General features: G+C 40.7%; 64 protein-coding genes and 1 other RNA gene (2 of these 65 running past the window's edge). 18 read left to right on the forward strand and 47 right to left on the reverse strand.

Features of this window, described 5'->3' with window-relative positions:
- On the reverse strand, window positions 1–869 hold the 5' portion of the coding sequence (locus NSQ17_RS09705) for an MFS transporter (protein WP_024718316.1). The gene continues 523 nt to the left of window position 1, outside the view; 869 of the gene's 1392 nt are visible here — the first part of the coding sequence; it begins with the start codon at window positions 867–869; the stop codon falls past the left edge of the window.
- 517 nt (window positions 870–1386) lie between these two features.
- Window positions 1387–1719, reverse strand: a complete 333-nt coding sequence (gene csaA / locus NSQ17_RS09710; protein ID WP_017367427.1) for a chaperone CsaA — start codon at window positions 1717–1719, stop codon at window positions 1387–1389.
- A 267-nt stretch (window positions 1720–1986) separates the two neighbouring features.
- On the opposite strand from csaA, the gene NSQ17_RS09715 reads away from it, so the two are divergent.
- Entirely contained in the window at window positions 1987–2466 is a 480-nt protein-coding gene (locus tag NSQ17_RS09715; protein ID WP_007500681.1) for a hypothetical protein, read from the forward strand.
- Here NSQ17_RS09715 and NSQ17_RS09720 read toward each other — a convergent pair.
- From NSQ17_RS09720 to NSQ17_RS09750, 7 genes are all read right to left on the reverse strand, one after another.
- Window positions 2463–4088 carry a YndJ family protein gene (locus NSQ17_RS09720; protein ID WP_342467386.1) on the reverse strand — a complete coding sequence of 542 codons (1626 nt, stop codon included), beginning with the start codon at window positions 4086–4088 and terminating at the stop codon, window positions 2463–2465. The genes NSQ17_RS09715 and NSQ17_RS09720 overlap by 4 nt on opposite strands.
- Window positions 4081–4686, reverse strand: a complete 606-nt coding sequence (locus NSQ17_RS09725) for a DUF4166 domain-containing protein (RefSeq protein WP_048002886.1) — start codon at window positions 4684–4686, stop codon at window positions 4081–4083. Before NSQ17_RS09725 ends, NSQ17_RS09720 begins: the two co-directional genes overlap by 8 nt.
- Window positions 4649–5530 carry a hypothetical protein gene (locus tag NSQ17_RS09730; protein WP_024718313.1) on the reverse strand — a complete coding sequence of 294 codons (882 nt, stop codon included), beginning with the start codon at window positions 5528–5530 and terminating at the stop codon, window positions 4649–4651. Before NSQ17_RS09730 ends, NSQ17_RS09725 begins: the two co-directional genes overlap by 38 nt.
- A 151-nt stretch (window positions 5531–5681) precedes the next feature.
- A complete protein-coding gene (locus NSQ17_RS09735) occupies window positions 5682–6254 on the reverse strand; it encodes a TetR/AcrR family transcriptional regulator (protein ID WP_135009155.1) in 573 nt (190 codons plus the stop codon).
- Between the two features lie 3 nt (window positions 6255–6257).
- The gene (locus tag NSQ17_RS09740) at window positions 6258–6977 is read right to left on the reverse strand and encodes an MBL fold metallo-hydrolase (RefSeq protein WP_217967065.1); all 720 of its coding nucleotides are present in this window, start codon (window positions 6975–6977) and stop codon (window positions 6258–6260) included.
- 38 nt (window positions 6978–7015) lie between these two features.
- Window positions 7016–7492, reverse strand: coding sequence for a GyrI-like domain-containing protein (locus NSQ17_RS09745; protein WP_041507089.1), 477 nt, complete (start codon window positions 7490–7492; stop codon window positions 7016–7018).
- 54 nt (window positions 7493–7546) lie between these two features.
- Window positions 7547–8470 (reverse strand): YafY family protein, encoded by a 924-nt coding sequence (locus NSQ17_RS09750; RefSeq protein WP_342467387.1) that lies wholly within the window; start codon window positions 8468–8470, stop codon window positions 7547–7549.
- A gap of 118 nt (window positions 8471–8588) precedes the next feature.
- Between NSQ17_RS09750 and NSQ17_RS09755 the strand changes: the two genes are divergently transcribed.
- Window positions 8589–9113: a hypothetical protein gene (locus NSQ17_RS09755; protein ID WP_025207492.1), complete on the forward strand. Its 525-nt coding sequence runs from the start codon at window positions 8589–8591 to the stop codon at window positions 9111–9113.
- A gap of 35 nt (window positions 9114–9148) precedes the next feature.
- Here NSQ17_RS09755 and czrA read toward each other — a convergent pair whose 3' ends face one another.
- Window positions 9149–9478 carry a Zn(II)-responsive metalloregulatory transcriptional repressor CzrA gene (gene czrA / locus NSQ17_RS09760; protein WP_342467388.1) on the reverse strand — a complete coding sequence of 110 codons (330 nt, stop codon included), beginning with the start codon at window positions 9476–9478 and terminating at the stop codon, window positions 9149–9151.
- Between the two features lie 187 nt (window positions 9479–9665).
- On the opposite strand from czrA, the gene NSQ17_RS09765 reads away from it, so the two are divergent.
- Both NSQ17_RS09765 and NSQ17_RS09770 read left to right on the forward strand, forming a co-directional pair.
- Complete coding sequence (locus NSQ17_RS09765) at window positions 9666–10991, forward strand: APC family permease (protein WP_017359483.1); 1326 nt, start codon at window positions 9666–9668, stop codon at window positions 10989–10991.
- Between the two features lie 97 nt (window positions 10992–11088).
- The gene (locus NSQ17_RS09770; RefSeq protein ID WP_017359484.1) at window positions 11089–11751 is read left to right on the forward strand and encodes a lysozyme family protein; all 663 of its coding nucleotides are present in this window, start codon (window positions 11089–11091) and stop codon (window positions 11749–11751) included.
- 34 nt (window positions 11752–11785) lie between these two features.
- Here the strand turns inward: NSQ17_RS09770 and prpB are convergent, their stop codons facing one another.
- From prpB to NSQ17_RS09790, 4 genes are all read right to left on the reverse strand, one after another.
- Window positions 11786–12703 (reverse strand): methylisocitrate lyase, encoded by a 918-nt coding sequence (gene prpB, locus NSQ17_RS09775; protein ID WP_039963936.1) that lies wholly within the window; start codon window positions 12701–12703, stop codon window positions 11786–11788.
- Window positions 12704–12715: 12 nt separating this feature from the next.
- Window positions 12716–14152: a bifunctional 2-methylcitrate dehydratase/aconitate hydratase gene (locus tag NSQ17_RS09780; protein WP_306172626.1), complete on the reverse strand. Its 1437-nt coding sequence runs from the start codon at window positions 14150–14152 to the stop codon at window positions 12716–12718.
- Between the two features lie 2 nt (window positions 14153–14154).
- On the reverse strand, window positions 14155–15297 hold the full coding sequence (gene mmgD / locus NSQ17_RS09785) for a citrate synthase (RefSeq protein ID WP_019743303.1): 1143 nt from the start codon (window positions 15295–15297) through the stop codon (window positions 14155–14157).
- Window positions 15298–15464: 167 nt separating this feature from the next.
- Complete coding sequence (locus NSQ17_RS09790) at window positions 15465–16004, reverse strand: DUF420 domain-containing protein (RefSeq protein WP_008346516.1); 540 nt, start codon at window positions 16002–16004, stop codon at window positions 15465–15467.
- A gap of 204 nt (window positions 16005–16208) precedes the next feature.
- On the opposite strand from NSQ17_RS09790, the gene NSQ17_RS09795 reads away from it, so the two are divergent.
- Complete coding sequence (locus tag NSQ17_RS09795) at window positions 16209–16715, forward strand: GNAT family N-acetyltransferase (protein ID WP_008346514.1); 507 nt, start codon at window positions 16209–16211, stop codon at window positions 16713–16715.
- A gap of 152 nt (window positions 16716–16867) precedes the next feature.
- On the opposite strand, the gene NSQ17_RS09800 is transcribed toward NSQ17_RS09795, so the two are convergent.
- The 8 genes from NSQ17_RS09800 to NSQ17_RS09835 all read right to left on the reverse strand — a co-directional run bounded on the left by NSQ17_RS09800 (window position 16868) and on the right by NSQ17_RS09835 (window position 22585).
- Window positions 16868–17659, reverse strand: coding sequence for a 3D domain-containing protein (locus tag NSQ17_RS09800; RefSeq protein ID WP_007500712.1), 792 nt, complete (start codon window positions 17657–17659; stop codon window positions 16868–16870).
- Between the two features lie 256 nt (window positions 17660–17915).
- Window positions 17916–19697, reverse strand: a complete 1782-nt coding sequence (gene recQ / locus NSQ17_RS09805; protein WP_268373091.1) for a DNA helicase RecQ — start codon at window positions 19695–19697, stop codon at window positions 17916–17918.
- 135 nt (window positions 19698–19832) lie between these two features.
- Window positions 19833–20018: non-coding RNA, 6S RNA (gene ssrS, locus NSQ17_RS09810), on the reverse strand.
- 133 nt (window positions 20019–20151) lie between these two features.
- Window positions 20152–20652, reverse strand: a complete 501-nt coding sequence (locus NSQ17_RS09815; protein ID WP_178896668.1) for a TraR/DksA C4-type zinc finger protein — start codon at window positions 20650–20652, stop codon at window positions 20152–20154.
- Between the two features lie 90 nt (window positions 20653–20742).
- Complete coding sequence (locus NSQ17_RS09820) at window positions 20743–21390, reverse strand: SDR family oxidoreductase (RefSeq protein ID WP_017367442.1); 648 nt, start codon at window positions 21388–21390, stop codon at window positions 20743–20745.
- Between the two features lie 177 nt (window positions 21391–21567).
- Entirely contained in the window at window positions 21568–21909 is a 342-nt protein-coding gene (locus NSQ17_RS09825) for a PH domain-containing protein (protein WP_008346505.1), read from the reverse strand.
- A gap of 276 nt (window positions 21910–22185) precedes the next feature.
- A complete protein-coding gene (locus tag NSQ17_RS09830; RefSeq protein ID WP_242730570.1) occupies window positions 22186–22329 on the reverse strand; it encodes a YozQ family protein in 144 nt (47 codons plus the stop codon).
- A gap of 43 nt (window positions 22330–22372) precedes the next feature.
- A complete protein-coding gene (locus tag NSQ17_RS09835) occupies window positions 22373–22585 on the reverse strand; it encodes a DUF6501 family protein (protein WP_017367443.1) in 213 nt (70 codons plus the stop codon).
- Between the two features lie 209 nt (window positions 22586–22794).
- Between NSQ17_RS09835 and NSQ17_RS09840 the strand changes: the two genes are divergently transcribed.
- The 4 genes from NSQ17_RS09840 (at window position 22795) to NSQ17_RS09855 (ending at window position 28173) form a co-directional block, all read left to right on the forward strand.
- Entirely contained in the window at window positions 22795–24279 is a 1485-nt protein-coding gene (locus NSQ17_RS09840; protein ID WP_017359492.1) for an aldehyde dehydrogenase family protein, read from the forward strand.
- 99 nt (window positions 24280–24378) lie between these two features.
- On the forward strand, window positions 24379–26256 hold the full coding sequence (locus tag NSQ17_RS09845; protein WP_342467389.1) for a prenyltransferase/squalene oxidase repeat-containing protein: 1878 nt from the start codon (window positions 24379–24381) through the stop codon (window positions 26254–26256).
- The gene (locus tag NSQ17_RS09850) at window positions 26249–27070 is read left to right on the forward strand and encodes a superoxide dismutase (RefSeq protein ID WP_024718579.1); all 822 of its coding nucleotides are present in this window, start codon (window positions 26249–26251) and stop codon (window positions 27068–27070) included. The genes NSQ17_RS09845 and NSQ17_RS09850 overlap by 8 nt, the downstream gene beginning before the upstream one ends.
- Before the next feature lie 152 nt (window positions 27071–27222).
- Window positions 27223–28173, forward strand: a complete 951-nt coding sequence (locus NSQ17_RS09855) for a bile acid:sodium symporter family protein (RefSeq protein WP_342467390.1) — start codon at window positions 27223–27225, stop codon at window positions 28171–28173.
- A gap of 31 nt (window positions 28174–28204) precedes the next feature.
- On the opposite strand, the gene odhB is transcribed toward NSQ17_RS09855, so the two are convergent.
- The 7 genes from odhB to cdaS form a co-directional block, all read right to left on the reverse strand.
- Window positions 28205–29461 carry a 2-oxoglutarate dehydrogenase complex dihydrolipoyllysine-residue succinyltransferase gene (gene odhB, locus NSQ17_RS09860; protein ID WP_047946567.1) on the reverse strand — a complete coding sequence of 419 codons (1257 nt, stop codon included), beginning with the start codon at window positions 29459–29461 and terminating at the stop codon, window positions 28205–28207.
- 14 nt (window positions 29462–29475) lie between these two features.
- The gene (gene sucA / locus NSQ17_RS09865; protein ID WP_017359494.1) at window positions 29476–32310 is read right to left on the reverse strand and encodes a 2-oxoglutarate dehydrogenase E1 component; all 2835 of its coding nucleotides are present in this window, start codon (window positions 32308–32310) and stop codon (window positions 29476–29478) included.
- Between the two features lie 224 nt (window positions 32311–32534).
- A complete protein-coding gene (locus tag NSQ17_RS09870) occupies window positions 32535–34451 on the reverse strand; it encodes a VWA domain-containing protein (protein WP_268373088.1) in 1917 nt (638 codons plus the stop codon).
- A gap of 11 nt (window positions 34452–34462) precedes the next feature.
- Entirely contained in the window at window positions 34463–35341 is an 879-nt protein-coding gene (locus NSQ17_RS09875) for a MoxR family ATPase (protein ID WP_017359496.1), read from the reverse strand.
- Between the two features lie 89 nt (window positions 35342–35430).
- Window positions 35431–36009 (reverse strand): superoxide dismutase family protein, encoded by a 579-nt coding sequence (locus NSQ17_RS09880; RefSeq protein WP_342467391.1) that lies wholly within the window; start codon window positions 36007–36009, stop codon window positions 35431–35433.
- Between the two features lie 77 nt (window positions 36010–36086).
- Window positions 36087–37418, reverse strand: a complete 1332-nt coding sequence (locus NSQ17_RS09885) for a peptidoglycan endopeptidase (RefSeq protein WP_024718576.1) — start codon at window positions 37416–37418, stop codon at window positions 36087–36089.
- A 404-nt stretch (window positions 37419–37822) separates the two neighbouring features.
- Window positions 37823–38449 carry a sporulation-specific diadenylate cyclase CdaS gene (gene cdaS / locus NSQ17_RS09890; RefSeq protein WP_024718575.1) on the reverse strand — a complete coding sequence of 209 codons (627 nt, stop codon included), beginning with the start codon at window positions 38447–38449 and terminating at the stop codon, window positions 37823–37825.
- 81 nt (window positions 38450–38530) lie between these two features.
- Here cdaS and NSQ17_RS09895 point away from each other — a divergent pair, with 81 nt between their 5' ends.
- Complete coding sequence (locus NSQ17_RS09895) at window positions 38531–38656, forward strand: hypothetical protein (RefSeq protein ID WP_003215647.1); 126 nt, start codon at window positions 38531–38533, stop codon at window positions 38654–38656.
- A gap of 59 nt (window positions 38657–38715) precedes the next feature.
- Window positions 38716–40083: an MATE family efflux transporter gene (locus tag NSQ17_RS09900; RefSeq protein ID WP_144665629.1), complete on the forward strand. Its 1368-nt coding sequence runs from the start codon at window positions 38716–38718 to the stop codon at window positions 40081–40083.
- 21 nt (window positions 40084–40104) lie between these two features.
- Here NSQ17_RS09900 and bshB2 read toward each other — a convergent pair whose 3' ends face one another.
- From bshB2 to rarD, 4 genes are all read right to left on the reverse strand, one after another.
- Window positions 40105–40770, reverse strand: a complete 666-nt coding sequence (gene bshB2 / locus NSQ17_RS09905) for a bacillithiol biosynthesis deacetylase BshB2 (RefSeq protein ID WP_144665631.1) — start codon at window positions 40768–40770, stop codon at window positions 40105–40107.
- 17 nt (window positions 40771–40787) lie between these two features.
- Window positions 40788–41138, reverse strand: a complete 351-nt coding sequence (locus NSQ17_RS09910) for a YojF family protein (RefSeq protein ID WP_008346474.1) — start codon at window positions 41136–41138, stop codon at window positions 40788–40790.
- Window positions 41135–41416 (reverse strand): hypothetical protein, encoded by a 282-nt coding sequence (locus tag NSQ17_RS09915; protein ID WP_008346472.1) that lies wholly within the window; start codon window positions 41414–41416, stop codon window positions 41135–41137. Before NSQ17_RS09915 ends, NSQ17_RS09910 begins: the two co-directional genes overlap by 4 nt.
- Window positions 41417–41494: 78 nt before the next feature.
- The gene (rarD, locus tag NSQ17_RS09920; protein ID WP_342467392.1) at window positions 41495–42406 is read right to left on the reverse strand and encodes an EamA family transporter RarD; all 912 of its coding nucleotides are present in this window, start codon (window positions 42404–42406) and stop codon (window positions 41495–41497) included.
- Window positions 42407–42492: 86 nt separating this feature from the next.
- Here rarD and NSQ17_RS09925 point away from each other — a divergent pair, with 86 nt between their 5' ends.
- On the forward strand, window positions 42493–42966 hold the full coding sequence (locus NSQ17_RS09925; protein WP_024718570.1) for a spore gernimation protein GerT: 474 nt from the start codon (window positions 42493–42495) through the stop codon (window positions 42964–42966).
- Between the two features lie 40 nt (window positions 42967–43006).
- On the opposite strand, the gene NSQ17_RS09930 is transcribed toward NSQ17_RS09925, so the two are convergent.
- On the reverse strand, window positions 43007–43225 hold the full coding sequence (locus tag NSQ17_RS09930; RefSeq protein ID WP_003215921.1) for a hypothetical protein: 219 nt from the start codon (window positions 43223–43225) through the stop codon (window positions 43007–43009).
- A 75-nt stretch (window positions 43226–43300) separates the two neighbouring features.
- Entirely contained in the window at window positions 43301–43633 is a 333-nt protein-coding gene (locus NSQ17_RS09935; protein WP_008346466.1) for a winged helix-turn-helix transcriptional regulator, read from the reverse strand.
- Window positions 43634–43774: 141 nt separating this feature from the next.
- On the opposite strand from NSQ17_RS09935, the gene NSQ17_RS09940 reads away from it, so the two are divergent.
- From NSQ17_RS09940 to NSQ17_RS09950, 3 genes are all read left to right on the forward strand, one after another.
- Window positions 43775–44392, forward strand: coding sequence for a nitroreductase family protein (locus tag NSQ17_RS09940; RefSeq protein WP_340959514.1), 618 nt, complete (start codon window positions 43775–43777; stop codon window positions 44390–44392).
- A 237-nt stretch (window positions 44393–44629) separates the two neighbouring features.
- Window positions 44630–44848 (forward strand): DUF3311 domain-containing protein, encoded by a 219-nt coding sequence (locus NSQ17_RS09945; RefSeq protein WP_017359680.1) that lies wholly within the window; start codon window positions 44630–44632, stop codon window positions 44846–44848.
- The gene (locus NSQ17_RS09950) at window positions 44833–46326 is read left to right on the forward strand and encodes a sodium:solute symporter (RefSeq protein WP_041507073.1); all 1494 of its coding nucleotides are present in this window, start codon (window positions 44833–44835) and stop codon (window positions 46324–46326) included. Before NSQ17_RS09945 ends, NSQ17_RS09950 begins: the two co-directional genes overlap by 16 nt.
- A gap of 40 nt (window positions 46327–46366) precedes the next feature.
- Here the strand turns inward: NSQ17_RS09950 and NSQ17_RS09955 are convergent, their stop codons facing one another.
- On the reverse strand, window positions 46367–47752 hold the full coding sequence (locus NSQ17_RS09955; protein ID WP_058336738.1) for a S41 family peptidase: 1386 nt from the start codon (window positions 47750–47752) through the stop codon (window positions 46367–46369).
- Window positions 47753–47903: 151 nt separating this feature from the next.
- On the opposite strand from NSQ17_RS09955, the gene NSQ17_RS09960 reads away from it, so the two are divergent.
- Entirely contained in the window at window positions 47904–48602 is a 699-nt protein-coding gene (locus tag NSQ17_RS09960; protein WP_342467393.1) for a class I SAM-dependent methyltransferase, read from the forward strand.
- Between the two features lie 92 nt (window positions 48603–48694).
- Window positions 48695–48958: a hypothetical protein gene (locus NSQ17_RS09965; RefSeq protein ID WP_024718566.1), complete on the forward strand. Its 264-nt coding sequence runs from the start codon at window positions 48695–48697 to the stop codon at window positions 48956–48958.
- 49 nt (window positions 48959–49007) lie between these two features.
- Here the strand turns inward: NSQ17_RS09965 and NSQ17_RS09970 are convergent, their stop codons facing one another.
- The 5 genes from NSQ17_RS09970 to NSQ17_RS09990 form a co-directional block, all read right to left on the reverse strand.
- Window positions 49008–49838: a M15 family metallopeptidase gene (locus NSQ17_RS09970; RefSeq protein WP_017367458.1), complete on the reverse strand. Its 831-nt coding sequence runs from the start codon at window positions 49836–49838 to the stop codon at window positions 49008–49010.
- A 68-nt stretch (window positions 49839–49906) separates the two neighbouring features.
- Window positions 49907–50602 (reverse strand): purine-nucleoside phosphorylase, encoded by a 696-nt coding sequence (gene deoD / locus NSQ17_RS09975; protein WP_041507069.1) that lies wholly within the window; start codon window positions 50600–50602, stop codon window positions 49907–49909.
- 110 nt (window positions 50603–50712) lie between these two features.
- Complete coding sequence (locus NSQ17_RS09980) at window positions 50713–51030, reverse strand: hypothetical protein (RefSeq protein ID WP_007500756.1); 318 nt, start codon at window positions 51028–51030, stop codon at window positions 50713–50715.
- Window positions 51031–51084: 54 nt separating this feature from the next.
- Window positions 51085–51693: a phosphatase PAP2 family protein gene (locus tag NSQ17_RS09985; RefSeq protein ID WP_217967982.1), complete on the reverse strand. Its 609-nt coding sequence runs from the start codon at window positions 51691–51693 to the stop codon at window positions 51085–51087.
- Window positions 51694–51744: 51 nt separating this feature from the next.
- Window positions 51745–51915: a YozD family protein gene (locus NSQ17_RS09990; protein ID WP_008346445.1), complete on the reverse strand. Its 171-nt coding sequence runs from the start codon at window positions 51913–51915 to the stop codon at window positions 51745–51747.
- 119 nt (window positions 51916–52034) lie between these two features.
- Between NSQ17_RS09990 and NSQ17_RS09995 the strand changes: the two genes are divergently transcribed.
- Complete coding sequence (locus tag NSQ17_RS09995) at window positions 52035–52169, forward strand: hypothetical protein (RefSeq protein WP_017359686.1); 135 nt, start codon at window positions 52035–52037, stop codon at window positions 52167–52169.
- Here NSQ17_RS09995 and NSQ17_RS10000 read toward each other — a convergent pair.
- The 6 genes from NSQ17_RS10000 to NSQ17_RS10025 all read right to left on the reverse strand — a co-directional run.
- Window positions 52166–52846: a hypothetical protein gene (locus NSQ17_RS10000; protein WP_008346441.1), complete on the reverse strand. Its 681-nt coding sequence runs from the start codon at window positions 52844–52846 to the stop codon at window positions 52166–52168. The two genes, NSQ17_RS09995 and NSQ17_RS10000, sit on opposite strands and share 4 nt — an antisense overlap.
- 147 nt (window positions 52847–52993) lie before the next feature.
- A complete protein-coding gene (locus NSQ17_RS10005) occupies window positions 52994–53218 on the reverse strand; it encodes a YozE family protein (protein ID WP_008346438.1) in 225 nt (74 codons plus the stop codon).
- Window positions 53219–53297: 79 nt separating this feature from the next.
- A complete protein-coding gene (locus NSQ17_RS10010; protein WP_024718564.1) occupies window positions 53298–53579 on the reverse strand; it encodes a YokU family protein in 282 nt (93 codons plus the stop codon).
- A gap of 2 nt (window positions 53580–53581) precedes the next feature.
- Window positions 53582–54982 (reverse strand): lysine 2,3-aminomutase, encoded by a 1401-nt coding sequence (gene ablA, locus NSQ17_RS10015; protein ID WP_008346434.1) that lies wholly within the window; start codon window positions 54980–54982, stop codon window positions 53582–53584.
- A gap of 116 nt (window positions 54983–55098) precedes the next feature.
- Complete coding sequence (locus NSQ17_RS10020; protein ID WP_342467394.1) at window positions 55099–56475, reverse strand: sigma 54-interacting transcriptional regulator; 1377 nt, start codon at window positions 56473–56475, stop codon at window positions 55099–55101.
- 157 nt (window positions 56476–56632) lie between these two features.
- Window positions 56633–56894 carry the final stretch of a glycosyltransferase family A protein gene (locus NSQ17_RS10025; protein ID WP_342467395.1) on the reverse strand. It continues 1034 nt past the right edge of the window, so only the last 262 of its 1296 coding nucleotides appear in the window; its start codon lies off the right edge, out of view; the stop codon is at window positions 56633–56635.

Consider the following 56894-nt stretch of genomic DNA (forward strand, 5'->3'; position numbering starts at 1 on the left):
ATAAACGGCAACACCATTAAAGCTGGCAGACTGCCAATCAGGCCGTACCACTTCACTAAATCTTCTCTGCCGAGGTTATATGTCACATAATAGATCCCGACTGAGTTGCTGATCGAGTTCACACCAAAGATAATGATAAAGAAAATGCTTAACACAACAAGCGGACGATTCACTCGTAACTGGACAAAGAGATCACTGAACTTGATCTTTTCCTCTGGCTTTTGAAGCGTGACGCGCTCATTCGTACTTTTAAAACAGAAAATCAGTAATCCGCCCCCAAGTACACCGAGAAATGCCATCGTGATCTGCCAGCCAAGTGCTGTATTTCCTGTTGTATCACTCAAAAACGTCGCAAGAAACGGAACAAAAAAAGCAACAACTAACCCACCGAGATTTGCAAAAAGCATACGAACAGACGTAATACTGACGACCTCTTGGTTATTTCTTGTCATTGCGGAAGTTAAAGCACCATAAGGAACATTGATGAACGTGTATGTAAGCGATAAACCAACATACGTGATGTACGCATAAATGAGTTTTCCCATTTCGGAAAAATCCGGTGTCGTAAAACAAAGAATGGCAAGAACGGCAAAAGGTAACGCACCAAATAACAAATAAGGTCTAAACCGGCCAAAACGGCTGTTCGTTCGGTCAACCATCGCCCCAATAAACGGATCTGCAAGCGCATCGATGGCCCGAACCACCAAAAACATTGTCCCTGCTGCTGCTGCTGATAATCCATAGACATCCGTATAAAAAAATAATAGATACGTAGAGACAGTTGCATAAATTAAATTACATGCGAAATCTCCTGAAGCATACCCCACTTTTTCAGACATACGAATCTTCTTTAAATTCTCACTCACCATGAGTTTTCTCCCTTCTTCACTTAGCCTCTTCTAACGGACAGATGGTGCAGGGCAGCAGCAATCAATAGGTCGAAAATAAAGCGCTTTCAATTCGTTGTAAAAATGAAGCTGAACATCTCTTTCTTTCAGCTTAGCCCACATAGCAGCAAATCATTCGCTTTACACAATAGATCAATAGATGATCGACATCTTAGTTTATCGATTAAACAAACTAAGATGAATTCATTTTATAAAATATGATCTGACTTTTCAATATTTTTTGAAAAAATAATCCAAATAATTGATTTCTTGTCATTTTTTCTATGATATGAGGATATGAACCTTCTTTTTTTCTTCCAAAAACAAAGAGAACTCAAATAATGGTTGCATTCATACCAATCCCATGCTATATTAATCAAGCGATGAGCTGAATTGTGTAAGTCGGGTAACACGTCTCTTTGAGACACACACGAATGTGGCGTGTGGTTATTCCGCCTCAATACGCAAAAGACATCTTCTGATGAAGATGTCTTTTTTCTTACCCTATTTTGGTGCCATTTTCAACCGGCTCATCGGTGGCAAGCAGGACAACGTCTTCTTTTGACGGCATGCCTCCTAAGACAAGCACCTCTGATTTAAACCCGGCAATTCTTCTTGGCGGGAAATTGACCACTGCAATAATTTGTTTCCCAGTGAGATTCTCAGCCTGATAACGTTTTGTCAGCTGTGCACTAGATTGTTTTATGCCAATCTCATCCCCAAAGTCAATCTTCAGCTTGAAAGCAGGCACTCTTGCTTCTGCAAAAAATTCTGCTTCTACTATCGTCCCAACGCGAATGTCTAACGCTAAAAACTGTTCAATATCTGCCATTAGAATCTCTCTCCCTTTCAATCTTTCATAAAAAAGGTCACATTTTTCTTCTACTAGATGACCACTTGTCTTCCACTAATTTCTTTATTGTAGCACACCCTACTCTTCTAAAAGAAAGGGTTAAAAAGCCTATTCATTGAAAATCCTTTTTAGTTTACATAATGATTTTATAGTAGTCTATTAAATGTTTGCATCATGAAAGTGAATTCGGTAAAATGGCAAATAATCCTACTGCTTCCTCTCGAATATTTCGGGGAGGGTTAACACTTGTTTACATTATCAGATATGTGGACGTTTTGCTGGTCGTTTTTCGTCATTCTTCCTATCGTTGCCATCTTGCATCAGCTGGGCCATATTGTAGTCGCCTGGCTGTTTGGAGCAAAGGTTTCGTTTGCGCTTGGCAGAGGCAAAAAAGTATTGAAAATAGGCGTCGTTGAAATTAGAAGAATCTATTTTCTAGATGCATTTTGCCACTATGAAGAAATGAGGAGAAATAACCGCTTCTCACACATTCTTGTCTACTTAGGCGGATCATTATGCAACCTGCTCAGTGTTCTCATATTGAACACAATGATCGCCAACGATTTCCTGCCAGAACATCAATTTTTCTATCAATTTGCTTACTTCTCAGTCTACTATGTATTTTTTGCTTTACTGCCAGTACAGTATGCAGATCATCATCCGAGTGATGGGCAAGCGATTGTGAACATCATTCGTCACGGTGAACCATGCGACATCATTGATTAAGATGAGTGGCTTTCACTGTCGATTTGATACTGAATCGTTAAAAAAGGAATACCGAATAGCTTCATTTGATGAATTGCGGTGAGACTTTTTTCCGTCTCCGGTTTCATATGAAAGCTTTCTTCCATTGGCAGTTTCATGGTGATGAAAGACGTATGCAAATACAATCCTTCATCACCCGTACTGCCTTTTGGACTTTTACTTTTTAATAGAAAATCTTCCTTTTCATTCAAAGGTTTTAAAATAGCCGTAAGCTGTGAAAAAGGAAGCGGCAAAGCAATATTCATATAGACTGTCTCTTCATCATGGTGCTGGGCATAGAGCGCATAAAAGACTTGCTCGCCTTTCTCATTGCGCCTGATCCACACACGTACATTCTTCCTTTCTTCAAGAGGATGTTGAAATCTTGAAAGACTCCCCGGCATTTCATATGGCATTCGTGATGACCCTAAATAGAGCTGTCCTATTTGTCTAAAAACAGGTTGAAGCAAAAAGACAAACGGCCTTACCCACCAATGAAAACAGACGGCTGCTTTTAACGTAAAGGACATCGGGTCCTCATAAAATCTGCGAATAACAGGTGACACACTCTCTGCTGAAAATGCCTTTCCATTTAATTGGTCAAGAGAATCGACTAAACCAATCTTCTCATCATGCTGCATGTCGTCATGTTGAAAAGACATGATCTGAAAACGACCGTGAACTCTCGATACCGGAAAATCCTTCTGTTTCAATCGATCAGCTGGTCTTTCAATCAACCATCCAATGAGGCCTGGTAAAATAACCAAACTTGCATTGATACTGCCATGAAACCAAATCATTTGATCCATGCTGATGTAGGTAACATGTAAAAGCATTCCGGCAGAATAAAGGAATGATAGGACGATGGTTCCCATTAACATGATGCTAGAAAACACAACGAACCCTTTTGCGACAGTTGAACGAAAAGAAGTTTTCATACACAAAATTCCATACAAATAAAGTGCGATCACATAAAGAACGACGCTGAACGTATCAAACAGGCGAGAATAGCTGATTCCAACAGCAATCATCACTGGCGACAGTAAAATAACCCAGCCGCCCACTTTGTATAGCGTCGTCTCTTTTTTCCGCTGCCTCCCCAATAAGCCATAAAAGATTGGGATAAAAAAAGCCGAATAATGAAAATGAATAGCTGTCAAAAGAACAATCATCGGTGAAAATGTCATCACTTGTATATCTGCTATGTACAGCCAGAACCAAAGCCCACCTAGAGCGATATACATACATGCGCCATCGATCATCAGCTCATGAAGCGGATGGGCCCCTCTTTTCAGCAAACGGGTGAAACCAAATAAAGCCAGAATCATTGTAAAGAAAAGCCATCCCAATGCAAGCCAAAGAGAATGATAGATGAATGCGCCTGTTGCACATAGAGCTGCTACTGGAAAGGCTTTCATTATGAAGCCGATCAGCCCCTCCTGCTGCCGTTTCTTCTCTTCCTGATAAAAAAAGTGTAAGAAAGCGGGAAGAAAAAATAAAATCGCGATGAGAACAAAAAATTCTGGTATGGGAGCTGTCGTCAAACGTGTAAAGAGAAAGCAGGACATCAACACGATGCTACACATCAAATGCCATTTATTCATAAGGTGACACCCTTTCCGTAAACCGGCCCTTATAAGTAAAAAGAGTGCCAAAAAGGCGATTTTTCACTTGAACATCAATCGTATACTCACCTGCATGCTCATCGTACCCTTCTGTTACATCAGATTCACCGTAAAGCCAAGAAGGCAGTGGCCACTCTCGCCCAAACAGCAAAAACTTTTGCTTACCTGATTGAATGTGCAAGAACCCTTTTTCCGTGACTGTAAAATGAAGCTCTGACACAAGAAGCCTAGGTTTTCCAAAGTAGTCCAGTACTTGATGGCTCTTCTGATCAATGATCATATCTGCATCAAAATGTCTTTCCTTGTCAGGAAAATAGAACGTTCGAAACCAGTGCATCCCTTCTTCTCCCTTACTTGTCGTAAAAGGCTTGTTCACAATTTGGAAGGGAATATTTCGCCCTCTTTCAGGAAAAAAACAGCGAAACAATGGACCGATTTTGAATAACAATCGGATGAGCTTTGTCCCACCTCCTATTTCCTCCATGATGCCTTCAGCCGTAAACGCGCGGTTATAACGTTCTTTTAATGTTGGATGCAGCTTATCGTAATCCTTTACTTGATGATGATGAACGACCATGTCTACCTCCCCTTTTTCGTTTGATCGAAAACACATCTACACAATCTTTTAAATTAATCATTCCTGCAACGGATAAAATGAAAAATGCACTCAGCACCAGCGGCTCGTGCAGAGTCGTTTCTGGTGATAAAATCCCTATACCAAGCATCAGCAGCAGAAAGATGCTTTGAAGGATGAATATATATTTCTTTGGCAGTTTAGGCATGAGCCATGATACACCTAATAGCGCATAAAACAATCGAAATCCGGTGCTATGATCAAAAGCAGAAGGTGAAAAAGGAATGATCGCTTGACATAACCAGACGATAGCAAACAACAAACAAATGCCATAATGGGCAAGTGTTCTCTCTAGCAGCAACCGGGGATGCGTGCCCTTTTCAAGCCACGTCTTTAATGCGCCAAAGCTAAAGGCAGTCATAAACCCCATCATTGGTCGAAAAAACAAACGGTCTGCCCATTTCCACCCTTTTCCTTCCTTTGTTTCATAATCAAATTGCGTTTGAAACACAATGTGATCATTCGTTTTCATGTATTTCCAATACCCTCCGCCTTCTTTGATGAAAGACAAAGGGTGTGATGATTTAAATTGAAGTGAGGATGCTCTTTCATGACGCTCATCCTTCACGCTCGTTCGATACGCTCCTGTCCCAGTTACACTAATGCCGAATCCAAGGTGTTTCTCATACAAAAAGGATTGGGGCTGTTCATCACTAGGTCCATTTAATGAAATGGTTGAAAATCGCAAATCCCATTGTTCATGAAGCTTTGGATTTTGCGTATACTCCCATACTTTTTCAATAGGTGCTTGAATGGTTGTTTCCACATAAACAGGCTTTCTTTTCATCTGCCTCTACTCCTCTATGTGAATTATTTCACATAATAAGCATACCATGTTTCACAAAACTGTCAAATCTTTATTGGTTTTTTGCCCAAAAAATGTTTTGATTTGTTTACATCTCCTTCATCATATCGGTTCGATACATAAAAAAGACCTGTCAATAAGACAGATCTTCTTGCTCTTTGATGCCTGCAATATAAAGACGGACCGCATAGCTCACACTATCTTCAAGCTGTTCTTTCCGTTGAAATCCTTTTTTGTTTGAAATATCTCCAAAACCGTGCAGTAAGCTTCTGAGCCCTCTGACGACATGCGTCATGTCCTCTTCTTTTACACCAAAACGAGACATGATGGATTGGACAAAATCAGCAAGATTCTCTGCAGCCACACTGACTTCTTTTTCATTCATATGTGAAAAAGCAGCCTCATAAAGACCGGGATGCTGACGAACAAATTGAACATATTGTCTTGCAAATGCTAAAACAGCGTCTTCTTTTTCCAGCCCCGCTGTTACTTGTTTGCCGGCCTCACAAAGCATTGTCAGCCCCTTGACAGCAAGAGCTGCCTGTATTTCATGAAGACCGGATATATGGTTGTAAAGAGATGGTGGTCTGATGTTAAGCCGTTTGGACAATGTAGCAATAGTCAAAGCGGAAAAGCCCTCTTCATCGACAAATTCGATGGCAGATTCAACAATTTTTTCTTGTGTGATACCCATTCTTGGAGACATGGCTTACTGTCCCCCCTTTTGTAGCTGCTGCTTCCTTTTTTCGATAGCGGCTCTGAGCTTTGCCTCAGGCTCTATGATGAGATCACCATGCCCTGCTGCGAGACAAGACAAGGGAAGTGCCAGTAATTTTTCAGCGCTTTTTAGTGCTGTTTCTGCATCCCAAGTGGCAAAAGCCGGGAATGGGAAGGTGAAGCGAAACTCACCCGTTACAAATAAACCGCCTTTTGTCACAACTGCATCACCCGCAATGACAACCCCTGACTTTTCATCGTATAAAGAGATGCTTCCTGGTGTATGTCCTGGTGTGGCAATGACTTTCAGGGACCCAATCTCGTCCCCTTCTTCAACAAGCACGTCTGGTTTTGTGTGAATGTCTTTTGAAAAACTGCCTTTGACTTTTTTCTCTGGCTCACCAGGAAGTAAAGAGAAATCGCCAGCAAACAGGCGAGCATCTCGTTTCGATAAATAAACAACTGCCTCTGGAAAAGCCTTTTTCACTTCATCTAGTGCGCCAATATGATCCATATGACTATGAGTCAGAATAATTTTGTTAATGGGTTTGTTTAATTGATGTGCAAATTCAATTATCGAGCTTGCTGCCATTTTCAAAGCTGCATCAATTAAGATGAGTTCATTCTCTTCCTCAAATACATAACAATTTACCGGAAAAATACGCGGCATTAATGTAAGCTGATGCAAACGGTCAAATGTTGTCAATCTCATCTTGTTTTCCCCCTAAAACTAATGTCGTTAGTTTTATATTAACTAATAGCATTAGTTTTAGCAACTATTTTTTCATCGACTGCAATATAAATATCAATTTGCGCTTCTTTTGGATCAATCGATCGTTCGTCGTACCATTCAAAATCGCCAGTATATGTTCGCAAATAACGCTGATCCCAACTCCAAATCTGCTGCCATGTTTCAAACACAACCTCTTCAATCGGGCCCTTTCTCGTTTGAAATCTTGCGTAGGTGGAGCCTGGAATCTCTTTTGCATCTTGTGCTAGCTGCTGGTCAACCAATTGCCCCGCTGTGAACAAATAAGCGCCATTTTCATCCTTTTCATAATCTGAATACAGCCCTATGACTGGCGCATGTCCTCCGCGAAGCTGCTGCGTGAAAAATTGCTGCCAAAGCGGTGCAATCTTCCGCTCGTTTGTTTGCTCCATTTCGTTTGTTGTTCGAACAGATAATCCCTTGATCCATTGTTTCTGTAAAATCACGATATCGTACATACATTCTCATCTCCTTTTTTTCCATCATATAAAAAGAAACCTGACAACATTGTGTCAAGTTCCTTTTGGTTTTTGAAATTGTTTCAACTTGAGATCAAACGCTTCCCGAACGGATGGCGGAGAGACAATCTCGATATCTGGCCCTAAATAAAAAAGAAAGCTATATAACCAATCATCCTGAGGCAACGTGATTGTGGCAAGATACGTACCATCTGCACATACGGTGAATTCATTTTCATCTATCCATTCCTTCACTTTACCAACAGAATCTTCAGTCAACCTGAGCGTTAGTGTACTGACGGAAGGTTCTTCGTGCCAAGAATCATTCCAAGGCTTTTCTTCATTTTTTATTCGTTTAGGAAGAAAAGATACTGAATGGGTGATAAGGTCTGACATTCTTTTGAGTTTAAACAGGCGAAACGCTTTTTTCACGCAGCAATACGCATACAAATACCAGTGTCTTCCTTTTAAGACAAGTGTATAAGGCTCTACTTTTCTAGGAAGTGTTTCGCCTTTTGCATTGCGGTAGGTGAACTGGATATATTGATGCGCTGAGGCAGCGGTATGAATGAGCTGGAGCTTCTTTTCTAAGTAGCTGTCTTTCCCCCAAGAGCTTAAATCAATAAATACATGTTGCTGTTTTTCATTTTGAGACGGAATCAGGGATTTCATTTTCTTTAGTACATGTTCACTTTCTTTAAAGGTGTATGCACTCGTAATGCTTTCAAGAGCTGTTAAAATCAGTTCAATATCATCATCAGTGAATAATTTTTTCTCTAGACGATAGTCGTCAACGAGTGAAATTCCACCCCCTGCGCCTTGTTTTGTGACAACTGGAATCCCCGCTTGATTAATCGTATCAATGTCACGGTATATGGTTCTCACGCTCACTTCATGTAGTTCAGCGAGGTCTTTCGCCTGTACTTGCCGTTTGCTAATCAGTATCATCACAATGGACAAAACGCGATCGATTTTCATGACTTTTCCTCTTTTTCATAAATATAGGTTTTGATTTGATAAAAAAAGAAAGAATGGTAATGATAAGTAACAGCCAGCATTCGTTTACATCCCTGCTTGTGCAGGAGGAGGTTGCATCATGACACATCACGTATGGCAGTTGTTCATGATCGGGATCGTCATGCTCGTCTGGATCATCATTCGAATGAATCGAATGAGACGCTATCAGCTTGTGCGCCCGGTAAATCTTTTCATGAGAATGTATGTATTTAGTCTCACTGCCCTTATTCTCTTATCAGAAGGATGGCAAAATCACAGTATTTTTATCTATGCCGTCATTGGCATGATCTTCGGGAGCAGTCTCGCCATCCACGCCTATCAGACGATTCAGATGAAATTAGAAAATGGCCGGCTGTATATGAAAACAAGTAAATGGATTGAAAGCTTTATTTTATGTTTGTTTTTATCTAGGCTTGCATTTAAATCGGTCAATCTCACAACACATGCGATCACCAAAATGGATATCGTTGAATTGTATCAGCATATTGTCAGCGATGATGCGCTGACAATACTCAGCTTTTTCCTTCTAGCGGCTTACTATATTGTGTTTTCTTATCAAATGATGAAAGCAAATAAACGATCAACCCAAGTACATCATGCATAAAAAACCTTCCTATATAAAAGTAGGAAGGTTTTTTCTCAATCATGCTGTGCATGGTGTATCATTTGATCAAGCACTTCCATCACATGCTGATCTTCAGGACTGTAAAAAATCGAGGTCCCTGCTCGTCTAGATTTCACGAGACGAAGATTTTTTAAAAAGCGCAGCTGATGAGATACGGTTGATTGCATAAGGTTTAGTGTTTCTGCTATATCATTTACTGAATGTTCACCTTGAGACAGCAAATGCAGAATACGAATACGCGTCGGATCAGATAAGGCTTTAAATGTTTGGGAGACAAGAAATAGACTTTCTTCGTCCAGCTCCATCCGTTCCTGTTCTTGATTTGTATTCAGTTCTTCCTTCATTTCGCTTCACCTTTCTTGTCAGTCAACTCACGACTTATTCTATGTATCATCATATACCAAAACGTGTAGCATGCAAAGCTTCCACACCTTTTGAAAAAAGATTTATTCAAATAGCATTGACACGTGGTAGCATTCTTTTTAAAATGAGCATTATTTATTCATTTTTTTAGAGGAGCTGATAGGCAAATTGACTGAAGAGCCAAGACTAAAACGCAGCCTGACTGTTTTTCCACTTGTTGTGATCGGGCTTGCTTATATGGACCCACTTGTCGTATTTGATTCATACGGCATTGTTGCTCAGCTGACGAAAGGACACGTTGCTGCAGCTTATATCTTTACTTTACTGGCATTACTATTGACAGCGCTTAGCTATGGGAATATGGTGAAGGCTTTTCCAAAAGCAGGATCTGCATATACATACGCGCAAAAAAGTATTCATCCTCACGTCGGCTTCCTTGTAGGATGGACACTATTGCTGGACTATTTATTTTTGCCTATGGTGAATTTTGCAATCGGAAGTGCATATTTAACCGCAGCCTTTCCTGATGTACCTCATTACATTTGGATCATCATACTTGCTATCGCCATAACGACTGTCAATGTGATCGGTATACGTCTTACAGCCAACATTACAGCGCTATTTGTGACCTTTCAGGTGATTGTCGCTGTGACATTTGTTGGGTTTATTATTTATGGGCTCACGCAGCATGCAGGCACGGGAGAGATACTGTCAACCCGTCCGTTTTATTCAGCGAGCTTAGATCCCGCCCTTATTTTTTCCGGTGCGACGATTTTATGTTTTTCTTTTCTAGGATTTGATGCGATTTCGACCATGTCTGAGGAAACAATTAAACCAAAAAGAACGATTCCTCTCGCCATATTTTTAACGGTCGCTATTGGAGGTGTGCTGTTTACCCTCACCTCTTATTTTTTACAGCAGGTGTTTCCAAATTTTCAACAGTTCAAGCATCCAGATGCGGCATCACTTGAAATTGCAGAATTTGTGGGCGGCGCGTTTCTCCACTCATTCTTTTTAGCCGGCACCATGGTCGCTGTCATCTCTTCCTCCCTATCATCACATGCGAGTGCCGCAAGACTCTTGTATGCGATGGGAAGAGATCAATCATTACCAAAGCGTTTCTTCGGTTATATTCACCCAACATTGAAAACGCCTGTATTTAATATTTTATTAATTGGTGTTTTTTCGTTAACCGCAGTTGTTGGTGAGCTTGAGGTCATTTACTCGTTTATCAGCTTCGGGGCATTAATTGGATTTACGTTTGTTAACTTGTCTGTTTTCGCTTACTATTTCATCAAACAAAAACAAAGAGGTGTATTAAACACACTGAGGTATGCCATCATCCCTCTTTGCGGAACGGCTTTTTGTATTTGGCTCTTAACAAGCATCAGTACAAATGCATTAATCATCGGCATGGTGTGGCTCATGATCGGTTTTGTTTATTTCTGCTATAGACTGAAAACAAGAACAGAATTTACGTTTGGCTATGATTGAATATAAGGTTTTCACTTGGTATCCTGTGCAGGATATGGCATAATATAAAGGCTGTACTTCCCTTTTAAAAGCGGGGCAAAACAGGGGTGAACTGACCTTGAAAAAGAAAAAAACAGGATGTTTTGCCATTTCAGGCTGTTTCACGATTTTTCTGTTTGTTTGCGTATTAGCGGCCATTGTCATTTCCTTTAATCAAAAGGAGTTAAAAAAGCTGCCGATTGATACGGAATCAATTGTTTTGTCGAGACTGGATGATTACAAACCGCTTGTAGAAACAGAGTTAAGAGATCAAGATTTAGATCAATATACCGCGTTAATTCTCGGTATGATGTATCAAGAATCAAAAGGCAGAGGCGGAGATCCAATGCAGTCCTCTGAATCTCTTGGTTTGAAACGAAATGAAATCAATGACCCTCAGAAAAGCATTAAACAAGGAGTCCATCATTTTTCGACCATGTACAAGCATGGGAAGAAAAAAGGCGTTGATTTGGAAACCATTATTCAAAGCTATAACATGGGAATCGGCTATATTGATTTTGTTGCAAAAAACGGGGGAAAACATTCCGAAAAATTGGCAAAGCAATACTCCAAAAAGCAAGTGAAGCGAAACCCTGAAGTCTATACATGCGGGGGCGACAAAGATAACTTCCGCTATCCGTATTGCTACGGTGATTTCACTTATGCTGAAAAAGTAAAAGAAAAAACGAAAACAGTTGAAGAAAAGATGAAATTGGCTTCATCATCCACACCATCATCGTAAAAAAAGCACTTCCGTTTAGGAAGTGCTTTTCATTTTATGAATGCTCTTTCCCGATTTCCGGCAGGATCGTTTTGGCTAAATGCTGATCCATTTCTTCATATTCATCATAATGAATCGTTTCATATAGCTCTTTTCTCGTTTGCATGTCCTCCAGCATTCCCTGTTGCGTCCCCTTTTCTTTAATCTCTGTAAATAAACGCTCATACGCTTTTGCAGCAACTCTCAGGGATGACACTGGATAAATCACCATTTGAAAGCCAAACATAGAAAATTCGTCTGCATGATAATAAGGTGTTTTTCCAAACTCCGTCATGTTTGCAAGAAGCGGCCCTTTTATATTATTTGAAGCATACGTGAAATCTTCTGCTGTGATCAGCGCCTCAGGAAAAATGGCATCTGCTCCTGCTTCTAGATAGAGATTAGCCCGGTGAATGACATCCTCCATCCCGTTTACTGACTTCGCATCTGTTCTTGCGATGACGAGAAGTGTAGGTGCCGCTTGTTTGATCGCTTTGATTTTCGCCATCATGTCTTCTACAGAAACGAGTGATTTTCCGTTTAAATGTCCGCATTTCTTCGGCATTTGCTGATCTTCAATTTGAACAGCCGCTACCTTGCTCTCCACCATTTCTTTTGCTGCCCTGGCTGCATTTAATACCCCGCCATAGCCAGTATCCATATCAACTAAAAGAGGCAGCTGAGAAGCTCGAATGATTTCCTTTGCCTTTTCCGCCATTTCAGTGGAATGAATCATACCGAGGTCAGGAAGCCCTTTGCTTGCGCAAAAAGCGGCACCCGATAAATAAAGCCCTTGAAATCCCATTTTCCTCGCATAGAGCGCAGACATTCCATCGTGAACGCCTGGAATTTGAAATAAAGCGGATTTGTGCATTTGCTCTTTAAAAGCTGCGGCTAAGTCAGCTTGATTTACTTCATCATTCACGATCCACACACTAGCTCCCCCTTATATGACAAATAAATCCATAAATGCTGGTACTGTCGTTGTTTTTAATTGATTTGGATTTTGGCAAAGTGAAACAATTTGATCGACTTGTTTTTGTGGAAATCTCGTTTTCAAATGATATACCCATTTCTTTTCAAGCAGCGGGATCCCTTCCTGCCTTCTTCTGCGATGACCAAGCGGATATTCAATTTCAATTCGATCTGTCATCGTTCCGTCTTTAAAGAAGATTTGAACACAGTTTGCAATTGATCTCTTTTTCGGATCTAAATAGTCTTCTGTATACCGTTTATCTTCTTTGACGATCATTTGATCACGCAAACGGTCAATGAGCGGATTCTGCGCCGTCTCTTCTTCATAATGATCAGCAGTCAGCTCACCATAGATTAACCCAATGGCCGTAATATACTGCAAGCAATGGTCACGGTCTGCCGGGTTGTAAAGCGGTCCTTTTTTATCAATAATTCGAATGGCTGATTCATGTGTCGTAATCTCAATCCTGTCAATCTCATCTAAACGGTCTTTTACCGCATCATGTAGAATGACAGCGGCCTCAGCGGCAGTTTGCGCATGAAATTCTGCTGGATAGGCAATTTTAAAGAGTACATTTTCGATCACATATGACCCGAGCGGCTGGGCAAGTGTGAGTGGTTTTCCTTTCATTAACACATCTTCAAATCCCCACTTTTCTGCACTGAGGGGCGTCTGATAGCCCATTTCTCCTTTCAATGTCATCATCGCTAGTCTCACCGCACGGCTTGTGGCATCCCCTGCTGCCCACGATTTCCTTGATCCTGTGTTCGGGGCATGCCGGTACGTTCTAAGCGGTGAATTATCCACAAATGCTTGTGATAACACATGCTGCACATCTTCTTTCGTTCCGCCAAGCATTGCACAAACGACTGCACTTGATGCCACCTTGACAAAAAGAACATGATCCAAGCCATTTCGATTCAAACAATTTTCTAAAGCAAGCACACCTTGTATTTCATGTGCCTTTACAATCGCATGCAGTACGTCATTCATCGAAAGCGGTTCTTCTCCGTTTGCAAGCCTCGTTCTGCTGATATAATCGCTTACAGCCAATATCCCGCCCAGGTTATCTGAGGGATGTCCCCACTCCTGTGCAAGCCACGTGTCATTATAATCTAACCAGCGGATCATACATCCTATATTAAAAGCCGCTTGAACAGGATCTAACACAAATGAAGTGCCGGGCACTCTTGCTCCGTTAGGGACAACAGTTCCAGATACGATGGGTCCAAGATGCTTCGTACATTCTGGAAAGTTGAGCGCCAGCATACCGCAGCCGAGTGTATCCATGAGTACATACCGAGCTGTTTCAATGGCCTCTTTGCTCGTAATTTCTCCATCCACGGCATAGGCTGCGATATCTGCTAATAGTTGGTCTGTTTGATTGGCTACTGCTGTTTTATTCATATTCATTCCCCCGTTTTTCCATCATCATTAGAGACTTTTAATCCTCTTGGTCCTAAATACCTTACTCTCGGTCTAAAAATCCGATTGTGTGAATGCTGCTCGATGACATGCGCTGCTAATCCGCTTGCTCTCGCAGCAAAGAAAATCGGTGTATAAAGTGAAATAGGAATGCCGAGCACGTAATAAATAGGTGCTGCGTAATAATCAAGGTTTGGATAGAGGTTTTTCTTTTCTTTCATGTATGCCTCGCCTGCGACGCACATGTCATAAAGCGTCGTGTCTCCTTTTGATTCGGTAAGCGTTTTCAATGATCGTTTTAAAAGAGCCGCTCTTGGGTCCATTTTTCTCATGTATACCCGGTGTCCAAAGCCCATCATTTTTTCTTTTGCGGCTAATTTACGTTCGATGAGCGCAAGGAAACCTTCTGTTGTTTTGCCTTCGAGCAGCATGTGCATGACTGCTTCGTTTGCGCCTCCGTGTAAGTCACCTTTTAATGAAGAAATCGCTCCAGTAAAAGCACCATACATGTCAGAATGAGTAGATGCAATGACTCTTGCTGCAAATGTGGAATTCGGCAGCTCATGCTCACTATAAAGCGTGAGCGTTTGGTCAAATGCTTTGATTTCGTCTTGTGCCGGAGTGCGGCCTGTTAACATCGCTAGAAAGTTTTCAGTGTAGGATTTGGTCTGGTCTGGAGTAGGTGTGGTGTCTTGTGTGAGAATATGATAGCTTCCCGCAACAATCGCTGGTAGCTGGCCAAGTAATCGAACGGCACGCGCTTGTTGGCATGCTTCTGATCGATCATTCAATTGTTCATCGTACCCTGCAAGAGCTGATAAACACGTTCTCATGGCATCCATTGGGTGAGTGGTTTTTGGCAGTTTTGTCAAAATGGTTTGAATGGTTGGATGTAAGCTTGTTTGTGAGGAAATATCTTGCTGAAATTGGTGATATTCCATTGCATCTGGTAATCTTCCATAAATGAGCAGATAGGCTGTTTCTAAGTACGTCTTGCTTTGTGCCAGCTCGATGAGGTCATAACCGCGAATCACAATTTCTTCTTGCTGGACATCTAGGAACGAAATTGACGTTTCGCTTGCCACAATGTCTTCAAGCCCCGGTTTGTACTGCAATTGTTCAGTCATCATATAACCCCCGTTTCGTTCAATTGTGTTCTCCAAACGAGCAAACGGCCAGACATGATGTGATTCTATAGGTGGGAAGATACCGTGCAAGTCGGATACCCAATTCCCATTTTATCCAAAGCACTTCATCTTGTAAATAAAAGAACGTATGTCCAGATGGACATACGTTAGCTGTAGTATGGAGAAATCATGATATATACAATGACACCTGTTAGACTGACATAGAGCCAAAGAGGCATGGTCCATCTGGCAATTTTACGATGACGTTCGACTTGCATTTGTGCGCCTCTAAAGAGAGTGATCAGTGCAAGCGGTACAATGACGGCAGATAAGACGATATGTGTGATGAGAATAAAGAAGTAAATCGGACGAATGATTCCTTCTCCCCCGAAGTGTGTATCAGCTGCCATTGAATGATACGTCACATACGAAATTAAAAAGACAAGTGTTGTTGAAAAAGCCGCAAAGATAAATCGTCGATGGGCTTTAATGTTCTTTTGTTTAATCATAATGAGCGCTGAAAGTAAAAAGATAAACGTAAAACTGTTCATCACGGCATTCAGTAACGGCAGAAATGTAATATCCAGATGACTAAATTTATCTGTTTTTGGCATGAAAAATAATAAAGCAATTAAGCCGTTTATGGCAATTGTTAAAAAGACAACAATGCCGGTGAAATTTTTCGGTTTTTGATTCTGTTCGTTCATGTTTGAAAACCTCTCTTTATTAGTTCCGACTAAGAGTATGTTATTTAACTTTGTCTCTAAAGTCAATGAATTCGCTGTCTTCGTCGAATTTTAGACAAACTTGCCGATTGCCTGCCTTCTAGCGGCTTGAAAGATTCACTCACTTCCTTTAGAATGGGAATTTGTGTGGTTTTTATCAACTCTTCTATGAAAGGAGCAATAGACTTGTCAATCTTACAGGAAACAACAAAAGATGTGAAGACATTAGAGCAAGAATTACAGCAGTTGCAGTTCCAAATGTATCGAATGCAAGAAAATATAAAAGATATTTCAAAAAAAGCAAAGATTATTGGCATTGATCAAGCGAAGGAAGATGAATGGATGATCGTCTCTGCAATTGAGAATGCAGATACGTGCAAAATCATGTTAAGCGATTGTGAAAAAGCTTTTCGCGGACAATCTGATTTTTCCTTGATCGCGGAATATCCTGAAGAAGGAAAGATTCACATTGCCGATATTAAAGGCCCGCCTGATAATGGCTATGGATCCATTTGTATGAAGCATTTAAAAGAAATCGCAAGAGAGCAAAACATTCCAGTCATTACTGGGGATCTCGTCAAAAGAGATTGGAACCATGTGGACCGCCTGATTCATTTTTATGAAAAACACCATTTTGATGTCCAAATTAATTGGAAAGAGCAAAGCGGAGAAATTTATTGGGTGGACAGCTAACGACACAAAAACCAGCGTTGAGATGGACTTATACGCTGGTTTTTGTCGAAAATGCGAATTTTTCAGAAAAATATGTGTATTTCCGGCCAAAAAAAGGTATAATAAAAGCATCAGGCCGCCACCTGATGCTTTCTTCCAAAAACAATAGACTACTAGTTAAGTACTTTCACTTTGACTGATTTTACGCCCCAATTTTTAGCTTGGGATTTGCTTGGTACGTGTACATCAATTTTGTTACCTTTAATTGCGCCGCCAGTATCTGCTGCGATGGCTTCACCGTAGCCTTCAACATAAACCTTACTTCCTAATGGAATGACATTAGGATCTACTGCGATTACTTTTGCATTTGGGTTTTTGTTTAAGTTTACCCCTGTTGCAGTGATACCTGAGATGCCACCATCATTTGCTGTATAAGCCGTAGCCGTTACAGTCATTTCTTTTTGAACACTTTGACTAGCAGAAGATGATTCTGCTTTAGCTGTTTCCTTTTTAGGAGCAGCTTTTTTCGTTGTTTGCTCTTTTTGGACAGGTGCCTGTTTTTGAACAGGTTCTGAGCTTACCGGAGCTGAGCTTTGACCAGCAACACTTAATGTTGAACCAATCATAATTATATCTGAGTTTAAGTTATTCCAAGACTTAATATCGCTAATTGACACATTGAATTTTTGAGCGATTTTCCAGAGGCTGTCCCCCTTCTGGACTTTGTACTGCTCCTGAGTTTTCTCTTTTGAAGAGATTGTCAATTTATCTCCTACATAGATCATGTCTGTAGATAAATTGTTCCAACCCTTTAGGTCCTTTAGAGACACATCATTTTTTTGAGAGATTCCCCAAAGTGTATCACCTTTCTGTACAGTGATTTCCTTTGCAGAAGCTTGCTGTGCTCCTAATGCTGTTGTTGAGATTGCTGCAACAGCAACCAAGGACATAATAGTCTTCTTCATAAAGTAAATCCTCCCTTGTTAGCTTTTTATGGCGGCTAACGAGTGCTATCGTAACATATGTAAATGTCATTTCAATAACAAAACGATATGTTTTAGATTACAGTTCCTTTACATGAAACATCTCTCTCCATTGGTAAATCAGCCCACTAAATGGCTCAATTCCGCATCATATCAAGGTTTTAAAGGGATGGAAATCATCATGATGAAAACGCGTCCAAGTGAAACGAAAAAAATTTATTTTCCTTCTTCAAACTCTTTATTTTTTCTCTTTTTCTATAAATAAACGAATTTCTTCTAAAAAAACATCTCCATATTTCTCTCTTTTTTGTGCACCGACACCTTTAATATTTAAAAGTTCTTCTTCTGTTTTAGGCTCTACTGCTGACATTTCCTTCAATGTTTGATCAGAAAAGACAACAAATGGCGGAACACCCTGCTCTCTTGCCAACTTCATTCTGACCATTCTTAACTGCTCAAATAATGCATCATTTTCTTGAATAGCCTCTGCCTTTATCGCCTGCTTTTTATAGACGGTCTCCTGCCCCACTAGCACTTTCTTTCCTTTTTGTGTCACTTTTAGTGTTGGAAAAGCTCCTTCAGACATGTGTAAATACTCTTCCGTAATTAAAAATTCAATGAAATCACTGATATGTTGGGCTGAATGCTGTTTCATTAAAGCATAAGTAGGAAGCCGGTCGAAACCAAAATCAAGTACTTTTTTGTTTTTAGAGCCGGCTAATACTTGAGCAATCATCATTTTTCCGAATCGTTCGTTCATTCTAACGGTACACGACAAAACCATTTGTGCTTCTCTCGTGACGTCTTCACGCTCTCTCTCGTCTAGACAGTTGCTGCATTTTTGACAAGGGGCACTTGATGATTGGTCAAAGTAATCCATCACAAATTGCTGAAGGCACTGTTCCGTATGACAGTAGTCTACCATTTGTCTCAACTTGAGCAATTCATGCTGATACCGCAATTCATCTTCTGTTGATTGTTCAATGAGAAAGCGCTGCACGCGTACGCCTTGCGGTGAAAACAGTAAAATGCATTCACTTTCAAGCCCGTCTCTCCCGGCACGTCCTGCTTCTTGGTAGTAACTTTCAATATCTCTTGGAATTTGATGATGAATGACAAAACGTACATTAGACTTATTAATCCCCATACCAAATGCAGATGTAGCTACCATTACTTGAATATCATCATTTAAAAAAAGATTTTGCTGTTCTTCTCTCACTTCATCATCTAATCCTCCGTGATAAACACCCGCTTTGATTTTTTGCTTTTTTAGACGATGATAAATTTGATCTGCTTCTTTTCGTGTGGCTGTATAAATAATGCCTGACTCAAGACTGTTTTTCTTCATAAATTGTGTGATGAATTGGTCGCTGTTTTGCCCTTTCACCACTTGAAAAGACAAATTTTCTCTAGCAAAACCAGTAAAGATTGTTTCTTCTTCGTCCATGCCAAGTTGCTCACATATATCCTGTTGGACCTTCTTTGTAGCAGTGGCTGTTAATGCTACAATAACAGGCCTTTTTGAAAGCTTGTTTACACATTCTTGTATAAAGCGATAGCTCGGTCTAAAATCATGTCCCCACTCAGATATACAGTGCGCTTCATCAATAGCCATTAAAGGAATCGTCAATCGATCAAGCAGCTGAAAAAAACGTTCATTTTGTAAGCGTTCAGGGGTGATATAAAGCAAATCATACTCCCCCTGTTCACATTTTTTCAGCCTTGTATTCATTTCACCTGCTGAAAGTGTACTATTTAAAAAGGACGATCGTATTCCCATCTCATTTAACGCATCAACCTGATCTTTCATTAAAGAAATAAGCGGAGATACAACGATTGTCGTTCCTTCCATCATAAGGGCAGGAATCTGGTAGCAAACCGATTTCCCTCCGCCTGTCGGCATAATGCAGACCGTATCCTTCCGTTTATTCACAATCGATTCAATGGCTTGTTTTTGTCCTTGTCTAAAAGCATCAAAGCCATAATATTGTTTAAGAAGTGCTTCTGCTTGTTGTAACATCCAATTCCCTCTCCGTCGTTTGTTTTGTCTATTTTAACATACATTTGTACATCCACATTCGGTCTGTTCAAAATCGTATTTTGGACAAAATAAAAAGCCATTTTCCAAAAATGGAAAATGGCTTGAATCATCCTAGGAAAAGCTGCGGATGCCGTAATCTAAGTAAGAAAGTTTTAAACCACCACTCCTCAAAGTGGGTGTTTGCAGAAACGTTCCTGTCTTCCTCTCGAAGGAGGCGTGACATTCCGGCTTCAATATAAAACTCCCTATTACAGCTTAAAGGTTAAAACTTAATTAACATTACGCGCATCGCAGCCTTTAAACTATACTACACGAAAGTTTATTAAATTTCAAGATATGTTTTTTCTAAAAAAATACTCATGTATACAAGATTTTTGTCCATGTAGACGTGGGAAAACATTATGTTGAGAAAACATAAATTCCTCTCATCATGTTATTTTTCCTCATCTACATCAATATCTTGTTCTTCTTCTAGCCTTTCATACGTATCTGAATGTAATTGATCCATTGTTTCTCTATTTGTTAAATCACGCATTTGCTCAGAGAACGAACGGTCAAATTCATTTGGATCTTGATTGGTTTCTTCATTTATTTTTGCATCAATTGAATAACGAGTATAGGGTACTGCTTTCAAACGTTCATATGGAATGTCTTTTCCTGTTTTTTCACAAATTCCATATGTTCCGTCTTCCATCCGCTTAAGCGCCGCATCAATTTCACCTTCGATCTGATCATCGACTTGATCCAGCGTCTGTTCGGTCATGCGATCTAAATAGATGCTTCCGTGATCTGCGATATGGTTTCCAACACCATTTGAAATCTCATTCGATTCGACCAGCATGGATTCTTCTTTCTTTTTTGATCCTTTCACATCTTCTTTTAATTGAATAAGTCTTTCATATAAATCAGCTTTTTGCTCTTTCGTTAAGCTCACGGTCAATCACTCCTTTCTCTTTACCTTCCCGCTCCATGCGAAATGAAAACATCAAAAAAAGCCGCCGCCTTTGGCAGCAGCTTTCTTCATTTAAAGATTGCGAAGTGCTTCTTCTACTGGTGTATCACCTTTGATTAAATCAAAGGCTTTATTTTTCACATTGGATTCCGTTAAGCTTTCCACTAAGACAGTGGCTACATCTTCTCTTGAAATCTCAATGTCACGATCGTCTGGAATATGAGCCGCCGCTTCTATTTTCCCTGTCTTCTCCTCATGCAGCAGTGCTCCTGGCCGCACAATGGTGTAAGAAAGACCAGACTGTTTTAAATGTTCATCGGCTTTTCTTTTCGCTTCATAATAAATCTCCATACTGCCTTGTCCTTTTCCTTGATGAGGATCGTCGGCATTATAAGAACTCAGCATCACAAAATGCTGAATATTTTCTTTTTTGGCTGTATCAACGAGGCGTTTTGCCCCCTCTTGATCAACAGCGATGGTTTTATCTGCACCTGTTTTTGAGCCTGAACCAGCTGCAAAGATGACAGCTTCTGCTTGCTTCACAGCATCTGTCACATCCTTTTCAAGATCACCGATGACAGGCGCTGCACCAAGTTCTTTTAGCGCATCTGCTTGTTTTTCATCTCGAATGAGAGCAAGCGGCTCATGTCCTTTTTCTTTTAAATATCGAATGACAAGTCTCCCTGTATGTCCGTTTGCTCCAGCAACTAATACTTTCATTGTTCATTCTCCTTTCTGTATCTGTTTCATCTTTATCCTTTTTTGATGTGATTCAAACACACGAATAGAAAAAAGCCTTCCCCACTGTGATGGGAAAAGCTCAAGGGATATGCGATAGATAAAAATAAGAACAAAGAATGAGAAAAGTGCATGTGATCTATGTAATCGCATCGTTGATCAGCAAAGATGTTTTGTTAAAATGGCCTGCACGTCACTCAAATCTGTATCTTTAGAAAAATCGAGTTCAAATACTTTTGAGCTTGTAACAAGCAGCATACCAGTGTCCTGATCAAACACGCCAGCTTCTTGAATGGCAAAACTTTCAATTGATCGATACGGCAAGGAGACCCTGACTTTCTTTTTAGAAAATACGCGGTTATCGCCAAAGATCAGTCGTTTATTGGTGAAACAAATTTGGTCGTGACGCAGTCTGTAAACAGCCTCAATTCTTTCTCCTTCAATTAATAAGGATTCGAATTTTTTATGATCATTTTGTTTACTGACAGAAAAAATACCCACGTAAACCCCCTCTTCCTGCATCAAATTCCTTTATGACAAAACGGCCACACGGCTCTGTGGGTACGTTTTATTCTCACTTATAGAATACGCTATAAATCGTCGTTATTCCATTACGAATAGATTAAATTTCATTTAACTTTTTCTTTTTGATCCGATGCTCTTTCCTCTACTTATTTAGACTGTTAAAGCAGGAAAAAAGTTTCAGGTTTTTCAAGAAATCATTCGTTATGAGACCATAAAAAAACAGTGATTATGTAAAATCACTGTTTTAAATGACTATTCATCTTTCGGGGTATCAATCGTTCCTTCGGCATACACATCAGAAATTTGCTCAAGTGTAATCGCCATATCAGCATCTTCATTGTCATGCCAAGCATTTTGATGTTTCTGCTCTTCTTGCTGCTGCTTTTTCATCATCATCACCCTTTACTGTTTTTCTTAGTATGAGTGATGACCATCAAAATCATTCAGCAGAATTGTCTTCGAAATACTCTTTGTAATACCCGCCTACTTTACCCGTATTATCAACGACAAAGAGAAATTCCTCTGTTTCATTTTTCACATCATATGTGTGTCCAACCGTTAATGCCCGGTCAACCATATATTTTTTCGCATTTGTATGTACACATTTTACTTGTTTTACCGTTTCAGCCGTTTGCCAGTTTTGATGGATCATGATTTAAAAACTCCTTTTTTCATCTATACATTTATTGTAGCCAATTTTTCGTGAAATGCAATGAGTGTTATCGATTGCTTTCAAAGATGTCGTGTAATATGATAAATGTATACGTTTACATGTGTGTGCGTATACAAATGGCTTCATGTCCACTTTTTCCACCTAGAACTCGCAGAACAACCCATATCTTTAAGGAGGTTTGTTTATTTATGAGCTCTACAACACTTCAAATCAGTTCAAAACTCGAATCTTTTCTCCAAGGGACGAAAAAACTCTACATTAACGGTCAGTTTGTCACAAGTCATGATAACAAAACATTCTCTACGCCTAACCCTGCCACAGGAGAAACCCTTATTGATGTATATGAAGCAGGTGCAGCCGACATTGATGAGGCAGTAAAAGCTGCTAAAAAGGCGTTCCATGGACCTTGGCGTTCTATGTCTGCAGCCGAACGTGCCCGCTTGATGTTTAAGCTGGCAGATTTAATGGAAGAACACCAAGAAGAACTGGCTCAGCTGGAAACACTTGATAATGGAAAACCAATTAATGAAACAACCAATGCGGATATCCCTCTTGCCATTGAGCACATGCGCTATTATGCAGGGTGGACCACAAAAATGACTGGACAAACCCTTCCTGTCAGCCAGGGATATTTTAATTATACCCGCCATGAGCCTGTGGGCGTTGTGGGACAAATCATTCCTTGGAACTTCCCGCTGCTCATGGCCATGTGGAAAATGGGTGCTGCACTAGCAACAGGCTGCACCATCGTTTTAAAGCCAGCTGAACAAACGCCACTATCTGCTTTATATTTAGCTGAATTAGTGGATAAAGCCGGATTCCCAGAAGGCGTGATTAACATCGTTCCTGGATTCGGTGAAACAGCCGGTGAAGCATTAACCGATCACCCTGATGTCAATAAGCTGGCTTTCACTGGATCAACAAGTGTTGGGAAATTGATCATGGAGAAAGCAGCCAAATCCATCAAACGTGTTACTTTAGAGCTTGGCGGAAAATCGCCGAATATTATTTTACCAGATGCCGATTTAAAGAAAGCCATTCCAGGTGCATTAAACGGCGTGATGTTTAACCAAGGTCAAGTGTGCTGTGCAGGATCAAGGGTCTTTGTGCACCGGAGCCAATATGATGAAGTCGTCGATCAAATGGCTAAATATGCGACATCATTAAAACAAGGAGCTGGTCTTCATCATGATACCCAGATTGGGCCTCTAGTGAGTAAAGAGCAGCATGAACGTGTGTTAGGTTATATCGAAAAAGGGAAGTCAGAAGGTGCAACAGCCGTAGTCGGTGGTGACTGCCCTTATGAAGCAGGCTATTTCGTCTCCCCTACTGTCTTTAGAGATGTAGAAGATGAAATGACAATCGCAAAAGAAGAGATCTTCGGTCCAGTTCTATCTGCGATTCCTTACGATTCCATTGATGAAGTGGTCGAACGGGCCAATCAATCTGACTATGGGTTAGCGGCAGGACTGTGGACAGAAAACTTAAAGCATGCTCACGATATCGCTGCACGCCTAGAAGCAGGAACCATTTGGGTCAACTGCTATAATGTCTTTGATGCCGCCTCCCCGTTTGGCGGATATAAACAGTCAGGCCTTGGCAGAGAAATGGGATCATATGCCCTTAACAACTATACAGAAGTCAAAAGCGTGTGGATTAATCTGCAAGACTAATCATTTAAGAAAGCCGGTGACGATGTCATCGGCTTTTTTGTGCTGTCATGTGACAGGCCGACTCCTGAATATAGTGATAAAGGAAAGGAGCATGGCCGAATGCAAGATTTTAAAACGAGAGTCAACGAATATATCGATGAACTGCACATGCAGGTAGAACGCAGACAAAGAGAAGATGGCGCATTTATTTTCTGCTTTGAAGGACCTATGATGACAAATGCTTTTTTCATTATGCTGTTAAAAGCCGTTGGTGACCCTGATCAGCAATTGATCCATCAATTGGCCGAAGCAATACATGCCAAACAAAATGAAGATGGTTCCTTTTCTTTGTATCATGACCAGTCGGGACATCTCACAGCTACAGTACAAGGTTATTGCGGCATGCTCGCATCTGGCAGATTTCAAAAAGACGAGCCCCATATGGAAAAAGCAGCACAATATATTCGCTCAAAAGGTGGCCTAAAGAACGTTCATTTTATGACAAAATGGATGCTTGCCATAAATGGCATGCACCCTTGGCCCTACTTCTATGCACCTCTTTCCCTTTTACTCATCCCTACGTCTTTTCCGCTGCACTTCTACCACCTTAGTGCCTATGCAAGGATTCATTTTGTACCCATGATGATCGCACTGAACAAACGGTACACCTCTCATGCTGCGTTTCCATCATTAGCCCATCTTGATGAAAACATGTCTAAAAATCCATTTGACTGGTTTATGGCAAGAGAAGAACGTTCGACTGATGACTTCCTCATGTATATGCGGTCATATACAGCCCTCGACAGCCGGCTCGACTTTTTCGGATATGAAGCGGCAAAGCGATACATGTTTGACCGTCTTGAAAAAGATGGGACGCTGTACAGTTACTTAAGTGCAACCATCTTTATGGTCTATGCCCTCATGAGCCTTGGGTACTCCCCTGGACATCATCTCATCCAAAAAGCAGTCAGAGGTATGAAAAAGCTCGTCACCTCCTGTCAAGGCAAGATATATGCTGAGAATTCCACCTCGACTGTGTGGGATACAGCGCTTGTCAGTTACGCTTCTCAAAGAACAGGAAGAAAACGAGAAGATCCCATGATCATGAATTCCTTCACCTATTTGCTGGACCGGCAGCAAATAAAGAAAGCGGATTGGGCAGTTCATAACCGTCATGCTGCTCCCGGGGGCTTTGGTTTCTCACATATCAATACGAATAATCCTGATTGTGATGACACGCAAATTGTGTTAAAAGCGATCCCAAAAGAATACGCTTCACTTCAGTGGAAACGAGGATATGACTGGCTTCTCTCCATGCAAAACCGTGATGGTGGTTTTTCTGCTTTTGAAAAAAATCAAGATCACTTTCTGCTTCGTCACCTTCCGCTTGAATCTGCGGAGGATGCGGCGATTGATCCGTCAACTCCTGATATTACTGGTCGTGTGCTCCATTTGATTGGTTTAGAAGAAAAAGATACTGCTTCACCCTCGATTCTCAGGCAAAAAGATCGATGTGTAAAATGGCTCATTGACCACCAAGAGAAAAACGGATCATGGTTTGGCAGATGGGGTGTTTGTTATATTTATGGAACTTGGGCAGCGTTAACAGGACTGAAAGCGGCCGGCGTCCCCTCCTCACACCCTGCTGTGCAAAAAGCATGCCGTTTTCTAAAGCAGATTCAGCTTGAAGATGGCAGTTTCGGAGAATCGTGTAAAAGTGCAGAACTGAAAACCTATGTCCCGCTTCCCTTTGGCACAGTGGTTCAAACTGCATGGGCGACCGAGGCGCTCCTCCAATATGAGAAAGCAAATACCGCAGCCATTTTGAAAGCTGTCTCCTTTTTAGTGAACCATCATCATACTGAAGAAGCCATGTACTATCCAGTCGGCATTGGACTGCCAAAACAATTTTACATCACCTATCATAGCTACCCATTTGTGTTTCCGATGATGGCTTGTTCTACATTTTTAGACGAAATGAGGCGTATACATGAATAAAGAAGAATATCGCTCACAGCTCAAAGAGTGGCTTAGCACGATTCAACATGTGTTGCAAGATGATAAAATTCATCAAAAAGTGGAAAATTTACGGCTCAAAATGGAGGATGATCATTCGAGTGAACAAGAATGGTACGAACTAGCCGAAAGGATTGCAGAAGACATGCAGCCACACGAAGAAGTGCGCGATGTAGCAGCTGGAAATCATCAGTTACCACCACTGCCTTATCGGTATGACGCGCTCGAACCTTATATTTCAAAAGAAATTATGTACTTGCACCATCAAAAGCATCATCAAACTTATGTTAATGGTCTAAATCAAGCTGAACTTGCGCTAAAAAAAGCAAGAAGAACCAACGACTTTACGATGATCAAGCATTGGGAACGTGAACTTGCCTTTCATGGGGCAGGACATTATTTACATTGTATCTTTTGGTTTTCAATGAGTCCTTCAGGAAAAAGAAAACCTACTGGTCAAATGCTTCGTCTCATTGATCAATCATTTGGCAGCTATGAGGCGTTCAAGTCACATTTTTCAGCTGCTGCCAAACAAGTAGAAGGTGTTGGATGGGCGATCCTTGTATGGTCCCCGCGATCTCAGCGTTTAGACATTTTACAAGCAGAGCGCCATCAGTTCCTCTCGCAATGGGACATCATCCCCCTTCTTGCTCTTGATGTGTGGGAGCATGCCTATTACCTCCAATATCGAAATGAAAAGGCGCAATATGTAGACCAGTGGTGGAATGTCGTTGACTGGCGTGAGCCAGAAGCAAGACTAAAACAGGCTCAACAAGTGAAATGGACACCTTTTTGATCGCATACTCCACATAGTTCATATACTATGTGGTTTTTTTATTAGTTTACATAATAATATTATGAGCACCAGATGTAAAATCATAGGTTGTTTTTTCAGAAAATTCATTTAAAATAGAAAAGATATGAAAAGAAAGAGAGTTGAATGATAGTATGAAGACCCTTTTACACATTAGTCACTTTGCAGGAAGAACATTTGCTATATGGGTCATTGTCTTTGCTTGTCTAGGCTTTACTTTTCCTGCGGCATTTTCTTTGATTGGACCTTATATCCCTTTTTTACTTGGCATTATTATGTTTGGCATGGGGCTGACGCTGTCTTCTGAAGATTTTAAAGAGCTTTTTAGAAAGCCTCTTTATGTATTGATCGGGGTTTTAGCGCAGTATACACTGATGCCACTCATTGCATTTTTATTGGCCTATGGGTTACATTTGCCTTCTGAAATCGCTGTTGGTGTCATTCTCGTCGGCTGCTGTCCAGGCGGGACTGCATCCAATGTAATGACCTTTTTGGCGAAAGGAAATACGGCCTTATCCGTTGCCGTGACAACGATCTCGACACTACTTGCTCCCATTTTGACCCCTGTTTTTATTTATATTTTTGCAAAATCTTGGTTATCTGTATCACCGGGTGCTTTGTTTTTGTCGATTGTCCAAGTTGTCTTAATTCCGATTATTTTAGGGGTTATCGTCAAATTGTTTTTTAAAAAACAAGTGACGTATGCTGTACAAGCACTCCCGCTTGTATCTGTTACTGGCATTGTCGCCATCATTGCAGCTGTTGTCAGCGCAAATAAAGAACAGATTCTGCAATCTGGACTGCTTATTTTTGCCGTTGTTGTTTTACATAATGCTCTTGGTCTATTATTGGGTTACCTCATTGCAAAATGGTGTAAAATGGACATTCCTTCTCAACGAGCAATTTCAATAGAAGTAGGGATGCAAAATTCTGGACTTGGTGCAGCCCTTGCAACCGCACATTTTTCTCCACTTGCCGCCGTTCCCAGTGCCATTTTTAGCGTATGGCATAATTTATCTGGCTCTTGGCTGGCAACACTTTGGTCGAAAAGAGGCTACCCAGAAAATAAAGACCAAAAAAGCTAGTACCCTCACCGGTACTAGCTTTTTCTTTCGATTATCCTTCAAGCAATAGCTGTTCAGGATCTTCAAGTAGATTTTTAATCGTGACAAGGAACCCAACAGCTTCTTTACCATCGACAATACGGTGGTCGTATGAAAGAGCTAAATACATCATTGGACGGTTTTCAAAGCGTTCTTCATCAATTGCAACAGGACGAAGCTGAATTTTATGCATACCTAAAATTCCAACTTGAGGACTGTTTAAAATTGGTGTTGAAAGCAGAGAACCAAATGTTCCTCCGTTTGTGATCGTGAATGATCCACCTTGTAATTCATTGAGCGATAATTTGTTATCTCTTGCTTTTTTCGCAAGATGACCGATTTCTTTTTCAATTCCAGCAAACGATAGTCTGTCTGCATCACGGACAACTGGTACCACAAGCCCTTCATTGGCGGCTACAGCAATACCGATGTCATAGAATTTTTTAATGACAAGCTCATCACCTTGAATTTCTGCGTTGAGAAGTGGATATTTTTTAAGTGCTGCTACCACTGCTTTTGTGAAGAAGGACATGAAGCCCAGTTTCACATCGTTTTGTTCAAGGAAGGCATCTTTGCGACGCTTTCTTAGATCCATGACAGCTGTCATATCGACTTCATTAAATGTTGTCAGCATCGCTGCCGTTTGTTGAACTTCAACTAAACGTTTTGCAATGGTTTGTCTGCGGCGTGACATTTTTTCACGCTCAACTGGTTTCCCTGCTTGATCATTTTGCACCGCAGCATTTGCTTTTGGCGCAGCTTTCGGTGCACTTGCAGGAGCTTCATTCTTTTGGTAAGAAGCTACATCCTGCTTTCGTACCCTGCCCAGCGGATCTGCGGTTGGAATCTCAGATAAGTCTAACCCCTTCTCTCTTGCTAGTTTTCTAGCTGCTGGAGAAGCGATCGTTCTGCCATTACCAGATTTCGGCTCTTCTTTTGCTGCCTCTTCTTTTTGTTCAGCTGCTGGTTCTTCTTTCGAAGCTGATGCAGAATCTTGCTCAGGTGCTGGAGCTGCGGACTCGCTTCCGCCAGCTTCACCTGCTGCAATCGTTCCGATGACTTCTCCAACTTGGACAGTGTCACCAGAATCTTTCAGTACTTCTTTTAGAACACCAGATTCTTCAGCTGTCAATTCGACATTGACTTTATCTGTTTCAAGTTCTAACAGGTATTCCCCCTGCTCAACATAATCGCCCGGCTGTTTTAGCCACTGAGCAATTGTTCCTTCCGAGATTGATTCCGCTAGTTCAGGTACTTTAATTTCCGCCATTTTTCATTTCCCCCTTAGTTTTTGCGAGTCAAGCTATCAGATACAATTCGTTCTTGTTCTTTTTTATGAACAGTTGGATCACCCTCAGCCGTACTTGAACGTCTTCTGCGGCCGATGTAACGTACTTTTACTTTTTCAGATGCAATTTCACGTAAATATGGCTCAATATATCCCCAAGCGCCCATATTTTGCGGTTCTTCTTGCACCCATACGATTTCTTCTAAGTTTGTCAGTTTTGATAAAATGGCTTTAATATCTTTGGCTGGGAATGGATATAATTGTTCCACTCTCGCAATATGAAGCCAATCTTTTGAGTCTTCCATTTGAGTAAAACGATCACTAATATCGATCGATACCTTCCCGCTCGATAGCACAAGGCGTGTTACTTTTTCATGATCATGCACCAGGCCCGGCTGTTCCAGAACTGGACGGAACTGTCCATCTGTTAGTTCTTGGACTTCGGATAATGTGTTCGGGTTACGAAGCAGACTCTTCGGTGTCATGATGACAAGAGGACGAATCTCTTCACGAAGCAGCATTTTCGCCTGTCTTCTAAGAATATGGAAGTATTGAGCTGCACTTGTCAGATTCGCAACTGTCCAGTTATTCTCAGCAGCTGATTGCAAGAAGCGTTCTGTTCTTCCACTAGAATGTTCTGGACCTTGTCCTTCATATCCATGTGGCAAGAGCATCACAAGCCCTGACTTTTGTCCCCACTTGGCGCGGCCTGCTGAAATAAATTGATCAAAATACACTTGAGCCGCATTTGCGAAGTCTCCAAATTGAGCTTCCCAAATTACTAATGTTTCAGGAGAATAGACATTATAACCATATTCAAACCCGATGACAGAGCCTTCTGACAGTGGACTATTATGGACTGTAAATGATGCATTTGCATCACTCAGTTCATGAAGAGCAATGAATTCATCTCCCGTTTGACTGTCGTGAAGAACAAGGTTTCTTTGAGCAAATGTGCCTCGCTCAGAATCCTGTCCGGTCATTCGAATCGGCGTACCGTCTTTTAATATAGATGCAAATGCCAGTGCTTCACCAAGTGACCATTCCACTTTGCGATCATCTGTAAACACTTTTGCACGTTTTTCAAGGATCCGCTTTAGCTTACCGAATACTTGGAAGTCTTTCGGCCAGCTAATTAATTCTTCATTCAGCTTTCTTAATACATCAAACTCTACAGATGTATCAACTGCAGGGAAGCCGTTAGATACAGGCTCTGGCAGTTCGATTTCTTGAATTGTATGTTCTTTCTTTGAAGGTACTTTTTTATAAGCTTCTTCAATTTTTGCCGTGACAGCCTGCTCAATTTCTTCTCTTTGTTCTTTTGACAGAAGGCCCTCAGTGACAAGCTTATCTGCGAAGATATTCTTGACTGTTTTGTGCTTTCTGACCGCATCATACAGCATTGGCTGAGTAGTAGATGGCTCATCCATTTCGTTATGGCCATATCTGCGGTAGCCAATCAAGTCAATTAAGAAATCCTTTTTAAACCGTTTACGGTATTCTACCGCCAGCTGAACAGCTGCTAAACAAGCTTCTGGATCGTCTGCATTGACGTGAACAATTGGAATCTCGAAACCTTTTGCAAGGTCACTAGCGTATTTTGTTGAACGAGATTCATTGCTTTCTGTGGTAAATCCAATCATATTGTTGGCAATGATATGGATCGTTCCCCCCACTTGATAGCCGACTAATTGACTTAAATTTAATGTTTCTGCGACAATTCCTTCACCAGGAAATGCAGCATCCCCATGAATTAAGATGGCTAACGCTTTTTCAACGTCTTGAACTGGATAGCCTTTTTGAGTACGCGATTCTTGAGCTGCACGAGTGCTTCCTTCAATAATCGGGTCAATAAATTCCAAGTGACTTGGGTTATTGGCAAGTGTGACTCTTGCACTCTTTGTATCTTCATCTTTGATTTGGCGGTCAGCACCGAGATGATATTTTACATCCCCTGTCCATCCGTAGCTGATGCCGATAGAGCCTTCTGATGGTACAAGCTCTTTATTAGGCGCATGCTGGAATTCTGAGAAAATGATCTCATATGGCTTTCCTAACACATGTGCTAATACATTTAAACGGCCTCTATGTGCCATTCCAATGTTAATATTTGAAGTCCCTTGTGTAACAGACTCGGATATAATTTCATCAAGTACTGGAACAAGTGCGTCTAATCCTTCAATAGAAAAACGCTTTTGTCCAACAAATGTTTTGTGAAGGAACTGCTCAAATTGCTCAACTTCTGTTAATCTTTTGAATACAGAAACTAGTTTATCTGCTGGTTTTTTCTTAAATAATTCGCCAGACTCAATAGATTTAGAGAGCCAGTTGCGCTCTTCGAAGTCATGTACGTGATCAAACTCAAATGAAATGGTACGCTTATACGTATTTCTCAAATGGTTAATGGCTTCTATGCCGTTTGAAATGTGTTTAGGTGCATCTGGACTAATAATTGATATTGGAATATTCTTAACGTCTTCTTCAGTTAAACCGTATTCCTTTAATGGAAACAGCTCTTGTAATTCCTTTTCTTTGCGAAGAGGATTGACGGAAGCATTTAAATGGCCATACGTTCTGATGTCTTCTGCCAGTTTAACGACTGATGCTATCTTTTGGATTTGTTCAGAAGTAACTACGCTATTTTCTTTTTTCCCAATTTCCTCCTTCATTTCACTCGGTGGTGCACCAAGTTCATCAAATATGCCTCTTATGTCTTCATCAACACTAGTAGGATCCTGGACATATTGATCGTAGAGCTCGAGCACGTAGCCGAGGTTCGGACCATGAAATTCTTCCCAACTCAACGGTTGTTTCACATCATTTTGAAACATTTTGAACACTACCCCCAACTTTGATCATCAAGTGATTGAACACTATCTCGATATAACTTCCAGAACACAATGACCAAATTTATGTAATAAAACGCTTCCAATCATATTCTACCACTGTTTCGGATTACTTTCTACATTCTTTGTTCAATTAAAGATAAAAAATTCAAAGAAAAACAAAAAATTTAAATCATTCCGAAAAATATTTTAAAGAAAGGGGCAAAACCTTATGCCCCAATGCTTTTATGCAGCAATTTCTTGAGTAATGGATATAGCACATCTGGCAATGTATCGACATCCGGTACAAAAATGCTGAACTTGCCATACATATCTTGGATCGTTTTCATCTGCGCCTCTTCAATCGGAGAATTGGATAAAAACACATTGATCACTTCAATTCCCTTTTTTCTCGCTTCGAGAACCGCTTCATGTGTATCCACGATCCCATTTTGTTCGTAGCTGAATGCAGCCGGCTCTCCGTCTGAGAAAACAATGAGGAACTTTTGCTCTTCTCTTCGTTTTAAAATCATTTTTGTCATTTGGCGAATCGCATAGCCGTCCCGGTTATCCTCCTCTGGCTCAAGTGACATAATGGATGGTCCTGCGTCAAATAAGGAATCTTTGAACGATACGACGGTGTTAAAGTAGTTCGGCTGACTTGTTTCAGTTGCGTCATTTGTATCTTCCCAGAACCCTACAATTTGATGAGGTACCTGCACTGATTTTAAAGCTTCATGAAACAGAACAATCCCTTTTTTTGTCTCATCCATCTTGTCAAACATACTCGCAGAACAGTCAACTAATAAAGTGAACACAGCATCAATTTGAGAAGATGGCGCTTGTTTTTTATAAAATAGTCGAGGGTTAGACTCTGTAAAATAACGAATGAGCTTTTTACTGAGACGTCCTGCATGAAGATCTGTTTTTGGCCATGATTTTTTATGCTCAAGTGTTTTTTGAATCATTTGTTTTAAGCGTTTCTGATAAGGCTCGATTGCCTTTGCGTGCTGCTTGTACACATCTATTTGCTCTGGTGAAGGAGGTTCTGGTGAAATCATGACTGGAAATGCATATTTGTTTTCTTTTCCATTCTCATGCGCATCTGCCCCGCTTTCTTCTCCTTCTGCCTCTTCTAGTGCTTCAAGCTTTGAATAGTCTTTTCGATGGGTTTGTTTGGCTGAACCTTGAACCGTTCCAAGCGCCTGATCTCCATCGTCACCTTCTCTTGCCGCATCTTTACCGAGATCGCTTTTACCACCGTGTTCTAAATCAAATTGAAGGAAACTTTTAGATGGTGCTTCCGTTTCTCTATGCCATACTTCCATATATTCATTATGGATGTCTTCATCCCCCTCTTTTTCCCGATCGACTTTTATATCCTCACTTAACTTAGGCTTTCTTTTGAGGTCATGGAAAAGCGGTTCTTTTGCCGCTTTTTCATAGTCCAATTCTGGGAAGAAAAAGTATGTGTTCAGCATATCCTTTTCAAGGAGCTCATCGAAGCCTTCTGTCAATTCCTTCACAATGATGGCGATATCAGATGTCGAGCGTGCGTCATATACACGTTCAAGACTTGACTCAATAAACGGAATCATTGGATCTATCCGCTCATGAAGGGGTGGAATGTCTTCAAGCGGAGATTCGGCTGTCAGCTTCACGTATATCGCACAAAAGAGTGCATCTGTTAAAATACTGCGCTCTTGGTTAATCGTTAATTGTGTTTTAAAGTGACGTCTGTAAAGCTCTCTTCTCCGTTTAAATACCTTTTTTGTTCCTGGGCGGTCACGTTTAATCCGCTCTTCAATGCGGATATCTTCAAACAGCATAAACAATTGTTTGCACACATCAGGAATGGATAATGTGTGGGCATAGCGAATGATGTCTTCAAATACTGTAAGATCGCTATACACCGTCCCTACTGCTCGCAGGAACACATCACTTTTTAGGCCTGCCATCATATCCTCTTGATGACGATCATCCCAAAAATGGCTGATGAAAATTTTCTTTTCAAACGGTTCATAGTACGATTGAACACCGTATTCAAGCTCCACATCATCACTTTTGGCAAGTGTTTTGGCTAAATCCGTTAATTCCATAAATAGAAATGAATCGATTCTGCTGTCATTAAATTTGATGAATTTCAAAAGTCAGAACCTCACTCGAATAATGTTTGAGCGATATTTCTTACCGCTGCTTTTTCCCGGTCATCTTCTAGCTTCTCTACAATTCCTCGTTCAATTGCACGAAGCGGCGGGATATATTGCGCAAGATCACATGTATCTAACAGTGCGCGAATGGATGCGGCTTCTTCACTGACCTGTCCATTGTGTGCTTGGACGATGAGATCTGATGAAAGCTGTACGAATTGATCGATTAACCGCTCATCCTTTAATACGGATTGAGTGTGCAGTACTTCTTTTAAAATGCCGCCGCCAATGTAAGGAACTTCAATGACAACAAAACGGTTTTTCAGCGCTTCATTGAGCGGCACTGTCCCCACATATCCCTCATTGATTGCTGCAATCACGCCAAAACCTTCTTCTGCTCTAACGACTTCACCTGTAAATGGGTTTGTCATCATTTTTCTGTAATCAAGCACACCGTTTAAAATAGGCAGTGTTTCTGGTTTTGCCATGTTGATTTCATCAATATATAAAAGGTGTCCTTTTTTCATTGCTTTTGTAACGGGTCCTTCAATGAATTCTATAGAAGCAACTTGTCCATCATTATGGATGGTTTTATAGCCAATTAGACTTTCTGCATCAAGGTCAACTGAGCAGTTTACACTATGCATCGGCTGTTGAAAGAAAGCTGATAAAGTTTCTGCTAGTTTTGTTTTACCTGAGCCCGTCGGTCCTTTTAACAGAACATTTTTTCCTAGGGCAAGTGCAATCATGGCATCTTGAATAATAGACGTATCTTGTGATTCATAGCCGCCTGTTCCGATAAGCGGACGAAATTCTTCTTCGAGAACTTTTCCTTTTGCTTCGATCATTGCTTGAATTTCTTCTGGGAGTGCTGGTTGGTTAAACATATATGATTAATTCCTCTCTTCGATCATTTTCCTCACCAAGTATACTAAAAAAACCTTTATGCACTCAATACATAAAGGTTCGACTTCTGTTATTTTACCATTTCTTTTGTGATGGCTCCGCAAGCAATGCGTTTCCCTGAGTTGCCAGAAGGGTTGCTTAAGTAATCATCTGCTTCTGCATGGATGATGAAACTTCGCCCGTTTTGATCAACCAATTGATTCGGGCCTCCTTTGACCGTCACATTCGGAACATTCACAACGACGTCAATTTGACCATCTGCCCCTACTTCTAAATTAGGCATATCTCCAGCATGATGCCCTTTTGGGTTGTCGAAGCCATGCTCTCTATGGGTCGGATTAAAGTGAGCCCCCGCCGTTTCAAAATCTGGCGTTTCACATATTCCTGTTTCATGAATATGAAAGCCGTGAGGACCTGGCGGCAGTCCTTTCGCTTTCACATGCAGATCCAGCCCATTTTCTGAGGACTCTCTTATTTCAATGCTCCCTATTTTTTGCCCGCTTTCGTTTATGAGTGACGTTGTGACTGGTGCTTGTTTAGGTGCGGCAACTTCTCTTGTTTCTTCTGTCGTTTCTTTTTTCGGCGGTGCATGACATGCTGATGCGGTAAAGATCAAACATATCATCATCATCCACACTGACTTTTTCATTTATGACTGCCCCCTTTTGTTATCAGTATGGACAATCACAGCAACGGGCAAACAAAAAAAGCCGAAAATCGGCTTTTTTAGAAGAAACGTTTCGCACCTAGATAGGCTTTTTTCCAATAAGGATTGCTTAAGTTTGAAATTCCTACTCCGCTGTCACTTGCATGAAGGAAATCTCCTCCACCTAGGTATAGTCCCATATGAGAAGGACCTGCTTTGTACGTTGTGAAATAAACAAAATCTCCAACTTGTGGTGTGCTGACAGGCGTCATCATATTCCAGTATCCTGCTGTACTCAATCTAGATACTGATGAAACCTTATTAATGAGATAGTAAACAAAGCCGCTGCAATCAAATCCAGCTGGTGTATTGCCGCCCCATCTGTAAGGTATGCCTGTGAGCTTTTTACCTTCTTGAATCATTGTCGTGATTTTTGCATTCATTGGAACGTCATTTTTATTATTGTTGACCGGTGTTGTTGAACCGTTTGACGTAGAACCATTAGATCCAGTTGAACCGGAAGCTGTTCCGTTGATTTTTAATACTTGTCCAATTCTCAGCACATCACTTTTCAAGCTGTTTGCTGTGCGGATTGATTGAACCTGCACCTTAAACTGATTCGCAATTTTCCATAATGAATCACCTGATTTAACCGTATAAGATGTGGTTTTACTACTTGAAGACTGATTGCTGTTTGAAGGCGTGCTAGGTTGAGCAGGTGCTTTCGGCTGACTTGGTTTTGACGTCACCGTTCCTTTTACCTTCAATACTTGATTTGGATAAATCGTATCAGATTTTAGCGAGTTCAATGTTTTAATTTCACCAATCGACATATTTAACGAATTGGCAATTTTCCAAAGTGAATCGCCTAATTTCACTTTATATGTACTAGATGCTGACGACGAACTATTAGAATTCGTTGATTTGTTACTTGAGCTAGAATTAGATGTTGAGTTTGAATTTGAGGACTGGCTGCCGCTCGTTTTCGCTGTTCCAGACACTTTCAGCTTTTGTCCAGGACGAATGAGGTCACTGTTTAAGCTGTTCAAACTTTTCAAACTTGCAACTGACATTTTGTGATTCTTCGCAATCAGCCATAATGAATCCCCAAGCTTGACTGTATAGCTAGATGTTGTTGAAGCACTTGATTTCGTTGCTTTTGAACTTGTTGATGAGCTGGATTTTGAACTTTTTGCACTAGGAATCTTTAAGCTTTGTCCTGCAAAAATCATCGTCGTTTTTAATTGATTAAGAGATTGAAGTTCCGAAATACTTGTGTTGTACTGTTCGGCAATCTTCCAAAGTGAGTCACCGCTTTTCACCTTGATCGTCTGTGCTTCTGCCGGTGCAGCAATAACAGCTGAGCCTGCGATCGCTGAAACTGTGAGGCCGGTTACTACTTTTTTCTTCATAGATGAATCTCCGCCTTTCATGATTTCATACCATAAGACTTATGTACTAGTTTTGAGTTTAGCATTTAATGGTTCTGCTTCTCTTGCACTATTTTATCTTTATTTCTATAATATTACTCGACATGAAGACGTTGGGCAATACTAAATAGGTTTTAGAGCAGCAAACTCAAAATGCTAAAACAAAGCCATATCGTTTCTATCGGCTGTTTGCTGTATTTATAAACATTTTTTAAGGAATTTTTAAGTTGACGTTTAGAAATTTGTCAAAACAAGCACGTTGCTAGTTTCATAGTTCTATTCTACATGACAAATTTTTCTGTATCAAATGACTTTTTACTTAATTGCCTGTTTTTTCTCCTCAATAAAAAAAGCACCCTTCCCAATGAAGAATGCTGTGTTCATGTTTACTTTCTGATTTCTTGATCTTTTACAGTTAACGGATAGAGGACGCCTTCTTTCGCAAACGACATTTTCCCTGTTTCTTCTGATACCACAAGAACAAGGGCATCAGTCATGCCAGAAAGTCCAATAGCTGCCCGGTGTCTTGTGCCTAGAGAAGGGCTGACTTTTTTCGAGGTGAGCGGTAGGACATTTGCAGCGGAAACAAGCGTGTTTTCTTTCACTAAAAGGGCGCCATCATGAAGTGGGTTTCCAGGATAGAAAATGCTTTCTATTAATGATGCGCTAATTTTCGCATGGAGGTTTGTCCCTTTTTGTATATAATCCTCCACCTCATCTCTCCTTTGAATCACAATCAGTGCGCCATGCTTTTGTTTTGATAAGTTCTCAATGGCTAAAGAAAATTGAGCAAAACCTGGTGTGAATTCTTCCATATATGCTTGTAAATAAAATGAGGAAGCCTCTGCATGCATTTCATTAAACTGATCATGCAATGATTCGAGTTCACAAAGAAGGCATTGTTCCGTCTGGTCAAGCGAATCGACAATTTTCCTTGCATCCATCATAATTTGCGTTAAATGAGATTTCATTTCTAACTTAAACATCGCTTCTTCATTTGTGCGATTGATCATCTCACCATGTCCCTCCTTCTTTCGCTTGTGTCATAAAATAACAAATTGTGCACATTCTATTTGTATGGAGGTGAATTCAATATGACCATTCAAAAAGTGATTCAATATGCTTGCAGCATTTTAGGTGTTGTCAGTCTTTCTTTTATTTATGCCCAAATGTTCAAAAAAACGAAGCCCTCAAAGAAAAATAATCCGACGGAGAATTGATTTTTTTACATAGCGTGATATAATTCCTCTCGTTATTTCTGTTCAGAGAGGAACTTATGATGAGAGAAACGAATAGTATTCGAGCAAAGTTGGCACAATTTTTAACCATATTGATTCCGATTTTAATTACACAAGCAGGTCTTTCGCTCATCACATTTTTAGACACGGTGATGTCTGGAAAAGTGAGTGCAGAAGACCTAGCAGGTGTAGCGATCGGTTCGAGCATTTGGACACCTGTTTATACTGGTCTCGCTGGTATTTTAATGGCTGTTACCCCTATAGTGGCTCAGTTGATGGGCGGCGGTCGCAGGGAAGGTGTTCCTCGTGCAGTCTTTCAGGCCATTTATTTATCTTTTCTTTTAAGTATCGTGGTGATTGTCATTGGATCGTTGTGTGTTCCTTTTATTTTAGGGAGACTTGGGCTTGAACCATCCGTAGAAATCATTGCCCGTCATTTTCTCAGCTTCCTTGCTATTGGAATCATCCCGCTTTTTGGTTATTCAGTCATGAGATCGTTCATTGATGCATTAGGAAAAACACGTGTGACGATGTTCATTACGTTAACCGCACTTCCTATTAATTTTGTTTTAAATTATCTCTTTATTTTTGGAAACTTTGGGTTTCCAAAGCTTGGCGGTGCAGGGGCAGGTCTTGCATCTGCGCTGACGTATTGGGCAATTTTCATCATGAGTATTTGTATTGTCATCAAAGCCGAACCGTTTGCATCCTTTCGGTTGTTTCAGACATTACCTCGTTTTAACGTCTCCCGAATGGGTCAAATACTGAAAATCGGTATCCCTATTGGGTTTGCGATCTTTTTTGAAACAAGTATTTTTGCAGCTGTCACGCTCTTAATGGGTCACTTTGATACCGTGACAATCGCCAGTCACCAAGCAGCGATGAATTTTGCTTCTATTTTATATATCCTGCCGCTTAGTATCTCAATGGCTTTAACGATTGTTGTAGGTTTTGAAGCCGGTGCCATGCGGTATAAAGACGCAAAAAGCTACAGCTATATTGGCATTGCAACAGCTGTTTTGTTCTCATTATGTACCGCAGCCCTCATCTTGTTATTTAGACCTGAGATCGCTGGTTTATATACAACTGAATCAGCTGTTTTACAAATGACACAGCACTTTTTGATGTATGCGATCTTTTTCCAGCTGTCAGATGCGATCGCCGCACCAATTCAGGGAGCTCTACGCGGGTATAAAGATGTGAATTATACACTGATTGCTGCGTTTGTCTCTTACTGGGTCATCGGCCTTCCAGCTGGCTACTTGATTGGCACGTATACCTCATTTGGAGCGTTTGGTTATTGGATTGGGCTGATTACTGGGCTTGCCGCAGGTGCCATCGTCCTATTTGTTCGTCTCAGGTTGATTGAAAGAAGTATGCATTCTGATACAACAGGAAAAGGCAGCTGACTGAAGTCAGCTGCCTTTCATTTAGTCATTCCATTGATACGTCCAGAAAATTTCTTCATCAAACCATTTTTGGACGACTGGTTCTTTGTTTTTCAACTTTTGTTCAAGCTCTCTTAGCATGCCTTCTGTTTGTGTTCTATGCGCTCTTAGTGCATTTAATTTGATATCGGCTACATCCGTAATATCAATCACAATATCGGCATTTCCTAGCACTTCTTCTCGATTTTTCGTAATGGCCATACAGTATGTGACGGGACGGTCTTCTTTTTTCTTGCGGTATAGAGCACGAATGACCGCTTCACCTGTCGCGTCATGATCAGGGTGTACACCATGACCTGGATAAAATGTGACAATAAGGGTTGGTTTCACTTCATCAATAATACTTTCCATCACATCCGCTAAATACTCATCATCTTCAAATTCCAACGTTTTATCCCGAAGACCAAGCATTCGCAAGTCTGTGACATCCATTTCTTTACATGCATTGATTAATTCCTGTTTTCTTAATTCAGGAAGTGTCTCACGGTTAGCATATGTTGGACTTCCCATATTTCTTCCCATTTCTCCAAGTGTCCCGCATGCATACGTCACTGGAATTCCACGTTTTCTGCTTTTCGCGATGAGCCCTGCGACCCCGAAGGATTCATCGTCGGGGTGAGGCAGCATCACAAGTACATGTTCGTTCATCACTGTTCCCCTCTCTCCTACACCTGAAATGGTGTTTCACTAATTTGTAATGAGATCGCTAGTTTTCCGTCTGGCAGGTGACCTGCTAACAGCAGGCGGCCTTGTTCATCAAACACGTAATCGGTTAAACCTTCTGCGTAAATCCAGCCATCTTCTGTTTTCATCCCGACACGGTATGGACCTTGTCCTTTTATTTTCGCCTGTGAATAGACGACTTTTGCGTTGCGGATATACGCCACGACCGTCATATTTTGCTCATTCACATGAGCTGAATAAGAACCAGTTGTCGTTTCAAGATGAACGAAGACTGGCCGATTTAAAAACGATTCAAGATGTGCTGTGACATCTTCCGTTTGAATTGGTTTCATGAGTGGTTCCTTCCTTCATTTTGAATTAGTTCTCGCAGCTTTTTCGTATGTAAGCTGATCAGCTGTAGTTGATGACCCTGTTCAATCGTGCTTTCTAAAATTCTTTCCACAGCGAGTACATACTTTTGATGTAATGACTTTCTTGCGCGAGGATGGGTGCGTGCATCAAGCAAATCATCTCGTATCGCCTCGTGTAATGAAGTCATATCCACTACATCAAGCTGCCGATTTTTCCATAAAGATTGATAAGCGTGTGCAAGCTCATCGACTGATGACATGTGATCACCTCTACAGTTTTGGTAACAACTTATTATGACATGATCCGCCTGCAAAAAAAAGCAAACTGCTTCGTCTCTTTAATGAGAATTCGCTGTTTTTTTCATTCGCAGTTGAGAGGTTGTAAATAGTAAAATCGCCACCCAAATACAGAGGAATGTCACGATTTTTGCTGCAGATAAGTGTTCGTGATACACAAACAGCCCCAAAAAGAGTGTAATGGTCGGTGCAATATACTGCAAAATACCAACTTGGTATAAAGGAATTCTTTTGGCCCCTTCAGAAAATAAAAGAAGCGGTACAGCTGTAAAGACACCTGCAAAAAATAATAGCCCAAGAGAGCCGAAGCTGCTCGGATTCATCGTGACAACAGGTTCTTTTAAGAAGAAGAATAAGTAAACAAGCGCAGCTGGTGCAAGAAGCAGTGTTTCAATGGTTAATCCAATGGCACTCGTAAAACTCATTCTTTTTTTAATCAGTCCATAAAACCCAAAACTAAAAGCCAATACGAAAGCCACGACAGGAAATGAGCCGTACTGAACAGTTGAGATAATGACCCCAGCTGCGGCAATGAGAATGGCGGTGGTTTGCAATTTATTCAGTCGTTCTTTTAAGAAAATGATGCCTAGTAAAACTGATACAAGCGGATTAATATAATACCCTAAACTCGCTTCCAGCATAAGATCGTGATTTACCGCCCAAATGTATACATACCAGTTGACCGAAATTAAAATAGCCGATAAAAGTAATGAAAAAAGTGCTTTTCCATCTATCATCAGACCTTTCACAGTCTGCGTCGCTGGACGGACTTGCTTTAAATATAAAAGAATACCGCACATAAAAACAAAGGACCATACTATTCTGTGCGCTAAAATTTCGCCTGACGAAATATGCTCCATCAGTTTCCAATATAATGGGAACAATCCCCATAATGTAAAAGATGCAGCCGTATATAAGACACCTTTTGATTGTTGTTCGTTCAATCTAACCATTCCTTTCTAAACCTATCGTATATTATAGCACGCACATCACTTTATGGGCATATACTAATTCAGGGCATTTAGAAAGGATGATTTGCATGTTTGACTGGAACCGATTATTCCCTTTTCAAAAGCAATTTTCAAAAGAAGCGTTAAAAAATTCAGATCCTAAAGACGTTGAGCAATATGTCAATCAAGTCATGGAAAGTGTTTTCGGCTCCAATTATTCTGCTCAATTCCCCTTTCAGGATCCGCTGTCTCAGCAGCAGAAAACAAGAGAGACAGACGATAAAAAAAAGAAAGAGCCGAATGTTGAAGTATTTGAGACGACAGATCACGTGTTTGTCAAAATAGAGCTCGATCGTCCGAACACGGAAAAAGTAAAAATCAAACATACAGCCAATCTGCTGTTTATTGATCATTTTCCTGAAGAGAATAAACAAAAGAAGGTTGTCCTGCCTGCTGCTGTGAAAAGAAAAGGAACGAAGGCATCGTATCAAGATGGTATTTTAGAAATTATGTTTTTAAAGCATGATGATCCAGGCATTTCTGAAATTGATATTCCATTATAAAAAGCCTGCTTTGAAATGGAAGCAGGCTTACTCTTTTTTCTTAATAATATGGTGGATATCCGCCGCCATAAGGTGGTGGAACAGGCGGTGGTGGTGGCGGGTAATATGGACGAGGATAATTAAAAATCGCACTTCCTAGAAATCCGCCAAGCAGTCCGCCGACTAAAGGAGCGCCAAAACCAAAAAACAAAGGGACTCTAGATTCATATGGCGGAATGCCAGGGGCACCGCCTCGAAAATACGGAGTATGAGGGTACATGCTTTTCTCCTCCTTTGTCATGTGCCTAACATCAGCATATTCATTAGGAGACAAAACGTTTGGGCAAACCTAAAACTAGGCTTGCTCCTTTTTCACATGAGATCCAGCATACTCCCCTGCCCAGCGCGATACTTCTCCGAACACACCATGTAATGCACTCCCTTTTTCGGTTAAACAATAGATGACTTTAACTGGCGTTTCAGGAAGTACAGTGCGCTTTATGATTCCTTCTTGCTCAAGCTCTTTTAAGCGTTCTGCGAGCATTTTTTGACTGATGGATGGAATAATGTCCGTCAGGTCTTTAAACCGCTTCGGACCATCAAGCAATACATGAATGATGAGACCATTCCATCTTTTGCCAAGAAGCAAAAAAGCTTGCTGAATGTTTGGACATAATTGAAATTCCATATATTTCAGCCTTTCTTTTCATAATCGTTTGACAAACTAACGGTGTACAATTTAAAATATATCTCTAGTTACAATAAGTAAGTTTCTCACTTTTTTATTTATTGTACCATACTATTTGCAAAAACGGGAGGAAATATCCATATGGCGAGCGATCAAAAAACGATTGACATTTTAAAAGAAAGAGCTTCAGTAAAAGAGTATGATACAACTCATGAAATGACAAAAGAAGAGTTAAAAGAGCTTCTTGATATCACAACAAAAGCACCATCTGCTTGGAACCTTCAGCATTGGCATTTCACTGTTTTCCATAGTGCTGAATCAAAAGCAAAACTTCTTCCAATTGCTTACAACCAAAAACAAGTCTCACAAGCATCAGCTGTGATTGCTGTGCTAGGTGACCTTGAAGCCAATCTAAAGGGTGAAAAAATCTACAGTGAGCTAGCAGAACAAGGCTTCATCACAGAAGATATTAAAGAAACATTGATGACGCAAATCAATGGTGCTTACCAAAGCGAGCAATATGCACGTGAAGCTGCGTATTCAAACGCTTCGTTAGCTGCTATGCAGTTAATGATTGCGGCGAAAGCAATGGGATATGATACATGCGCAATGGGCGGTTTCAGTAAAGAAGCGTACGTAAAAGAATTCAATGTGAGTGCTCGATACGAACCAGTGATGTTGATTTCTGTCGGGAAAGCAGCAAAAGAAGCTCACAAAAGCAATCGTTTTGACATCGAAGAAGTATCTGATTTCCTATAAAAAACGGCACAGTCTCAGCGTCATGCTGGGGCTTTTTTATTTGCTTTAAATATTATTTTTCCATACTTATTTTCAAGTCTTCCTTTCTCATTCTTCAGTATTTACCTCTTTTAAAAAATGAAAGCGTTATATTAGTATGATATTCATAAAAATGATTGTTTTTTCTGAAAATGGTCTTGTGATCTAATCTGACAACTGCTATTATTATGAAATTACAAAATATTAGAGGAGGAAAACATGAACAAAAAACTGATACTGGCGCTACTTATCGCGATTCCATTCATTGGACAGCTTGCACTGCTCCCCTTTGTGAATCGTATTCATCCATTTGTCATCGGGCTGCCTTTTTTCCACTTCTGGCTCTTACTATGGATTGTACTCACACCCGTTTGCACATTTATCATTTACAGGATGCAACATTCAAATGGAGGAACTGACGAATGCAAGGAAACTTAACAGCTTTATTGATTACTGCAAGTATCATTTTCATCGTCGTGGTCATCGGTTTTGCCGCTGGTCGTGATAAATCATCAAGACAATCAGTAGAAGAATGGTCTGTTGGCGGGAGAAAATTTGGCGGGCTTCTCGTCTGGTTCCTTGTTGGCGCAGACTTATATACTGCTTATACCTTTTTAGGGCTCACAAGTACAGCTTATACAGCAGGAAGTGTTGCTTTTTTCGCTATCCCCTATTCCGTTCTTGCTTATTTTATTGCGTATTTCTTCTTGCCAAAACTTTGGACGGTTGCAAAAAATCACAAGCTGACAACACTTGCTGATTATGCACGTGAGCGATTTGACAGTAAACTGTTATCCAGTTTGATTGCCATTGTTGGTGTACTTATGCTCATTCCATACATTTGTCTTCAGCTAAGCGGGATTCAAGATACGTTAACTGTCGCTGGAACGAGTTATATTAATGTGAATGCAGTGGTTATGATTTCATTTATTTTAGTTGCACTTTATACATTTTTCAGTGGTATTAAAGGTCCTACATATACAGCCATTATTAAAGATATTCTTGTTTGGGTGATCATGCTCTTTATGGTCGTTTCCCTCCCGATTATTCATTTTAACGGCTGGACACCAATGATGAATACGTTAGCTAAGGAAGCTCCACAGCTTCTGACGATTCCTGAAAGCGGCCCTAAAGGCATTTTGTGGTTTATTACCGCATCAGGTGTTTCTGCACTCGCATTATTTATGTGGGCTCATGCAGCAACTGGTGTTTTCACAGCCAAAAGCGCAGATGCCATCCGTAAAAACAGTATGTTTTTACCTCTTTACAACATTGTATTGATTTTGGTCATCTTCCTTGGCTTCATTGCCTTTTTAGTCTTACCGGAAGATACAAATCCAAGATTTGCTCTTCTTCATTTAATTCAGACGTCATATGGCGGCGTGATGCAGGGGCTTGCGTATTCAACGATTGCACTTGCTTCTCTCATTCCATGTTCGATCATGGCCATTGGGGCGTCGAATTTATTTGCCAATAATTTGTACCGTGATTTAATCCATCCAAATGTGTCACCTAAACGGTTAACGATCATTACACGTTCGATGGTATTTATCGTGATCGGTCTTGCTCTTTTATTCGGAATGCTGTTCCCGACTGCGCTTGTCACGCTTCAGCTGATCGGTGTTTCTGGAATGGTTCAAATTTTCCCAGCCATTGCCATCAGCTTGTTCTGGAAAAAACAATCGAGAGAAGCAACGATTGCGGGGCTCATCGTAGGAATTATCGTGACCTTTACAGCGAATATGACACAAATGACATTCGGCCTTTATGAAGGCTTTCTCGGTTTACTAGCAAACGTTGTGGTCATCTTGATATTGAATCCATTCTTCCAGAAGAATGTCACATCTAATTCTGTGACAAGTGATTTGTTTGAAAAGAATGGGAAAACAACGGAACCTGTGGCTAACAAAGCGTAACACAAGAAAAAAAGCAGTCCCCTGATGAGGACTGCTTTTTCTATTTCATTTCTTTTTTCAACACTTCAATGGCTTTTTTCATTTGCGTATCATTTTTCTTGAGCTTATCTTGGATGTTTGTCATCAGTACCGTCGTTGTGTCCCCTGTCAGAATACCATCAGCCTTTAGATCGTGATCTGATTGGAACCTTTTCACGACCGACTGGAATGCTTGATCATATTCTCCATTGGCTTTTGCTTTGTAGCCAAGCGCTTGGAACATTTTTTGAGCCGCTTTGACTTCATCTCCATCATCATTCAGTTGATACGTCTTTTTCGGACTTAAGTATGGCAGCTTCGCATAACTCGGCAGAGATGCTTTCACCTGTGGCTCAATTCCTTTTTTGTGAATCCAAGACCCGTCTGGTGTCAGCCACTTGGCAATGGTTAATTTCACACTAGAACCATCATTGTAGCTTTGGGCATTTTGAACAGTCCCTTTACCAAATGTCTTTTCTCCAACAAGTTGAATGCTGGAGGATTGGTGCAGAGCTGCCGCCATGATTTCAGCAGCACTCGCTGAACCGCCGTTTACAAGAACAACTGCCGGCTGATGAACTTTGCGTTCTTTTTCCGCTTTGTACACTTGTTTCTTTCCTTTTTCCTCAACCTGCATAATGACTTTTCCTTTATCGATAAAGTCATTGCTCATTTCAATTGCTTCTGTCATAATGCCGCCTGGATTATCTCTCAGATCAATGACAAAACCTTTTGCCCCTTTTTTCTCGAGGTCATCAATCGCTTTATCTAACTCTTTAGACGTCGTTTCAGCAAAAGACGTGATTTGGATTTCGCCTATTTTATCTTTTGTTAGTTTTGCATACACCGTTTCAAGCGGGATGGTATCTCTTGTGATTGTCACATCCACATTTCCAACACCTTGTCTGTTCAAATGCAGTTTGACATCCGTTCCTTTTTTCCCTCTGATAATAGAAACGGCTTTATTCACTGACATGCCTTTTGTACTTTTACCATCCACTTTTAAAATACGATCATGAGGTTTCAAACCAGCTTTTTCAGCAGGAGAGCCTTTAATCGGTGCGACAATTAAAATTTGTCCATCCTTCTCTTCTACTTGTGCACCAATTCCTTCAAATGAAGATGAAATGGTGTTGTTAAACCCTTCGGCTTCCTCCTGATCCATATATGTAGAGTATGGATCATCAAGTGATGCAATCATTCCTTGAATCGCACCGTCTACTAGTTTTTGATCATCCGTTTTTTCGTAATACTCGTTTTTTACCTTCGTATATGCAGCCATGAGTTTACTAAACTTCTCATCTCCTGAAACGCTGACAGCACCTTGTTTTGTGATCACAAATGTAATCGCTGAGGAAAGTGCTGCTGTCACCAGAATGGCTATCACGAACTTGAATTGTTTTTTCAAAAAAACACCACCTTTATCTCCTTTCATTATTATCAAGGACGATTCTTCATCCGTCAACCAAAGGATCAAACTTCTATTTGAAAAGATAAGCCATTTCGCCCTGCAATGCATAATCTTTAGAGAGAAACATGATAAAGAAAGAAGGGATTCCATGAGTGACTATGTAGAAATGCTTGCTTATTTTGGGGTATCAGGTGCCCATCCTGGTGGAATTGAGCTAACAAAAACGATGATTGAGCATCTTAACTTGGCGTCTGACGATCGTATACTGGATGTTGGATGCGGCACAGGACAAACAGCAGCCTATTTAGGACATTTAGGTTATGAAGTAGAGGCGATTGATACACACCCTTTGATGATTGAAAAAGCCAATCTGCGATTCGAACGGGAACAACTACCTTTCCGTGCACAGCAAGCATCGATCGAACACCTGCCATTTGCGGATGACTCGTTCTCTCTACTGATCAGTGAATCTGTTTTAAGTTTCACCCATTTACCTGCTGCGCTTGCTGAGATAAAACGGGTGCTTGCTCCTGGAAAACAATTGATCGCAAATGAGGCTGTGTTAAAAGTGCCGCTTTCCTCAAAAGAACAGGCAGCCATCCGGGAGTTTTATGGGTTTCACTCCCTCTTTTCATTTTCTGAATGGAAAAAGCAGTTAGCGTCCGCAGGATTCCGTGACATTCAGATTCTCTCATTCGATGAGCACATGGTGCAGGAAGAGCCGACCGAAATGGAATTATCAGATCAAATACCACCTTCTCTTTATGATACATTACAGCAACACTATGACCTGATTCAAACACACCGAGAACATCTGAGTCACCTTGTATTTGAATGTACAGTATAAAATGAGCGAATCTCCTATATGTTTTGTCCAAACTCTATGAAGTCTTTCGCATAGGATAAGAGTGAAAAGAGTTTGTCATAAGGAGGAAAAACATGGAGCGCTACTACAAACTTTGTCAGCAGCATATGGGGAAAGTAGCTAGAATTACTGATCGTCATGGCAGAGTACATGTTGGACGTATTGAGCGGGTGACAAACCGCAAAGTTTATATCCGACCAGTCGGCGGGTCCCGCGGGGGCTTAGGATTTGGCTATTACGGAGGTTATTACGGAGGCTATTATGGCTGGGGTCCAGCTTATGGCATTGGACTCGGTTTTATTACCGGCTTCGCATTAGCAGGTTTGCTCTTTTTTTAAAACGGCGTATAAAAGAAGGCCTCCCAGCTTCGGGAGGCCTTTTATTTGTTTATATTTTCTTCACTTTGTTCATGTACTCTTCGAATGTTAAATCATGATCATGCATCGCTTTTGCAGCTTCTTTCCCTACATAGCGCAGGTGCCACGGCTCATATTCATATTTCGTGATGTCTTCTTTCCCTTTTGGATAACGAATGATAAAGCCATATTTATAAGCATTTTTGGCTACCCATTTACCATCAGGTGTTTCACCAAATTTTTCAGAGATTTCAAAGCCGGCACTTTTTGAGGAAATATCCATAGCTAGACCTGTTTGATGTTCACTTTCCCCTGGTAAGGCTACGGCTTCTTGGGCTTTTTCTTTCCCTTTTAGTTTCACTTCACTATCAAAAATGACTTTTTGACGATCATAGGAACGATAGCCAGATACTGCAGCAAGCTCAAAGTTTTCCTTTTTAGCACCTTTGAATAACTTCGCAAGTGCCTCCGCTGCTTCTTTTCGAATATATCGTTTTTCAATATCCTCTGAAAAAGAGAATTCCACTTTTGGTACAACGAGATCAGAAGGTTTATAGGTTCCTGGCAGTGCATATTCTTTGTTCACTAAAGCAAGCACATTTTCAGGGTTTTGAATGGTCTTCAGTCCGCTCACTACCTTGATGTCATTGAAATATTCACTCTTTAACGTCAGCTCTTGATTAGATGAATCTGCCGTATCGTTTGAGTTTTGCTGGGGTGATGAACTTGCTGCGTTCTTTTGTTCGTTTGTTTTGTTAGATTCAGTGGTACCGCTTTTCTGATCCAGCAACTGGCAGCCTGATAATGCGGCCGTCAAACCAAGAATCGATGCGATTGAGAGTATTTTATAGCTTTTCTTCATGACATACCTTCCTTTTGCTCTACTAAAAAAATAAAGATGCGCTACATCGTAGCACACCCTTTATACTATTATAAAACAGAATCTAGTGCAATTAAGATCATTTCGTCAAATGTCGTTTGACGCTCTTCAGCAGTTGTTTCTTCTCCTGTTAGCACATGATCACTCACTGTCAGAATCGACAACGCTTTTCTGCCAAATTTTGCAGCAAGCGTATAAAGAGCCGTTGTCTCCATTTCGATCGCTAGAATTCCATATTGGTCCATCAGCTCAAGTGGTTTTTCATTATAAAACTGGTCTGCTGTAAATACATTCCCAACACGCACAGCTACTTTTTTCGCTTCTGCTGTGTCGTAGGCTTTTTTCAGTAAACCAAAATCAGCACATGGTGCGTAATCAATCGGTCCAAATGCCACACGGTTCATTTGAGAATCTGTTGATGAGGTTTGAGCTAAGATGACGTCACGTACATTGACATCTTTTTTGATCGCTCCGCAAGAACCGACACGTATTAAGTTTTGAACATCATAGCTTTGGATCAGCTCATTCACATAGATCGAAATAGACGGTACGCCCATTCCAGTACCTTGTACAGAAATGCGTTTTCCTTTATATGTTCCAGTATAACCATACATGCCGCGCACTTCGTTATAGCACACAACATCTTCTAAATATGTATCTGCAATATATTTCGCACGAAGCGGATCGCCTGGCAGCAATACCGTTTCTGCAATTTGTCCTTTTTCTGCTCCAATATGTACACTCATTTTTTAGCCTCCACTTACGTTTAACATGTGTTTAGTCCCATTTATTATAAACGATTGAGATCAAAAAAGAAAATACCAGCTGAAAGTAAAGCTGGCATCGTCGTTTATATTTAACTCATCGTCATTAGCCGTTCACTGCGTTTCCATCCTGCCGGAAAGAGCTGGTAGTAGCACTTCCCTTTTTTCTGGTCATCAATCACAACGATATCCCCTGTTGTGATAAACCGTGCATTGTAATCATTAGGGACTGTATCTTGTACATTAAATGTCGAGAATGCTTTTTCCAGTACATCAAGGTGTGTCCTGCCGCCAATCTTTGTCCGGTACACAGGCTGATGTCCGCTTTCTGCACCATATTCAGGTGTTTGATAAATGGTTAAGTGATAAGCTGAAGGTTTCTTTTGAAAAAATCTCAACGTCAATTGCATTCAAATCCCTCCCCTTTTATATAAAATTGGCTGGGATCTATGAATTTCCTTCTTCTATTTTTGTCGAATGACGGACAATTTTTCGTCAATCTTTTTACATATGAGAAATAAAGCTAGTCCTATCGCAAAGCCCCCTGCTACATCAGTGACATAATGAACACCGATATACATCCTGCTGATGCCGATCATCAGCACACAACACCCTGTCACCATGTAGACTGCTTTTTGTCTCTTTTTCAGCCACGGAACCATTTCAATTAATAGATAGGCGATAAATGGATAGATCGTTGCTGCATTCATAGAATGACCGCTCGGAAAGCTATAATAGGTCTCATTCACTAGATGATCAAAGGCTGGACGCTCTCTAGCAAACAGTCCTTTCAGTTCATGATTGACCGTTTTTTCTGCTATATATAGTAGAAAAAGCAGCATAATAGAGTGGTAGCGTTTATACATAAACAGCACCACGCTAAAGATGAGCATGATTGGGACAAGCAGCGCACTGATACCAAAGTCAGTCAAAGTCAGCATGACATCATTTAAAAAAGGAAGTCTGATGTTCTCAAACGATAAGATGATCTGGTTGTCCAATTCTTGAAACTTACCAGATACCATAAGCGCAGCGATGGCGCCAAACAAAAGGAAAAAAATGATGACATACACGCGAAACAATTCCCCTCCCTTTCTACTCAGAATCTCTTCAAAGTATAGTGCCTACCGCGCCTCTTCTTCAACTATCATTGCTTTCCTCAGCATATATTCAAATGTAATATCGGCAAGCTCAAACGTTTCCAGCTCAGATGGTATGTACCCTCTTTTGACCAGCTCCGTGTAGAAGAATTCTGCAATTTCCTCTGTATCAATCACCAAATCTGCTTCTTTCATTGCTTTCCGCCTCCTTTTTTATGATGTATGAACGTCGCCTTATTTTTATTACAATTTGTCATAATGGCTCATTCCATACATATAAATGCAGTAAACGAAAAGAAAAGGGGCATGGGGCAATGAAATGGTTAAGCATTTTAGATGGACATACTTTTGATCAGGTGATGGGCCGTATCTTGAGGGGATGGTTTTATGTGATTGCTTTTTTCTGTGTTCCTTACTTTTTATTCGTGTTAGGACAAGTCTTCTTTTAACCAAAATGTTCGTTTAAACTTTCCAAAATAAAGTCCATCATATCCTTATATTCTGGGTCTTTGAAAAATTCATAGAGAATTTTATAATCATTGTAAATATCAAGAAGCTCATCCACTATAGATACAGCGAGAAATTCTAGTGATGCTTCGCTTTCTTGTTTCTCTTCTAACTGTAATAGAGCGGTTTGCACCATATCTTCCTCTATTTCTTTTGAGGTTTCTCCAACGTAATGCACAAAAAGAAGCTGATGAACAAACTGATCCATCTCATATTTCCTTAGGACAAGCGTCAAGTCTTCTTCTTCTGTTTCCAGCCATTCTCCGTCTTTTAACCTTGTCAGTTCATAAATGACATCTTCCCAGCCATCTTCAAGGTAGCGCCATATCTCAGTCCGATGGCCAATGATTTTAAATAGCTCTTTCCCGTAATCCTTTACATATACAACATCGCCAATGAGGAACTCATATTCAATGTCCAGCTTTTCTGTATCTACAATCACCCCGTCGTACTCATCGTAAAGCTGAAGTGATGTTTCAAAATAAAGCACCTCATTATGATTGACCTCATATAGATAATGTTGGTCAATTTGATGGACTTTTGTTATCGTTCCAACTGTGCCGTACATGACAACGACGACAATATCCCCTACTTTATATTTTGGTGCTTTCGCCTTCATTCTGTCTCCCCCTTGCCCGACTTTTGGTCTTAACGTATCGTATGCCGGCGCAAGGAATTCTGCATGGGCAACCACACCATGCAAAACGCCATTTTATTTCTTCATGAAAAAACCGCTTCTTCCATACGGAACAAGCGGTTGTGTGTGTTATTTTTTTTTGACTTCTACTTCGTATTGCTCAAAAGCCTCGTCAAATGTCGTCATGGAGCTTAAATAGTCCCCATTTAACTCTAAATAGGCACATAGCTCATGATAATCAGTGGATGCTTTAGGAAAGCTGTGATCTTCATAAGCAGCATTTGCAAAATGACTGATGTCATCCTTCGGTTTTGGATGTCTGTACTTCATTAAATAATGGTAAAACGACTTCACCTGTTTTTCCCTCCGCGACACTCTATTTTGTTGTTATATTATACAGGAATTTGATGACTTGTATAGGCGGAGGTACAACTTATGAAGAAAAATCAAAGTAATTACGCTTTAATAACCGCTCCATGCTCATTAATTCTTCATATGAGATTTTTTCTGGAAGTTTTGTTTGATCGACTAAAATTAATTGATCTTCTATCTCTTTTACTGTCTCATCCTTCTGATACGTCATCCCGCAATGCGTGCAAGAAATCGAAGGCGTTTCCAAAATTTCAATCGATTGTGTGCCCGTGATGAGTTCCCAATAGACTGTGGTCTGTCCTGCGTTCGCTTTCTTCTCCTCACACCAATCACATGTCAGCAACGTTATTTCTCCTCCTTTACGGTTTGTTCTTTTTTGAGCTGGGCTTGATATTTCTTCTCTTTTAATTCATCTCGTTTTTCGCGTTTGTTTTTGAGCGTATCATGTTCAGGATTCGTTTCATAAGACTCTCTTCGTTTCATTCGGCTTAAATTTTCAGGCGTAAAGGATCTTGCTTCATCCTCAAATAGAGCTGTTATGCCAATGGCGGGTTCTTTCTTTTCTTCATAGATTTCATTAAAATACGCATCTGCTTGGCCTGCGACGTAATGTTCCGGCTCTGGATAAGAGGTGATCACACCTTCAAAGTTACGCAGGACCACTTTCTCTGGGCTTTGAGATAATAAATAATTTGGCTGTAAGGTGATCTTACCTCCTCCGCCTGGTGCATCTACAACAAAGCTTGGCACAGCATAACCACTCGTATGTCCTCTTAAGCCTTCAATGATTTCAAGGCCTTTTGAAACCGGTGTTCTAAAGTGGCCGATCCCCTCAGATAAATCACATTGATAAATATAATAAGGTCTGACGCGAATCATGACGAGATCATGCATCAGCTTCTTCATAATTGGAACACTGTCGTTAATTCCTGCTAGGATCACCGCCTGATTACCAACAGGCACACCAGCATTGACAAGTCGCTCACACGCTTCTTTCGCTTCTTTTGTGATTTCAATGCTTGTATTAAAGTGAGTGTTCAACCAAACAGGATGATATTTTTTTAAAATCTCACACAATTCATCTGTAATTCGCTGCGGAAACACGACCGGTGCACGTGTTCCAATTCGAATGATTTCAACGTGAGGAATGTCTCGTAAGTTTTTCAAAATGTATTCAAGCACTTGATCATTAATTAACAGCCCGTCACCGCCTGAAATTAACACATCCCGCACTTCAGGGGTTTCTCTAATATATCCAATGGCGGCATCTAATTGCTTTTTCGGCACGCCCATCCCGATCTGACCGGAAAAGCGCCTTCTCGTACAATAGCGGCAGTACATGGAGCACTGATTTGTGACAAGAAACAGCACACGATCTGGGTAGCGGTGCGTTAAACCTGGAACAGGTGAATCCTCATCTTCATGGAGCGGATCTTCGAGGTCATATTTTGTTTTATGAAGCTCTTCTGCAATCGGTACAGACTGCATACGGATTGGGCATCTTGGATCGTCTGGATTCATCAGTGAGGCATAGTAGGGTGTAATGTTGAGTGGAATGGTTTTCGTAGAAATCTTCACCCCTTCTTTTTCCTCTTCTGTTAAGTTCACGACTTTTTCTAAATCTTCAAGCGTTTTGACCGTATGCGTCAGCTGCCAAATCCAGTCGTTCCACTTTTCCTCGGGTACGTCCTTCCAAAGTTCGATGTCCTTCCAATGTCGCGCAGGTTGATACAGTTTTTGATTCATATCCATTCCCCCTATCAGCATTCACTTTATACTATGCAAGTTATGTGCCAACATGGGAAAATGCCCCTATTCTTTACAAAAGGAGCTTTTCCGTCACATTCACATGTTTGAAGTGCCTACTTTTCGGCATCTGTATATTTTTTTAGTTTATACTGCAATGTTTGTCGAGGAATTTTTAAAGCGGCTGCCGTTTGCTTAATATTCCCTGCGTGCTGTCTTAAAGCTTCTTGAATCAGCGTTTGTTCAAATGACGTCACTTGACTTTTTAATGAGGACTCTGGCGGATGACTTTCTATCTGATGCGTCCGCAAATGGCCAGGGAGATATGCTGGGGTGATTTCTTCTGCTTCCTTTGGCATCATCAAGACGGCATGCTCGATCGTATGTTTTAATTCTCTGACATTCCCTGGCCACTGATGGGCCATAAATACTTGGACGGTTTCTTCAGAAAGGCGGTTGACGTTTTTAGAAAATTGCTGATGATACGTTTGAATAAAGTGGCGGGATAACAGCTGGATATCATGCTTCCTTGTGCGAAGCGGCGGGATATGAAATGATGACACATGCAGTCTATAAAATAAGTCTTCTCTTAACATTTGTTTTTTAACGGCTTCAAATGGGTCGATATTGAGGGCAGTAATCACTCTGACATTTACTTGAACCGCCTTTGCATCACCTATCCGGCGGACAACACCATCCTCTAACACACGCAGTAATTTTGTTTGAAGCGTAAGCGGCATCGCTTGCAGCTCATCAAGAAAAAGCGTACCGCCATCTGCTAACTCAAACAGCCCCTTGCGATCTATTGCGCCCGTATAACTTCCTTTGACAGACCCGAATAAAAGACTTTCAAGCAGCGATTCTGGAAGAGCAGCGCAGTTTTGCGGGATAAAGACTTGATCTTTCCGATCAGATGCATGAACAATCGCTTGTACGAGTACCTCTTTTCCTGTCCCAGTTTCCCCGAAGACCATAACCGATGAAGGATATGCAGCAGCTTTTTTCGCTTTCTCCAGCATCTCTTTTAAGTGTGGATCATTTGTTAAAAATGAAGAAAAATCGAGCATTTGAGTGGTCTCTGCGGCACCATCCGTTCGTTTTTTTTGATCTAAACGATTCGAAAGCGCCGACAGCTTCGACACATCCTTCGCTACTTCTACCGCCCCAATTAACTTGCTGCCTTCCATAATGGGCAGTGTGGTGTTGACAGTCTCAATTTTTTCTCCATTTTTATTCAAATAGGTTTGCAACGAATGATAAATGGGTTTTCCTGTTCTAAGTACATGCATGAGTGTACTTGTCTTTTCAGTTAATGAAGGATACACATCCAGTATGTACTTGCCAATCACCTCTTCTTTCGCTAAACAGTCGAACTTCGCTGCATTATGATTATAAAAGATGGTGACCCCTTGATCGTCTACAACGTGAATCGCTTCATCGATGGCTTCTAAAATTAATTCAAACCAATCCGCTCTTTCGACAACCTTCCCCACTATTTCCCCCTCACTTTCTATGCCGAAAATCCGGCACAGTATTGCCCAATTTTCAGCGGTTTGATGATATTCAACGTGTTCCCCTATCCTTTTCACGTTTCGCTTTTTCCTTTCGATCTCCTGCTTTTTTCGTCAATTCTAAAAAAAAGAACCCCTCTTATGAGGAGTGCTTTCGTCCTGACATCTGATAAAGAGACAAGTCAAATTCCTGAAGAGACTCCATATACAGCGGCACAATTGGCTTTCCTTCTTGAAAAAATGCAAATTGAGAAGGTTGTAGTTTGATTGGCTGATGGTAAAACGCAAATATTTTCACTACCTCAGGAACAATTCGGCAAAAGGTATCATGCACAAATAAATAGACATCTTGTTTCCATTTAAACAGCCGTCTATTTGGTGGGCTGAATATAGGAGATACT

The organism is Bacillus sp. FSL W8-0629 (assembly GCF_038593225.1).
Taxonomy (GTDB): Bacteria; Bacillota; Bacilli; order Bacillales; family Bacillaceae; genus Bacillus; species Bacillus altitudinis.

Excerpts from the sequence above, each read along its gene's own strand:
- csaA (WP_017367427.1), bottom strand. The coding sequence starts at position 1,719 with ATGGCAGATATTGAACAGTTTTTAGCGTTAGACATTCGCGTTGGGACG.
- NSQ17_RS09720 (WP_342467386.1), bottom strand. The coding sequence starts at position 4,088 with ATGAATAAATGGCATTTGATGTGTAGCATCGTGTTGATGTCCTGCTTT.
- NSQ17_RS09725 (WP_048002886.1), bottom strand. The coding sequence starts at position 4,686 with ATGGTCGTTCATCATCATCAAGTAAAGGATTACGATAAGCTGCATCCA.
- NSQ17_RS09730 (WP_024718313.1), bottom strand. The coding sequence starts at position 5,530 with ATGAAAAGAAAGCCTGTTTATGTGGAAACAACCATTCAAGCACCTATT.
- NSQ17_RS09735 (WP_135009155.1), bottom strand. The coding sequence starts at position 6,254 with ATGTCTCCAAGAATGGGTATCACACAAGAAAAAATTGTTGAATCTGCC.
- NSQ17_RS09740 (WP_217967065.1), bottom strand. The coding sequence starts at position 6,977 with ATGAGATTGACAACATTTGACCGTTTGCATCAGCTTACATTAATGCCG.
- NSQ17_RS09745 (WP_041507089.1), bottom strand. The coding sequence starts at position 7,492 with ATGTACGATATCGTGATTTTACAGAAACAATGGATCAAGGGATTATCT.
- NSQ17_RS09750 (WP_342467387.1), bottom strand. The coding sequence starts at position 8,470 with ATGAAAATCGATCGCGTTTTGTCCATTGTGATGATACTGATTAGCAAA.
- NSQ17_RS09755 (WP_025207492.1), top strand. The coding sequence starts at position 8,589 with ATGACACATCACGTATGGCAGTTGTTCATGATCGGGATCGTCATGCTC.
- czrA (WP_342467388.1), bottom strand. The coding sequence starts at position 9,478 with ATGAAGGAAGAACTGAATACAAATCAAGAACAGGAACGGATGGAGCTG.
- NSQ17_RS09780 (WP_306172626.1), bottom strand. The coding sequence starts at position 14,152 with ATGAATAAAACAGCAGTAGCCAATCAAACAGACCAACTATTAGCAGAT.
- mmgD (WP_019743303.1), bottom strand. The coding sequence starts at position 15,297 with ATGACTGAACAATTGCAGTACAAACCGGGGCTTGAAGACATTGTGGCA.
- NSQ17_RS09790 (WP_008346516.1), bottom strand. The coding sequence starts at position 16,004 with ATGAACGAACAGAATCAAAAACCGAAAAATTTCACCGGCATTGTTGTC.
- NSQ17_RS09800 (WP_007500712.1), bottom strand. The coding sequence starts at position 17,659 with ATGAAGAAGACTATTATGTCCTTGGTTGCTGTTGCAGCAATCTCAACA.
- recQ (WP_268373091.1), bottom strand. The coding sequence starts at position 19,697 with ATGTTACAACAAGCAGAAGCACTTCTTAAACAATATTATGGCTTTGAT.
- NSQ17_RS09820 (WP_017367442.1), bottom strand. The coding sequence starts at position 21,390 with ATGAAAGTATTAGTTGCTGGAGCAAACGGACATACAGGGAGACTTGTC.
- NSQ17_RS09830 (WP_242730570.1), bottom strand. The coding sequence starts at position 22,329 with ATGATGATGAAAAAGCAGCAGCAAGAAGAGCAGAAACATCAAAATGCT.
- NSQ17_RS09835 (WP_017367443.1), bottom strand. The coding sequence starts at position 22,585 with ATGATCCATCAAAACTGGCAAACGGCTGAAACGGTAAAACAAGTAAAA.
- NSQ17_RS09840 (WP_017359492.1), top strand. The coding sequence starts at position 22,795 with ATGAGCTCTACAACACTTCAAATCAGTTCAAAACTCGAATCTTTTCTC.
- NSQ17_RS09845 (WP_342467389.1), top strand. The coding sequence starts at position 24,379 with ATGCAAGATTTTAAAACGAGAGTCAACGAATATATCGATGAACTGCAC.
- NSQ17_RS09850 (WP_024718579.1), top strand. The coding sequence starts at position 26,249 with ATGAATAAAGAAGAATATCGCTCACAGCTCAAAGAGTGGCTTAGCACG.
- NSQ17_RS09855 (WP_342467390.1), top strand. The coding sequence starts at position 27,223 with ATGAAGACCCTTTTACACATTAGTCACTTTGCAGGAAGAACATTTGCT.
- odhB (WP_047946567.1), bottom strand. The coding sequence starts at position 29,461 with ATGGCGGAAATTAAAGTACCTGAACTAGCGGAATCAATCTCGGAAGGA.
- sucA (WP_017359494.1), bottom strand. The coding sequence starts at position 32,310 with ATGTTTCAAAATGATGTGAAACAACCGTTGAGTTGGGAAGAATTTCAT.
- NSQ17_RS09875 (WP_017359496.1), bottom strand. The coding sequence starts at position 35,341 with ATGTTTAACCAACCAGCACTCCCAGAAGAAATTCAAGCAATGATCGAA.
- NSQ17_RS09880 (WP_342467391.1), bottom strand. The coding sequence starts at position 36,009 with ATGAAAAAGTCAGTGTGGATGATGATGATATGTTTGATCTTTACCGCA.
- NSQ17_RS09885 (WP_024718576.1), bottom strand. The coding sequence starts at position 37,418 with ATGAAGAAAAAAGTAGTAACCGGCCTCACAGTTTCAGCGATCGCAGGC.
- cdaS (WP_024718575.1), bottom strand. The coding sequence starts at position 38,449 with ATGATCAATCGCACAAATGAAGAAGCGATGTTTAAGTTAGAAATGAAA.
- NSQ17_RS09895 (WP_003215647.1), top strand. The coding sequence starts at position 38,531 with ATGACCATTCAAAAAGTGATTCAATATGCTTGCAGCATTTTAGGTGTT.
- NSQ17_RS09900 (WP_144665629.1), top strand. The coding sequence starts at position 38,716 with ATGAGAGAAACGAATAGTATTCGAGCAAAGTTGGCACAATTTTTAACC.
- bshB2 (WP_144665631.1), bottom strand. The coding sequence starts at position 40,770 with ATGAACGAACATGTACTTGTGATGCTGCCTCACCCCGACGATGAATCC.
- NSQ17_RS09910 (WP_008346474.1), bottom strand. The coding sequence starts at position 41,138 with ATGAAACCAATTCAAACGGAAGATGTCACAGCACATCTTGAATCGTTT.
- NSQ17_RS09915 (WP_008346472.1), bottom strand. The coding sequence starts at position 41,416 with ATGTCATCAGTCGATGAGCTTGCACACGCTTATCAATCTTTATGGAAA.
- rarD (WP_342467392.1), bottom strand. The coding sequence starts at position 42,406 with ATGGTTAGATTGAACGAACAACAATCAAAAGGTGTCTTATATACGGCT.
- NSQ17_RS09925 (WP_024718570.1), top strand. The coding sequence starts at position 42,493 with ATGTTTGACTGGAACCGATTATTCCCTTTTCAAAAGCAATTTTCAAAA.
- NSQ17_RS09930 (WP_003215921.1), bottom strand. The coding sequence starts at position 43,225 with ATGTACCCTCATACTCCGTATTTTCGAGGCGGTGCCCCTGGCATTCCG.
- NSQ17_RS09935 (WP_008346466.1), bottom strand. The coding sequence starts at position 43,633 with ATGGAATTTCAATTATGTCCAAACATTCAGCAAGCTTTTTTGCTTCTT.
- NSQ17_RS09940 (WP_340959514.1), top strand. The coding sequence starts at position 43,775 with ATGGCGAGCGATCAAAAAACGATTGACATTTTAAAAGAAAGAGCTTCA.
- NSQ17_RS09945 (WP_017359680.1), top strand. The coding sequence starts at position 44,630 with ATGAACAAAAAACTGATACTGGCGCTACTTATCGCGATTCCATTCATT.
- NSQ17_RS09950 (WP_041507073.1), top strand. The coding sequence starts at position 44,833 with ATGCAAGGAAACTTAACAGCTTTATTGATTACTGCAAGTATCATTTTC.
- NSQ17_RS09960 (WP_342467393.1), top strand. The coding sequence starts at position 47,904 with ATGAGTGACTATGTAGAAATGCTTGCTTATTTTGGGGTATCAGGTGCC.
- NSQ17_RS09965 (WP_024718566.1), top strand. The coding sequence starts at position 48,695 with ATGGAGCGCTACTACAAACTTTGTCAGCAGCATATGGGGAAAGTAGCT.
- NSQ17_RS09970 (WP_017367458.1), bottom strand. The coding sequence starts at position 49,838 with ATGAAGAAAAGCTATAAAATACTCTCAATCGCATCGATTCTTGGTTTG.
- deoD (WP_041507069.1), bottom strand. The coding sequence starts at position 50,602 with ATGAGTGTACATATTGGAGCAGAAAAAGGACAAATTGCAGAAACGGTA.
- NSQ17_RS09980 (WP_007500756.1), bottom strand. The coding sequence starts at position 51,030 with ATGCAATTGACGTTGAGATTTTTTCAAAAGAAACCTTCAGCTTATCAC.
- NSQ17_RS09990 (WP_008346445.1), bottom strand. The coding sequence starts at position 51,915 with ATGAAAGAAGCAGATTTGGTGATTGATACAGAGGAAATTGCAGAATTC.
- NSQ17_RS09995 (WP_017359686.1), top strand. The coding sequence starts at position 52,035 with ATGAAATGGTTAAGCATTTTAGATGGACATACTTTTGATCAGGTGATG.
- NSQ17_RS10000 (WP_008346441.1), bottom strand. The coding sequence starts at position 52,846 with ATGAAGGCGAAAGCACCAAAATATAAAGTAGGGGATATTGTCGTCGTT.
- ablA (WP_008346434.1), bottom strand. The coding sequence starts at position 54,982 with ATGAATCAAAAACTGTATCAACCTGCGCGACATTGGAAGGACATCGAA.